The organism is Sphingobium sp. FW306-1B-F04DB, assembly GCF_058781925.1.
In genome coordinates, this window is record NZ_JBYSXE010000028.1 from 1 (window position 1) to 52,007 (window position 52,007).

Here is a 52,007-nt window from a genome sequence, read left to right on the forward strand (position 1 = left end):
TTTCTAGCTTCCCCAAGGGCTTGGGGAGGCTTGGTGCCGGATGAGGGATTCGAACCCCCGACCTTCGGTTTACAAAACCGCTGCACTACCACTGTGCTAATCCGGCTCTCGCCGCCCCAATGCTTCAAACGACGCCAAAGGTCCAGCCCTCGCTTTGGGCAATTTCGGGCGTGAGGAGCGACGGATGCCAGAGCGCCTCGGTTCGGGCATTGGCGCGGAGCCAGGCCGCGGTCAGGATGGCGTCGGTGGCATGATCGTCATAGCGGGCGAGTGGCTGGTGCGGGCGTGACCCGAAAACCGCGAGCGCGGCATCGAGCGCATCGGCATCGCGGATCTTGCTCAGCCCCTTGCGGAGCCCCGCGGCGCGTGCGGCGATCGCGGTGTAGATCTCGACCACGAGTGCGCCCGAGCGCGGCGCGGGATCGAAGGGCCAGACGGGCACGTGCCGCGCGATCCGGTTGAGCGTGCGCATCCCTGCAAAGCTCGCCTTGGCCACTTGCGCGGCGCCAATCGCGTCATAGACGGTGGATGGCTTGCCGCCACCACCCGCGTTGTAGTGCACCTCGCACTGGCGCAGGTGCATGTAATCGGCCTTTCGACCGTCGGCCGCGCCAAAATAGAAATGGCGGCGATGATGGGCCTCAAGGAAGCTCGCCGCGCCGAGGTCGGCATCGTCGCAGCTCTGCTCGACATAGCCCCAGAAGGCCTTGGCAGCGTCGGGCACCGCCTCGCCCGGCAGATAGCTGCCACGCGCAATGCGCGGGGGGGCGAAGCTGAAATCGAAGCCGATGAGCAGCGGTTCGGCGGCGCGAACCTCGATCCACGCTGCAATCGCCTCGCGCGACCAGGCGCGACCGGGGGGATCGACGAGCACCGGCGCGGCGTTGCCCGCCTCGCACAGCGCAAGCGCGATGCCCTTGTGGGCGCTGCCCTTGGCGCCCGACCAGTCGACCACCGCGAAGCGCGTGAAATGGTCAGGGACGCTGGCCACCGCGATCCGCCCGTTGCCTGTTCGACGCCCGATCCCACCATGCGCGTCCGATCAGGATCTTCATCCGATCGGGATCGGCCGCCTCCGCGTTCACGAGCACGGTCGGCCAGCCCTCATATTGCGGCGTCTGCCAGAAACAGTCGGGATCGGTCTGCTTGAGCACCTCGATCTCCTCGCGCGTCGCGCGCAGCACATAGGTGCCGGGCGCGCGACCCTGCGAGACGATCTGCTGGCCGCGCACCTGCGGGCTGGTCGAGCCTTTCGCGCCCGCGCCCATCGTCACGCCGGGCAGCGTCAGCGCGAAGGCCACCGCCTCATCCCAACCGAAGCTCAAGGACGCTCTCCGAACGCCGCGCGCTGCGGCTTCCTGGCACGATCCCACCATGCGCGTTCGATATAGGTGCGGATCCGTTCGTCATCGCCACTACGGTAGCGGACGAGCACCGCGGGATAGTTGCGATAGTGATCGGTCTCCCAGAAAGTCCGGGGATCGGTCTCCATCAGCAGCAGCTTTTCATCCATGTTCACGAGCAGGCAGAAGCTGCCGGCTTCGCGGCCGGGGGAGACGAAGGCCTTGCCGTTCACCTTGGGACAGGGTGTGCCGTAAAAGGGTGCCATCGCGACATCGGGCAGCGCGCACGCAAAGGCGACGACCTCGTCCCAATCCTTCATTCGAGGCTCGCGAGTATATCGGCGGTGAACCTGGCGATGTCGAAGCGTGCGCCCGCGGGGTCCTCGCCGCGACGGACGATAACCACCTTGCGGCTCGGAACGATGACGACATATTGCCCGCGATTGCCGAAGGCGGCGAAGGTGTCGGCGGGCACGCCGGGCGATTTGTTCATCAGCCAGAAGGTGGCGCCATAGCCGAACTCACCCTCGGGCTGCGGACCCGAAGGGGTGGTGACGTACTTCACCCAGCCCTCGGGCAGGATGCGCTCGCCGTTCCAGACGCCGTCGTTGAGGTAGAGCAGCCCGAAACGCGCAAGATCGCGCGCGGTGGACCAGACCTGGCTCGACAGGATGAAATTACCCTGCCAGTCGGTCTCGGCGACCGTGCGGGTCATGCCAAGCTTGTCGAAGAGTTTCTTTTGCGGAAAGCCGGCATAGACCTGCTCACCTGCTTTCGCGCGCAGGGCGCGCATCGCGAGTACCGTATCGTTATTTGCGTAGCGAAAGCGCGTGCCCGGCATTGCGTCGAGCGGCCATGCGGTCACTTCCTGCGTAACTGTCGTCCCGCCGAAATAGAGAGCATCGGTGCGGTTGCCCGCGGTTTCGCTGTGGAGTCCGCTCGCCATGCGCAGAAGCTGGTCGAGGGTGATCTCACGGCGCGGGTCTATGTCAGTCTGCCATTCCGGAACACCGGAACCCTGATCTGTCGCGAGCAAGCCCTGGCGTATCCCGATGCCCACCAGCGTGCCGGTCAGGCTCTTGGCCACCGACCATGTGCGCTGCGAAACGTGCGGGCCGAAGCCATCACGATATTTTTCTGCGACTATCTTGCCGTTTTGCACCACGATCGTCGCAGTAGTTTGTGCATTCGTGCTGCTGAACGCCTCCCCAAGAGCGCCGTTTACGGTGGTAGCCAGGGCGGTTGCATTGCCGGACGGTTTTGCTTCGGCCTGGGTGTCGCCTGCTGGCCAGATCAGCCTGTCGACATCAGTCGTCGGTTTTCGAGGCGCTCTGGTGGTCAATATGTCCAGCCATTGAAACACGCTGCCGATAGGCATTATGGTGCAGCCGCGATCGAGAGACCAATAGGCGGCACGCGCCGGGAGCTCTTTATCAAAGGGCACGGTCACCGTTGCTGTCATGCTGCCCTTGGTGTGCTCGACCTTAGCCTTTAGCGTCGGTACGATCGCATCATACTCAGGATAGATGCCCTTCAGCTCCAGCGCTTCGATCTGCGCCTGTGTACGCCCCGCGTTGAAGATCCCGCTGCACAGCGTCAGCGCCTTGTACCCGGCGGCGATGGCGCGGTCGTAGGTCGTGGGCTCCCTCTGCTGCGCCGGGGACTGCGAAGGCAAACAAAGGAGTGCCCCGGCGACGGCCAAGGTCCGGAGTCGTTTGCTCAGGGCTGGGCTCCGGCCTTCGCCGCGGCAGATGGTTCGTGCGGACTGATCGATTTCGTTAATGAAAAGGAGCAAAGTTCACACCGTTCCTTGTCGCTGTTTTTGGGCATTTCGCCTGGAAGTTTGATCGAGCGCCTCGATCAATGCGATCGTAAACGGGAATTGCGGCGGGGCACGTCATGCCGCGGATCATGGCAAATCGCGCGGGTGTAGGACAGCGCCTTCGCATCAATTGTCACGCCGCTTCGTGCGCAGTTCCTCCCAATAGGCCAGCCGTTCCGCGATCCGTTTCTCGAAACCACGATCGACGGGGGTGTAATAGATCTCAGGCCGCATTTCCTCGGGCCAGTAATTGTCGCCCGAAAAGCCCTCCTCGGCGTCATGGTCATAGGCATAGTCCTTGCCATAGCCGATCTGCTTCATGAGCCTGGTCGGGGCGTTGAGGATGTTCCTGGGCGGCATCAGCGAGCCCGTCTCGCGTGCCGATTTCCACGCTGCCTTCTGCGCCTTGTAGGCAGCGTTCGACTTGGGGGCGGTGGCGAGGTAGAGACACGCCTGGACGATCGCGAGCTCGCCCTCGGGACTGCCGAGAAAATCATAGGCGTCCTTGGCGGCGAGGCATTGGACGAGCGCCTGCGGATCGGCGAGGCCGATATCCTCCGACGCAAAGCGCACCAGCCGACGCAGCACATAGAGCGGTTCCTCACCCGCGGTGAGCATGCGCGCGAGATAGTACAGCGCCGCCTGCGGGTCCGAGCCGCGCAGCGATTTGTGAAGCGCCGAGATGATGTTGTAATGGCCTTCGCGGTCCTTGTCATAGACCGCGACCCGGCGATGCAGGAATGCGGCGAGCCCCGCGGGATCGAGCGGTTCGTCGATCGTCACCGAGAAGAGCGTCTCGATCTGGTTAAGCACGAAGCGGCCATCGCCATCGGCGCTCGCGATCAGCGCGGCGCGCGCGTCGGTGGTGAGCGGGATAGCTCGTCCCTCAAGCGCCTCGGCACGCTCGCACAGCGTTTCTAGCGCGGTGCTGTCGAGCCGGTTGAGGATAAGTACCTGGGCGCGGCTGAGCAAAGCCGCGTTCAGTTCGAAGCTGGGATTTTCGGTGGTGGCACCGACGAGCGTGACGGTTCCATCTTCGACATAGGGCAGGAATCCATCCTGCTGCGCGCGATTGAAGCGATGGATCTCGTCCACGAACAGCAATGTCCGGTGCCCCATGCGCGCATGCTCACGCGCTTCGGCAAAGGCTTTCTTGAGGTCGGCGACGCCCGAGAACACCGCCGAGATCGCGACGAAGCGCAGGCCTACCGCGTCGGCGAGCAGCCGCGCGATCGTGGTCTTGCCCGTGCCGGGTGGGCCCCAAAGGATCATCGATGAAAGGCGGCCGGCGGCGACCATCCGCCCGATGGCACCTTCAGGGCCGGTCAGATGCTCCTGACCGACGACATCGTCGAGCCGTTGCGGGCGCAGGCGATCGGCGAGCGGGGCGCTTGTAACGGCGTTCGTATCGGGTTCGTCGGGTGCGAAAAGATCGGCCATGCCAGCCTATCTAGGCGCGCGGGGGTAAAATGCACCAGCCCCTTGTGCAATGGCTATCAAGATATATCTTAGACGCATCAAGACTCGATATGAAGGATGAAGAGACATGTTTTTTGTCAGCGCAGGGCGCGGCTGCGGTTCGCGCAGTTATCAGGCGATGTGGGGGCACAGGGGCTGGGGCAAGCACGGCTGGGGCGAATGGTCGTCCGGCGGTGGTCGCGGTCGGCGGCGGATGTTCGAAGGCGGCGAGCTCAAGCTCGTCCTGCTCAAGCTGATCGGCGATCAGCCGCGGCACGGCTATGACCTGATCCGTGAGATCGAGGAGCTGACCAGCGGCGCCTATGCACCGAGCCCTGGCGTCATCTATCCGACGCTGACCTTGCTCGAGGACATGGCGATGATCGACGAGGCCAAGAGCGAGGGCGTGAAGCGGCTCTTTTCGATCACGCGTGCCGGACGCGACTATCTCGACGAACGTGCCGAGGAAGTCGAGGCGCTGTTCGCGCGGCTTCGCGAGATCGGCGCGCAGCGCGCGCGCAGCGAGGCGGCGCCCGTCCGTCGCGCGATGGGCAATCTGCGCTCGGTGCTGCAGAACCGGCTCGGCGAAGACGATGCGGATATCGACCTTCTCCACGGCATCGCGGCGATCATCGACGAGGCCGCACAGAAGATTGAAAGGCTGAAATGATGACAGCAAGCGCAGCCGCGCATGTGCGGACGCCGCATGGCAGCCGCTATCTTCAGCAGCTGTGCAAGCACTGGGCACACAATCTGAAGGTGGAGTTCACGCCCGAACATGGCACGGTGGTGTTCCCGAAGGACGCGCGCGGCGCGGACTGGCCGGGGGATGCGCTGGTGACCTTCGAAGCAGGGGCGGACGGGCTGGCGGTCAGGATCGATGCGAGCGTCGATGGACAGCTCGAAGGGCTGAAGGGCGCGGTCGCGCGCCATCTCGATCGCTTCGCCTTTCGGGAAGCGCCGCTCAACTTCGACTGGCAACCCGCGGGTTGATCAGGGCACCGGGCTGGGGCGGGGCGGGCTGCTGCCGGCCTCGCGCTGACGGATGACGCGCAGATAGCCGTCGATCAGCGCCTGGTTCACCGCGTCCCAGCCGTAGCGATCGCTGGCCTGCCGGCCAGCTTCACCTGCGGCGGCGCGCGCTTCGGCGTTCTCGCAATAATGCTGGAGCGCGTCCGCGAAGTCCTTGATCGCGCCGGGGCGAACGAGCCGGCCGGTGACGCCGTCGGTGACGAGGCTTTCGCTGCCCGTCGCGCGTGCGGCGACCACGGGCAGGCCCGTGGCCATCGCTTCGAGCGTGACGTTTCCGAAGGTTTCGGTGACCGAGGGGTTGAGCAGCATGTCCATCGACGCGACCGCGCGGCCGAGATCGGGGCCCGCCTGGAAGCCCGCGAAGATGCCCGAGGGGAGGCGATCGGCGAACCAGGGCCGTGCGGGGCCTTCGCCCACGATCAGCACGCGGTGCTTCACGCCGCGCTTGCTCAGCGCGTCAACAGTGTCGGAAAAGACATCGAGGCCCTTTTCCATGACGAGGCGGCCGACAAAGCCGATCGCGACCTCGTCATCGGCGATCCCCATCTCGCGGCGCCACGCCATGTCGCGGCGGTTGGGATTGAAGATTTCCTGATCGATCCCGCGCGACCAGATGCCGACATCATAGTTCATCCGCTGATCGCGCAGCAGCTGCGCCATCGAATCGGAAGGCGCGAAGATCGCGTCGCAGCGCCGGTAGAAGCGCCGCAACATCGCGAGTGCGAGCGGCTCCATGAAGGCAAGGCCGTAATAGCGCAGATAGGTCTCGAAGCGCGTATGCACCGATGCGACGACGGGCTTGTTCCAATTGTGCGCGAGCGTGACGGCGCGATGGCCGAGCATCTCGGGGCTCGCAACATGGAGGATGTTGGGCCCGAAACGCTTGATGTCGCGCTTGATCGACGGCGGGATCATAAGCGGTGCGCGATATTCGGCGCGGCCGGGGATCGCCATCGACGGGATGCTGACAAGATCGCCCGCCGGCTCGAAGGCTGGTGTGTCGGTCGTCGGCGAATAGACGCGCACCTGCCCGCCCTGACGCAGCAGGTAGCCGACAAGGCGGTTCAGCGCCTGGTTGGCGCCGTCCCGGACATAGTTGTAGTTCCCGCTGAACAGCGCGATGCGGAGATCGGTGACGTCCATAAGCGGCCAGCCGATAATGGCTTGCGACGAAAATTGCCACTGCGAAGGCGATCAGGGGCCGCCGAAGGGAACCACCATGTTTTCAGCGTCATGCCCAATGTCGGCAGTACCGAGCAGCGGAATGCCCGAAGCCGCGCACCAGTGCGCGACGATCTCGTCAACGTCATGGCCGAAGGGCCGGTCGTTCTCGATCACGTCGCTCACGCGGCCGATCCGGATGCCCGCGACGCGGCGGATCGCGGGGTTGCTGGTGATGTGGAACAGCGTGCGGTCGATCCGGTAGTGATGCTCCGACACCTCTTCGAGCATGAGGACATGATCGGTGAGATCGGGCTGGAAGGGGGTGCCGATCAGGTGGCTGAGGATCGTCATGTTGAACGCCACCGCGCGCTCGTTTGCCGCATGGCGTTCGACCGAATCGATCGCGCCTTCGACCAGCCAGCGGAGCGCGCGATCGATCGCGGCTTCACCGCCCGCGCGGCGGACATCGGCGGGCATCGGGCCGTGCGCGATCTGGTCGAAACCCGCGCCATAGAGCGCGCCGAGCAGGCTCCCCGCGTCCGAATAGCCGAGCCATTGTTTGGCGCGCGCGGCGTCGCCCAGCCGGGGGAGCGCGGTCTCCAAAATGCGGCACGAGCCATAGCCGCCGCGCGCGAACCAGATCGCGTCGATCGCCGGATTATTGGCATATTCGACAAAGGCGGCGGCACGCACCGCATCGTCACCCGCGAAATGGCCGTGAGTCATAAAACATTGCGGATGGAAGAGAATCTCGGGTGCGGAGTCGCCGTAAAGCGCCGCTCCGCACGCCGAAACGCGTTCGGCGACCTCGCGGTCGATCGGGCAACTCGGCGCGACAACGCCGATCCGCGTGGTTTTCATGGCACTCATCCCGCCCGGCTTGCCGATTGCGTCAAAACCGTCAATAGCGCGCCGCCATGAACAGGACCAAAAGCTATTTCTTTTGCGGTATCGGCGGCAGCGGGATGCTGCCGCTCGCCAGCATCGTGCGCGCCCAGGGGCATGAAGTGAAGGGCTCCGACCGGTCCTTGGATCAGGGCCGCACCGCCGCCAAGTTCGACTATCTGCGCGCGCAGGGCATCGAACTGTTTCCGCAGGATGGCAGTGGCGTGACGAGCGGCTTTCAGACGCTCGTGACCTCCGCCGCGGTCGAGGACACGATTCCCGATGTGGTCAAGGCCCGCGCGCTGAGCGCCAGGGAGCTGCGCCGCGCCGAGCTGCTCGCCGAACTGTTCAACGCCGCGCCGACCAGCATCGGAGTCGCGGGCACCAGCGGCAAATCGACCGTCACCGGAATGATCGGCTGGATGCTCAGCGCCAAGGGTCGCAACCCGACGGTGATGAACGGCGCGGTGATGAAGAATTTCGTGGCGGACGATGCGCCCTTTGCCAGCGCGCTCGTCGGCGGCGACCAGTATTTCGTCAGCGAGATCGACGAGAGTGACGGATCGATCGCGCTGTTCGATCCCAGGATCGCGGTGCTGAACAACATCTCGCTTGATCACAAGTCGATGGAGGAACTGCGCAGCCTGTTTGGCAGCTTCATCGGCAAGGCCGAATGCGCGGTGCTCAACCTCGACAATGACGAGGTCGCCAAGCTCGCGGCGATCCTGCCCGAGGAACGCGTGCTGAGCTTCGGCATCGACCGCGGCAATGCCTATCTGCGCGCGGAGGATCTGGTCGAGGCGCCCGACGGCATCGCCTTCACCGCGATCGAGAAGGCCGACGGGACACGCGTGCGCGTTCAGCTGGCTGTTCCCGGCCGGCATAACGTGTCCAACGCGCTCGCCGCGATCGGCGCGGCGCGCGCCTGCGGCGTGTCGCTTGCCGATGCGGCCGAGGCGATCTCCGGCTTTGCCGGCCTGTCACGGCGGATGGATATCGTGGGCACCGCCAAGGGTGTGACGGTGATCGACGATTTCGGGCACAATCCCGACAAGATCGCCGCGACGCTTTCCACGCTACACGCCTTTCCCGGCCGGTTGCTCGCGCTGTTCCAGCCGCACGGCTATGGCCCGCTGAAGGTGATGAAGAACGAGCTGATCGGGACCTTTGCCGAACATCTGGCGCCCGAGGACGTGCTCATCATGCCCGACCCGGTCTATTACGGCGGCACCACCGACCGCAGCGTCGGCACCGCCGACATCATCGCGGGGGTGAGCGCCGCTGGGCGTCAGGCAGAGCATGTCGCGGAGCGCTTCGCCGCGGGCGCGCGGCTGGTGACGCTGGCGCAGCCTGGCGATCGCATCGTCATCATGGGTGCGCGCGACGACACGCTGACCCAGTTTGCCGCGGAGGTGCTTGCGGCGCTTTGATGACGCGTCACGTCGTTCGTCGGTTGCGGTTGACCTTTTGTCGAAATCCGGTCCAGCTTGGCGCGATCACAGGCAGCAACGCGTGCCATCGCACAACGGATTTTCCGGAGACATGATTTGCGCATTCACACCCTGCTTGCCGCCGGCGCTTCGCTGCTTGCGGTTTCGGTTCCCATGAGCGCGGCGCTTGCCAGTGACGCGGAGCAACGTACCCAGGCCATGAAGGCCGAGGCCAACCCGATGCTCCAGAAGTGGACGGGCCCGTATGAGGGTGTTCCTCCCTGGGACAAGATGCAGCCGACACTATTCCCGGGCGCTTTCGCCGCGGCGATGGAGGAACTGCGCAAGGAGGTGCAGGCCGTCCGCGACAATCCTGCGCCCGCCACCTTCCAGAACGTCAACGAAGCGATGCAGCTGACGGGCGGCACGATGGAGCGCCTCTTCTCGCTCTGGGGGGTGCAGCAGAGCAACGAATCCAATGCCGAGGTCCAGAAGATCGATCGGGAATGGAGTCCGAAGATCGCGGCCTTCCATGATGAGATCAACCTCGATCCCAAGCTCTTCGCGCGCTACAAGGCGGTCTATGACAAGCGCGCCTCGCTTGGCCTGACGCCCGTGCAACTCCGCATCGTCGAGCGCGACTATCGCGGTTTCGTCCGTCAGGGCGCGCTGCTCGATGCTGCGCAGAAGGCGCGCGTCAGCGAGATCAACCAGCAGCTCGCGACCGCCTTTTCGGATTTCAGCGCCAAGGTGCTGGCCGATGAGGAAAAATGGATCGTCGTCGACAACCAGGCCGATCTGGCCGGGCTGCCCGACAGCTTCGTCGCGTCACTGAAGGCCGCGGCCGACGAGCGCAAGCTCGGCGGCAAATGGGTGATCGTCAACACGCGCTCCTCCGTCCAGCCGGTGCTCGCCAACGCAACCAGCCGTGCGTTGCGCGAGAAGGTGTGGCGTGCCTTTGTCAGCCGCGGCGACAATGGCGACGCCAACGATACCAATGCGACGATCGCCAATATCCTCGCGCTACGCGCCGAACGCGCGAAGATCCTCGGTTTCAAGAACCATGCCTGGTACCGCATGGACGACACCATGGCGAAGGATCCCGCGCGCGCGATGGACCTGATGATGCGCGTATGGCCCGCGGCGGTCGCGCGTGTGAAGGAGGAGGTCGCCGACATGCAGGCGGTCGCCGATAAGGAAGGCGCGAAGATCACGATCGCGCCGTGGGACTATCGTTTCTATGCCGAGAAGGTCCGCAAGGCGAAGTACGATCTCGATGAAGCCGAGATCAAACCCTATCTCGAGCTCAACAACATCCTGAACGGTGCCTTCTACGCGGCGGGCCGGCTCTATGACCTCGACTTCAAGGAAAATACGGGCGAGATTCCGGTGTTCGACCCGAACGTCCGCACCTTCGCTGTCACCGACAAGCGCGATGGCTCCAATGTAGGCGTTTTCTATTTCGACGGCTTCGCACGGCCCGGCAAGCGCTCGGGCGCGTGGATGACCACCTATCGCAGCCAGCAGGGACTGGGCGGCGAACGCAATGTGCTGGCCTCGAACAACAACAATTTCGTCAAGGGTGCACCCGGCGAGCCCGTGCTGATCAGCCTCGACGATGCCGAGACGCTGTTCCACGAGTTTGGCCACGCGATCCACTATTTCCTGCAGGATGTCTATTATCCCGCCCTTGGCGGTACGCCGCGCGATTTTGTCGAATATCCCAGCCAGGTGAACGAGAACTGGCTGCTGACGCGTGATGTCCTCGACAAATATGCCCGCCATTACAAGACCGGAGCGCCGATGCCGCAGGCGCTGCTCGACAAGATCGAAAAGTCGAAGACCTTCAATCAGGGTTTCGCGACGGTCGAGTATCTGTCGTCGGCGATCCTCGACATGAAACTGCACGATCGCGACACGCCCGTCACCGATCCCAAGGCCTTCGAACGCCAAGCGCTCGCCGAGATCGGCATGCCGAAGGAAATGGTGATGCGGCACCGCCTGCCGCAGTTCAATCACCTCTTCGCCGATGACGGCTATTCGGCGGGCTATTACAGCTATCTCTGGTCCGAGACGATGGATGCCGACACCTGGGCGGCGTTCGAGGAGACGGGCAATGTCTGGGACAAGGCGACCGCCGACCGTTTCCGCAAGGTGCTGCTGTCGACGGGCAACGAGACCGACCGCGCCGAGGCCTATCGGGCATTCCGCGGCCGCGATCCCGACGTGAAGGCGTTGCTGAAGAAGCGCGGTTTTCCAACGAATTGATCGACGGGCAAGTCAGAGAGACCCCATGCGTAAGAATACGCATGGGGTCTTTCCCTTAAGGGTGTGAATTTTATTTCGATATCGAAATAATCGGCGCAGGCTGCGTCACTCGCTCATCGAGCACTGCGATGCGCTTTGTTTAACAAGGGTTTGCTTGATTTTCGTCAAGTCCGCGCCCCTATGCTGAGGCGCGCGTTCGATTAATCTCCCGTTCATCTGGCGAGTCGGTTCGGCGGATAAGTCTCTGCCCGGACGCCGTATTCGCCGCGATCCGGGAGAGAGTCATGACTTCTTCAGCGAACGTCCGTTCTCTGCGTCGCATTCTCATGGGGGCAGCGGCGCTTGCGAGCCTCGCCGCGGCCGCCAGTCCTGCCTTGGCGCAGAGCACCGATGCCCCACGACCCGAGATCGCCCAGCGATCGCCTGACATCATCATCCGCAACGACCTTTCTCCCAATCTGCCACCGCCCGCCGGCATCCTCGACAGCGGCATCACCGGCGTCGGGCAGATGGTGGTCGACGTGGGCGGCGGGTTTGTCGGGCTGTGCACCGGCACGCTGATCAATCCGCGCACCGTGATCTTCGCGGCGCACTGCGTGAACGATCAGGCGGCCGAAAGCTATGGCTCGGCCACCGGCGGCACGGCGATCAGCTTCGGCTTTTCGGACGCTAATCGCCCCGCGGTGCGGCGCTGGCTGGGCCTTGATGGCGGGACGCTCCACGCCACCGATCTGGCGTTTTCGATCTACAATGCCGAACAGGTCTGGTACGATCCGCGCTCGCTGGCGCTAGGTCCCAATCTCAACTTTCTCGAGGCAGACGTCGCTCTTGCAACGCTGGATACGCCGGCCTTCGACATTCCGACCTGGACGCTGCTCTTTTCTCCGCTGACCGAGGAGACGCACGCGCAGATCATCGGCTACGGCACGCGCGGGACCAGCGCCAACCCAGCGCAGGGCATCGATTTCCGGCGCCGCGCCGCGGAGAACATGCTTTCAATGCTCGGATCGCTCGACGATTTGGACGAGTTCCTGTTCGGTGCCCCGAGCGGTTTGCCGCAGAGTCTCTATCAGCTCGATTTCGACAGTCCGGCGGGGCAGGCTGCCTTTGATCCTGCGACGGGCAACTTCGATTTCGACCTGTTCGACGGTCCGGCGTTGCCGCGCGAAGGCACCACCGCGGGCGGAGACTCGGGCGGGCCGCTTGTCGTGGATCAGCGTTATGACCGCCCGGTGGTGGCGGCTGTGCTGTCGGGCGGAACCAGTTTCTTCTCGGGGCAGCCCTTCTCCACCTATGGCACGAGCAGCTTCTACCAGCCGCTGTTCCTGTTCTGGGACCAGATCGTTGCCAACAACAGCTATGTCTATGCGACCAATCGCAAGGCCGTGGGCAACTGGACCGATCCCAATCACTGGGTCCAGACGATGGATCCCAATTATGCGATCGATGTGAACGGTCAGTTGGTCAACGCGCTGCCCGGGACGCCGGCCCTCGGGGTGAGCGGAGATACGGTCAAGTTCGGAAAGATCTGCTTCCTGGATGACTGCGTCGACCTTGCAGACGAGAGTGTCGATCCGGGCGAGGGCACGCCCAACAGCATCTTCATCCCCGGTGGGCCCGGCTCGACGGGTTTCGTGCCCAACAATGTCGTCGCCAACCCGACCCAGGGTATCAAGGCGCGCTATTATGACGTGACGCTCAAGGGGCTGAGCTCGACCACCCTCAACAGTGCGGTGACAATCGATCGCATGGCGCTCGACAGCGGAGCAATGCTGAGCATCCGGCCCTCGGGGTCGCTCAAGGTCTGGGGCGACTACACCCAGTATAGCGGGTGGAGCGAGGTGCACGGCACGCTGACCACGGGTGAGGCGCTGTTCGTAAGCGGTCTGTTGAGCGGCGGTGGCAAGATCGACCCGACCTGGCTGACCGTCGTGCAGGCGGCGGTGCTCCCCGGCACCGCAGGCGGTGCGGGCACGTTGACGATTGCAGGCGACGTCATCCTCGCGTCAGGCGCTTTGACGGTATTCGACGTGTCGCGGCCCAGGACCGACAAGATCGTTGTCACGGGCGATGCGGACAACACCGGCATCATATCGCTGGGCGGCACCGCGGCGTTCGTGCGCGCGTTGCTAGGCGCCGCGCCGCGGCAGGGTGACAGCTTCCAGATCATCACCGCTGATGGCGGGGTGGACGGAACCTTTAACTCGGTGGTGGGCGGAATCGGCGTGCTCAAGCCCGTGCTGACCTATGGCGCCAACGATGTGACGCTGAAGCTTCAGGCGGGCAGTTTCGTCAACTTCCTTGCCGGCTTCGGCGGGACCGAGCTGGCCTTCGCCAACGCGCTCGATTCGCTGCGCGGCGGATCGTACAACAGCCTCTACGGGCTGTTCGGCGCGGTCGACATCATGGAGCCGCAGGCGCTGGCTGCGACCTTCCGTGGCCTGTCGCCACGCGTCGCGGATGAAGCGAGCCTGCTCGACGAGCAGCAGTCTTCGATCGTGCTCAACGTGATCGGCGAACGACTGTCGATGCTCGGCACCGGTCAGGCCCGCGGCGGGCGCTTCACCGTCGTTGGATCGCCCGAGGTACTGATGTCTGTGCCCGGCCAGACGCTTTCGGCGTCTTCGGCGGCGCAACTCAGTTTTGCCAACAGCTTTGCACCGCAGTCGCGCCAGCTGGGGGCCTTGCCCGAGAACATGAGCGGTTTCATCGCGGGCGGGTTCGATCGCAACGCCACAGCATTTTCGGCGCGTGGGCTGACAAGTGGCCGTGACAGCTGGCACATGGCGATGGGCCTTGAAATGGCGCTCGACGACAGGGTGACGATCGGGACGGCCTTCGGGCATGTCGACGGCGTCAGCCGCTTCAGCGGATCGGAGGCCGAGGCTGTTACCAACCAGGCGGCGTTCTATGGCAGCTACCGACTGGGCGGCGGCGTCTATGCGGGTGGTCTTGCGGCAGTGTCGCACACGCGCATCGGCCTGCAGCGTAACACCGCGGCGGGCTTCATGACGGGCAACCTGGCGGGCGACACCAGTGCCACGACCTACGACCTTCAGGCCGAGTTGGGCGTCAATGTCGACACCGGCACCGGGATCATGCTGACGCCGCGCGCGCAGCTTGCCTATCGTTCCTACAATCTCGACGGCTATCAGGAACGTGGCGGCGAGCTGGCGCTGGCGGTCGACGACATCAATATCGACCGTATCGAGAGCCGGCTGGGCGTGCGCATGACGGGCTCGCTCGGCAGCGCCCGTGCCTGGACCTTCAGGCCCGAAGTCGGCGTTGATCTCGTCAGCACGCTTGCGGGCGGCGCGGACAGCTTCAACGTCCGCTTCGCCGCGGCGCCCGATATCGCCTTTGCGCTGCCCTTTGCGGGTCGCGACAAGGCGTGGGGCGAGATCAAGGGCGGGCTCAGGCTCGACAATGGGCCGCTCAGCATCGGCGCTGGGGTCGAAAGCAGCTTTGCACGGAGCGATTTCCGCGACGACCGGGCGGTTCTGGACTTCGCTTACCGCTTCTGAAGCGCGGAATTGTGCTACAGCATGGGGCGCGGGACAGTGTTCCGCGCCCCTGTTTTTCGGCTTTTTGCGGCCGGGTCGGGCCTATTGCGATTCAAGGCTGGAGTCGGTGCTTGAAATTTAATAACGCGTCAGAACAATAAATATGTGGCAGTGATTCTCGCCTATTTTCTAGACAGGGAATCGGAAAACGAACGGAGAGACCATGGCCGGCGATCACAAGCGCGCCAACCTTCCGCCATTGTCCTTGCACGTGCCGGAGCCGAAGTTCCGGCCGGGCGACAAGGCCGATTACAGCGATCTCGTCATCCCCGCGGCGGGAGAAGCGCAGCGCCCCGACGTGACCGCCAGGCCCGACAGCTTTCAGCCTCTGGCCTATTCGCTCGTCCGCGTGCTCGATGACGAGGGCAGGGCGGTCGGCCCCTGGGATCCCAAGCTCTCGCCCGAGCGGCTGCGCGCGATGCTGCGCGCGATGGCGCTGACGCGCGCGTTCGATGAGCGCATGTTCCGTGCGCAGCGCCAGGGCAAGACGAGCTTCTACATGAAGTGCACGGGCGAGGAGGCGGTGGCGGTGGCCGCGGCCTTTGCGCTCGACCGCGACGACATGTGCTTTCCGAGCTATCGCCAGCAGGGCCTGCTGATCGCGCGCGACTGGGATCTGGTCGACATGATGAACCAGATCTACTCGAACAAGGGCGATCGCCTGCAAGGCAAGCAACTGCCAATCATGTATTCGACGAAGGAGGGCAGCTTCTTCTCGATCTCGGGCAACCTCACCACGCAATATCCGCAGGCGGTGGGCTGGGCGATGGCCTCGGCCGCCAAGGGTGACACGCGCATTGCGGCAACCTGGTGCGGCGAGGGCTCGACCGCCGAGGGCGACTTCCATTCGGCCTGCACCTTCGCCAGTGTCTATCGCGCGCCGGTGATCATGAACGTGGTCAACAACCAGTGGGCGATCTCGTCCTTCTCGGGTTTCGCGGGCGCTGAATCGACGACGTTCGCGGCACGCGCGGTCGGTTATGGCATCGCCGGACTGCGCGTCGACGGCAACGACGCGCTCGCGGTCTATGCCGCGACCGAATGGGCGGCTGAGCGCGCGCGGACCAATCAGGGGCCGACGCTGATCGAGCATTTCACCTATCGCGCCGAGGGGCATTCGACTTCGGACGATCCCAGCCAGTATCGCTCGGCCAACGAGGGCAGCGAATGGCCGCTGGGAGATCCGATCGCGCGGCTGAAGCAGCATCTGATCGTGCTCGGCGAATGGGACGAAGAGCGTCACGCCGCGATGGATCTCGAACTCGCCGAAATGGTGAAGGCCGCCGCCAAGGAATCCGAGAAGAACGGTATCCTCGGCCATGGCATGCACCAGCCGTTCGAGACGATGTTCGAGGGCGTGTTCGAGGAGATGCCCTGGCATCTGAAGGAACAGCTCGACCAGGCGGTCAACGAGAAGAAGGTGAAGGGGCTGTGAGCGACGAAGCCGTGATCGATACGCCCGTCGTCACCGACGGCCCGGGCGAAAACAAGCGCATGAACATGATCCAGGCAATCAACTCCGCCATGGACGTGATGATGGCGCGCGACGCCAATGTCATCGTGATGGGCGAGGACGTCGGCTATTTCGGTGGCGTGTTTCGTGCAACCGCAGGGTTGCAGAAAAAATACGGCAAGACGCGTGTGTTCGACACGCCGATCACCGAATGCGGCATCATCGGCGTCGCGGTGGGGATGGGCGCCTATGGCTTGCGTCCCGTGCCCGAGATCCAGTTTGCCGATTACATCTATCCGGCGCTCGACCAGCTCGTCTCCGAAGCGGCGCGTCTGCGCTACCGTTCGGCCGGCGAGTTCACCGCGCCAATTACGGTGCGTTCGCCCTTCGGCGGCGGCATCTTCGGTGGACAGACGCACAGCCAGAGCCCCGAGGGCATCTTCACGCACGTCTCCGGCCTGAAGACCGTCATCCCCTCGACCCCCTATGACGCCAAGGGGCTGCTGATCGCTGCAATCGAGGACAATGATCCGACGATCTTCTTCGAACCCAAGCGCATCTATAACGGCCCGTTCGACGGTTATTATGACCGCCCGACCAAGAACTGGTCGGCGCACCCTGGCGGCGAGGTGCCCGAGGGCTATTACAAGATCCCGCTGGGCAAGGCGAACGTCGTCCGCGAGGGCGAGGCGGTGACGATCCTGTGCTACGGCACGATGGTCCATGTCGTTACCAACACCGTTGCCGAGATGGGCGTCGATGCCGAGATCGTCGACCTGCGCACGCTCGTCCCGCTCGACATCGAGACGATCGAGGCTTCCGTGAGGAAGACGGGGCGCTGCCTGATCGTCCATGAGGCGACGCGTACCTCGGGCTTTGGCGCTGAACTCTCGGCGCTCGTCCAGGAACGCTGCTTCTACCATCTCGAAGCCCCGATCGAACGCGTCACCGGCTTCGACACGCCCTATCCGCACAGCCTCGAATGGGCCTATTTCCCAGGTCCCATCCGCATCAGCGAGGCGCTCAAGAAGATCATGAAGGACTGACCGGCCATGGCGCTTTTCACGTTCAAGCTCCCCGACATCGGTGAAGGCATCTCGGAGGCCGAGATCGTCGCATGGCACGTCAAGGTGGGCGACACGGTCGAGGAAGACCAGCAGATCGCCGACATGATGACCGACAAGGCGACCGTCGAAATGGAATCGCCGGTGTCGGGCAAGGTTGTCGAAGTCGCGGGCGAGGTCGGTGACGTTATCGCTATCGGATCGACGCTTGTCGTGATCGAAACCGAGGGCGAGGTCGCGGCCAAGGAAGATGCTCCGGCACCCCGGGCCGAGGTCGAAGAAAGGCCCGAGGTCGTGGCGGAGCCTGTTGCGATGGCGCCTGTGATTGAAGCGAAGCCCGAGCCGGTCGCTGCACCCGCGCCAGTCGTCGAGGCGGAACCGGTGGCGAAGGCGAGCCACACCGTTCTCGCATCGCCCGCGGTGCGCGAGCGCGCCAATTCGCTCGGCATCGATCTGTCGCAGGTCCGGCCCGCACAGGGCGATCGCATCCGCCATGCCGATCTCGACGCCTATCTGACCTACAATACAGGCCAGGGTTTCCGCGCGCCGGGCGCGTCGGCGAAGCGCACCGATGAGGCGATAAAGGTCATCGGCATGCGCCGTCGCATCGCCGAGAACATGCAAGCCTCCAAGCGCAACATCCCGCACTTTACCTATGTCGAGGAAATCGATGTCACCGAGCTGGAGGCGATGCGCGAGGCGCTCAATGCCAATCGCGGGGACAAGCCCAAGCTCACCATGCTGCCGCTGCTGATCGTCGCGATCTGCAAGGCGCTGCCCGATTTCCCGATGATCAACGCGCGCTACGACGACGAGGCGGGCGTGGTGACGCGCCACGGTTCGGTGCATCTCGGCATGGCGACGCAGACCGATGCGGGGCTGATGGTGCCCGTGATCCGCGATGCGCAGGACAGGAACATCTGGCAGCTCGCGACCGAGATCAAAAGGCTGGCCGACGCCGCGCGCAGCGGCAAGGCCAAGTCGGAGGAGCTGTCGGGCTCGACGCTGACGGTGACGTCGCTTGGCCCGCTCGGTGGCATTGCGACCACGCCCGTGATCAACCGTCCCGAGGTCGCGATCATCGGTCCCAACCGTGTGATCGAGCGTCCCGTCATCAAGGATGGCGAGATCGTCGCTGCCAAGCTGATGAACCTGTCGATCTCGTGCGACCACCGCGTCGTCGACGGCTGGGATGCGGCGAGCTACGTCCAGGCGGTCAGGAAGCTGCTCGAGACTCCGGTCCTGCTTTTCGCGGATTGACGATCATACCGGGCGCGTCGAGCGGCGCGCCCGTCCGGCGATCGAGGAGCACGGGCTCGACCTGCGCACCCGTTTCGGTGTCGGCCAGCACCTTGTCATAAGCGGGCGCCGCGAAATGCTTGCGCCCCCAGCTGAAGAGCGTGAGGAGCACGGGCTGGAAATCATAACCCCGCTGCGTCAGCACATATTCGTGCCGCGGCGGGCGTTCCTGATAGAGCCGCCGTTCGAGCAGCCCCGCATCGACCAGCGCGGCCAGCCGTCGCGTCAGCATCGTCGGCGCGATGCCCAGGCTCTTCTGGAATTCGTCGAAGCGCGTAAGACCGGCAAAGGCATCGCGCAGGATGAGGATGCTCCACCATTCGCCCACATGCTCGAGGCTGCGGGCGATGGGGCATTCCATTTCTTCAAAGCTTTTGTGCTGCATGGCATTCCGCTAAGGAGGAGGCCGGCTGGGGGCAAGCCCCCTCCTTCCTGTTTACGGGCTCAGGCGACGGGGGCCGGGCCTCGCGCAACCACGCCGGTCATCTGCTCGACCACATCCTCGATCTGGTCGTGTGGTGTGCCCAGCGCGATCGCGCTCACCCTGTCCAGCCGTTCGACCTGCCCGGCACTGAGTGTGACCTCGAGTGCACCCAGATAGTCCTCGAGCTGCGCCATGGTGCGCGGGCCGATGATCGGGACGTGTGCGGTGGAAGAGAGCGCGCCGCGCTGGCGGACCCAGGCGACTGACACTTGCGACGGCGTATGCCTCGCCTCCTCGGCGATCTCGAGCACGGCATCGAGGATCGCGGTTTTCTGCGCGTCGGTCTCGCCATGCACCAGCTTGTTCAGCCCCTCGCGCCTGCCCGCTTCGTTCTTGCGGTATTTGCCCGTCAGGAAGCCGCCGCCGAGCGGCGACCAGAGCGCGACCGCAAGGCCCAGGCTCTCCGCCATCGGCAGCAATTCGCGCTCGGCGGTGCGCTGGACGAGGCTGTATTCGATCTGGACCCCGGCAAGCGGCGCCCAGCCGTGGACGTCCGCCAGCGTCGCACCGCGCGCGATCCGCCAGGCGGGAAAGTTGGAAAGGCCGGCATAGTGAATCTTGCCCGCGCGGACGAGGTCATCGAACCCGCGCAGGATTTCCTCGATCGGGGTCAGCTGGTCGTCGAAATGCGCCCAGAGCAGGTCGATATGATCGGTCTTCAGCCGCTTCAGGCTTTCCTCCACCGAGCGGATCAGGTTGCGCCGGCTGTTGCCGAGGATCGAGGTCGGATCGCCCGGCACTGCGCGCAGCGAATATTTGGTGGCAAGAACGAAGCGGTCGCGCTCGTGCGCAATGAACTCGCCGACCAGCTTTTCGGACTCGCCGAACTGATAGCCGTTGGCGGTATCGATGAAGTTGCCGCCCGCCTCGACATAGCGGTCGAACATCCGCCGTGCCTCCGCGGGGTCGCTGCCATGGCCCCAGCCTGTGCCGAAGTTGCCGGTGCCGAGCGCGAATTCCGAAACGCGAAGGCCAGTGCGCCGGCCGAAGGTCTTGTACTGCATGTGGGTCTCCGTCTGTAACTATCATGATAGTAGTTACGTTCGGCAGAGTCGTCCAGCGGGCTGCGCGATAGCTTTTCTTTGCCGCGCCACGGTCGGTCTTTGCGATATGTCGATCGAGCGATGTCGCCCGCGATGTTGCTAACTGCTGCGCGCCCTTTGCAGCGACCCGGCGATGCGGCGCGCAATGCCGCGCGGCGTGAAGCGGATCGATCCCGCCATAACCGCATTCAGTACGCCGGAGACCTTGACCGCGCGATTGGCCTTGAGCGCGTTGAGGCCATCGCGCACGACGCGATCAGGACCGGTCGCGAAGCGCTTGAACAGGTCGGTATCGGCCATGTCGGCAACATCCGCGAATTCGGTGCGCGTGGGGCCAGGACATAGCGCGACGACGCACACGCCCTTGTCCTTGACCTCTTCGTGCAGCGCCTCCGAGAAGCTGAGCACAAAAGCCTTGGTCGCGTAATAGACCGCCATCCATGGACCGGGCTGGAAGGCGGCGGTCGAGGCAATATTGAGGATCTCGCCATTCCCGCGCGCGATCATCCCGGGCAGTACGAGCCGGCAGAGCGCCATCAGCGATCGGCAGTTGAGGTCGATCATCTCGCCCTGTCGCGCGAGGTCGAGGCTGTCGAAGGCGCCGCGCGCGCCAAAGCCCGCATTGTTGATCAGCGCGGTGATCGAAAGGCCGCGCGCATGTGCCTCGTCGATGATCTGTTGCGGCGCATCGGGCGCAGCGAGATCGATGGCGATCACGTCGACCGAAACGCCGTGCTTTGCGGAAAGCAAAGCGGCGAGTTTATCGAGCCGGTCGCGCCGGCGCGCGACGAGCAGCAGGTCGCGCTTGCCTGCTGCAAGCTGTTCCGCGAACTGCGCGCCGAGGCCGGCAGACGCCCCGGTGATAAGTGCGACTGCTCTCGCCATACGCCCCCCTCGGCTCAGCTTTTGGTCTTGTCCTTGCCCTTGGTCGATTTGACATAGAGCAGCGCTGCAACGATCGCGGCCGATCCGATCGCGGCGCCAAGCCCTGCAGCGCCCCAGCGTCCGCGCTTGCCCGGCTGGCCTTCTTCCTCGCGATCAACGTTGTCGGCGTTGCTGCTGTCTTCGGTCAATGATCGTCTCCCTTTACGCACTCAGCCGGTACACCAGATCCGGCGCCACAGGCACGCCCAACATTGGCCCTTGGCGGGCCAGGCATGCAAGCCCGTCGTTAGACGGGTTGCGGAACCACCGCCAGTATCGCCTGCGCGGCACAGCGCATGATCTCGGCCGGATCGAGATCGGGTTCCTCGAACGCCATCTCGATCGCGCCATAACCGATCTCGACGCAAAGGCGCATCCGGGTGAACAGCGAGGCGCGGTTTGCACCGGGCATCTGCGCGCGTGCTGCCTCGGTCAGCAGTACCGCCATTTCGCGATGCGAGTCGATCCGGACATGCTCGAGCGCCGGCACCGCGCGGAGCGCGCGCATCACCCAGGGGCCGCCGGGAAAGGCGCGGGTGAGGCGCACATGCGCCATCAGCATCTCGGCAATGGTTGCGGCATCGCGATGCGCATCGACCGAGACGAGCGCATTCTGCGCGTCCATCAGCCGCTTTCCCAATGTGCTGAGCACGTCATATTTGTCGCGGAAATAATGATAGAAGGTCGGCGGCGAGAGCGTCGCGCGCTCGGCGATCAGGTTGGTCGAGATGCGTTCGATTCCGATCTCGGCAATGAGTTCGCCCGCCGCCGTCAGCAGCCTTTCATAGGTCGCCCGCGCGCGCAGCTGTGTAGGCATCCGCTTGGCGGTCGACACCGTCACCGTTCGCTCTCTCCCGCGCATGTTGCCCGGCTTTCCCTGCCCCACGGCGCGCATTGACAAATGTTAGTCATAACTACAGTCTAGCGATGACTATAAGGCTTGGGAAGGGGATCGGTATGGCGGCGAAACTGCCTGCGCCCGCAAGACGGGGCGCGGTGCGCGGATGATGCGGTTTGCTTTGCTCTCCTGTCTGTCGCTTCTCGCAGCGTGCCAGTCCGAGCCTGCCCCGACGCCGCTGACGCCCGAGCAGAGCGCGGCACTCAAGCCCGCCGAGCCCCGGCTGGCGGCGCTTTACGAACAGTCTTGCAAGTCATGCCACACCGTCCGCGATACCGGCGCGCCGCTGACCGGGGATCGGACGATGTGGAATCCGCGCTGGGCCAAGGGGATGCCCGCGCTGGTTCACAGCGCGGTCGGTGGGTTGGGCCGGATGCCTGCCGGCGGCCAGTGCTTTTCCTGCACCCCCAAGGACCATGAGGCGCTGATCCGCTTCATGGCCGCACACTGAGCGGGGGAGGGCGCATGGCGATTTCACGACGTGCGATGCTGGTCGGGGGCGGCGTGGTCGGCGCCGGTCTGTTGGGCGCTGGCGGGCTCACGGGACGCCGCATCTGGCTCGATCGCGAGCCCGCGGCGCTGCCGCTGCAGGATGGCAGGGGCCGGATGCTGTGGAGCAACTGGTCGGGAATCGAGCATGCCTATCCCGCCGCGCGCGCGGCGCCGGGGAGCGAGGACGAGCTGGTCGCGCTGCTCGCGCGCGCTGAGGCGCCGATCCGGCCGGTGGGATCGGGGCACAGCTTCACCGGTCTGGTTCCCACCACCGGGACGCTGCTGACGCTCGACGGCTTGAGCGGGCTCGTGTCGCACGATCCGGCAACGCTCCGCGCAACGGTGCGTGGCGGCACGCGGCTCGCCGATCTCGGCCCCGCGCTGTCGGCGATCGGGCAGGAAATGTCCAACCTGCCCGACATCAACAAGCAATCACTCGCGGGCGCGATCGCGACGGGTACGCACGGCACCGGGTGCGGCATCCGCGCGCTGCACGGCGATGTCGTTGCGCTGCGGCTGGCGACGCCTTCGGGGGAACTGATCGACTGCGATGCCGTGACGCGACCCGAGGTCTTTCATGCCGCGCGCGTCGGACTCGGAGCCTTTGGCGTGGTGACGCAGGTGACGCTGCAGAACCGGCCGCTCAGGCGAATCCGCAAGCGCACCTGGCTCCAACAGACCGAGGAAGTGCTGGCGGGCTGGCCCGAACTTCGCCGCCGGCACCGCAATGCCGAATTCCTCATATTGCCTTTCACCGGCTATTCTGCGGTGATCACGCATGACGTCACCGATCGCCCGGTCAAGCCACGCGGCCCCGATCGCGACACCGAGACGCTGATGGGGTTGAAGCGGTTGCGCGATATCTTCGAATTCGCAACGCCGCTGCGCATCGCGGCTGCCAAGGCGGCGCTCAAGGATATCGCGCCGGAGGAAGTCGTCGATGACGGATGGAAGCTGCTTTCCAATGAACGGCCGGTGCGCTTCAAGGAGATCGAATATCACCTGCCGATCGATACGCAGGTCCCGGCGCTCCGCGAAGTGATAGAGGTGATCGAGACGCAGCGGCGCGATGTATTCTTTCCCATCGAAGCGCGCGTGATCGCGCCCGACGACGCCTGGCTCTCACCCTTCCACGGCCGCGAGACGGGATCGATCGCGGTCCATGCCTATTACAAGGACGACCACGACTTCTTCTTCGGCCTGATCGAGCCGATCTTTCGTCGGCACGAGGGACGGCCGCACTGGGGCAAGCTTCACAGCCTGAAGGCGCGTGATTTTATGGCGCTTTATCCGCGCTGGCGTGACGTGCAGGATGTGCGCCTCGCGCTCGACCCGAAAGGGCGGATGCTCAACGATCATTTGAAAAGGATCATGATTGATGCCGGCTGACCGTCCCAAACGCCGCTGGACACGCCGCGCCGCGATGATCGCGGGAGGGGCGCTCGTTGCCGGCGGCACGGGGTTGCTGGCGCTGCGCAAGCGGGATCGCGGGGGCGCGCACGATGCGTATTTCGCCGCGCTCTCGCAGACGCTGGATCGCGCAGGCATCGCGCATCCTGTTCTTGTTATCGATCAGGCACGGCTGGCGCACAATATCGCCGCGGTGCGGGCTGCACTTGCACCGCAGAAGCTGCCGCTGCGCGTGGTTGTCAAATCGCTCCCGGCGCCCGGGCTGATCGATGCGGTGGCGAGCGGCATGGGCACCGATCGTTTCATGGTGTTCAACGGCGCCATGCTCGGCGAGATGGTGCGGCAGCACCCCGAAGGCGACATGCTTCTTGGCAAGCCGCTTCCCGCAGTCCAGCTCGCGCAATTTCTCGACGCTTCGGGCCCCGACGCCGCATCGCGTATTCAGTGGCTTGTCGATACGCCCGAGCGGATCGCGCAATATCGCGAGATCGCGCGCACAAAGCGTGCAAGGCTGCGGCTCAGTTTCGAGATCGATATCGGGCTGCACCGCGGGGGCTTTTCCGACGGCGACGCACTGGCAGCGGCTTTGAAAGCCGCCATGGAGGAGCCTGCCTGCGAGATTGCCGGGCTGATGGGGTACGATCCGCATGTCCCCAAGATGCGCGATCCCGAAGCCGCCTATGCCGCTTCGCAGGACATTTACGGTGGCGCGATCCGCGTCATACACGAGGTGACGGGTGTCGATCCGGCGACGCTGACTCTCAATGGCGCCGGCAGCCCCACCTATACACGCCATGCTACGGGCACGGTTTGCAATGAGGTGTCGGTGGGATCGGCTTTCGTCAAGCCGACCGACTTCGATATCGATGGTCTTGCGCGTCATGTACCCGCCAGCTTCATCGCGACACCCGTCATCAAAGCGGAGGAGCGGATGCAGCTGCCGGGTGCGGAATGGCTTTCGGGGCCGCTTGCATTCATGGACCCGAACGCCGCGCGGGCCTTTTTCATTTATGGAGGTCATTGGCTGGCGAAACCGATCTCGCCCCCGGGGCTGGAGTATAGCGAGCTTTTCGGCCGATCGAGCAACCAGGAAATACTCACCGGATCGGGGAGCGTCGCCCTTCAGCCCGACGACCATGTGTTCCTCCGCCCGACGCAGAGCGAGGCGGTGTTCCTGCAGTTTGGCGATATCGCGCTGTTCGACGGGAATACGATTACCGGCTTCTGGCCGACCTTTCCGGTGTCCGCCTAGCGCCTATCAGAAACGCGCGATCACCGCGTCCAGGTCGACCGCTTCGGTCGTGGGGAACACGATCTGCGCGCGCGTGAGCGTGGCGGCATCGCCGATCCCCACCGCGACCATTCCTGCGGCGAGGATGGCCTCGATGCCCGCGGCCGAATCCTCGAACCCGATCGCATCGCCCGGCGCGACGCCAAGCGCGTCGGTGCAGGCGAGAAAGATATCGGGTGCGGGCTTGGACGCGGCGACCGCGCCGGCATCCGCGATGAAATCGAACTCCGAGGCGATCTCCAGCCGTGCGAGCAGCGCAGGCGCGTTGCGGCTGGCGGAGGCGACGGCGGTCTTCATGCCGAGCGCGCGGGCGCGCGCGACGAGCGCGGCCGCGCCGGGGAGGAGGTCGGCGGGCGACATCGCGGCGACGGCGTCGAGATAATAGCCGTTCTTGCGCGTCGCCAGATCGATCATCTCGGCCTCGGGCAGCGTGACCCCGCCCAGCGCGAGGATGTGGCGCAGCGAACCCATACGATCGACGCCCTTGAGCGCCTCGTTGGCCACGGCATCGAACGGGATCGAAAGCTCGTCGGCGATGCGCTTCCACGCCGCGAAATGCGCGACCGCGCTGTCGGCGAGCACACCGTCGAGATCGAAGATCGCGGCGCGGAAGTGCGTCATGCCACCACCTCGCGCGTGACGGGTTCCGCGCCGAGCATGAGTTCTTCCTCGCCATGCCACAAGGACACGGGATCGCCAGAGACCAGCGTATAGGTGGCGCGATCGCCCTCGACCGCAAGCTCCACCGCGCGGCCACGGTAGCGGATTTGGAAGCCATAGGCGTGCAGTTCGGGCACCGCGATCGGGCTGAAGGTCAATCTGCCATCAAAGCTGCGCAATCCGCCGAAGCCCATGGCGAGCGCGTTCCAGCTACCCGCAAGCGCGGCCATATGGAGGCCGTGATCGCTGTTGCCGAACAGGTCCTGAAGATCGGTCAGCGTCGAGACGCGCCAGTACCGAAAGGCGCGTGCCGCGTCCCCGACCGAGGCCGCCGCAGCCGCGAAGGCGCTGGCGGACAGCGTCGAATCGTGCACCGTGATGCCCTCATATTCGTCGAGCATCCGTCGCCGCATCTCCGGATCGAAATGGTCGCGCAGCAAGACGGTGGCGAGCACGGCGTCGGCCTGTTTGGCGACGCGGTGACGGTAGATCGCGAGCGGATGGAAATGGAGCAGCAGCGGATATTGGTCCGCGGGCGTCTCTTCGATCGGCCAGCGCGCCTTGGTGAAGAAGCTGTCGTCCTGCGCATAGATGCCGCGCGCTTCATCCATCGGCAGCAGCATGGCGTCCGCAGCGCGGCGCATCGCATCCGCCTCACCCGCGTCGAGCTGGTCGACAGCGGCATCCGCGGCATAGCGCAGATGCTCGGCCGCCATCATGTTGGTGTACAGGTTATTGTCGACCAGCGCGGTATATTCGTCGGGACCCGTCACGCCGTTGATGACGAACGCATCGCCGCGTGCGGGATCGTGGAAGCCGAGGTCGAGCCAGATCCGCGCGGTCTCTGCGAGCATCTCGGCGCCGCCTTCGGCAAGGATCGACGTGTCGCCCGTCGTCTCGACATAGAGCCTGAGCGCATGGGCGATATCGGCGTTGATATGGTACTGCGCCGATCCCGCGGGGAAGAAGGCCGAGCATTCGCGCCCCGCGATCGATCGCCAGGGATAGAGCGCTCCACGCCGGTGCCCGAGCGCGCGCGCGTTTTCGCGTGCGGGCGCCAGCTTGGAGATACGCCATGCGAGCATCGCGCGTGCGATCGCGGGCCGGGTGTAAACGAAGACGGGAAGGACATAGCTGTCGGCATCCCAGAAGACATGGCCTTCATAGCCTTCACCGGTCTGCCCCTTGGCGGCGATCGAGCTCGCGCCGTCGTGCCCCACCGCCTGGACGAGTTGGAAGAGGCAGTGGCGGACAGCCTGTTCAGCTTGCGGCAGGGTCGGGAAGTGCACCGCTGCGTCGTCCCAGAAGGCCGCAAGCCACTCGGCCTGCTCGGCAGCGAGCGCATCGAAGCCGACATCCTGCGCATTCTCCAGATCGTGACGTGCGGACGCCAGCAGAGCCTCGGGCCCCTGGTCGCGCGCGGCATGATAGGCCGAGATGATCGTGATCGTCCGCGTCTCGCCGGGGGAGAGCGTCAGCTCTTCGGTCACGCGCGTCGTCAGTGCGGCGACCGCGAAGCCGCTGCGCTTCAGCGCGTCGACACGGCCATGGACCTCGTGCTCGTCGATGACCAGCTGTGCCTGCCACGGGCTTTCGGCCATTTCGGGCGTCACCCGCGGATCATAGATGGCAGACGCCTCGGCAGGGGCACCCACCGGTGCTGCTGGATCCGAAACCATGTTGTCGAGCGCGATCCGCGCGGCCGACAAGGCCTCGATCCGCACGCGCGTGGCAACGATCGCGGAGCGGGCAAAGGATATGAGCCGTTCGGCGCGGATCGCGACGCCGCCGACACGCCATTGCTGGGCGAGCAGCCCGCGGCGCATGTCGAGCGTGGCGATGTCGGGCGCACCCATGGCAACGCCGTCCACCGCGATCGCCAGCCGGGTCGCGTCGGCAACCGCAAGCCGCGTGTCGCTTTCGCGCGCATAGCCATAGGCGCCCTCATGATATTCGATCGGCACGCGCTCGAAGACGCCGTTCAGATAGACGCGCGGCGCATCAGCCGATTCGCCGGGACCGCGGACGCCGATGAAACCGTTACCAAGGACGAGGATCGAGGCGAGGTGCGGCGCCTGCATCTGCGCGCCCTCGGCCGTCAGTTGCCAGCTATCACCCGAAAAACCCAGGGCTTCGAACGCCGCTTCGGGCAGCCTTGCTCCCACGATCCATCCTTCTCCCTGGACGCCCTGCATATGCAGTGACGATTGCTATGATATGCATTTCATAATAGATCGGACGCGCGGCGCAAGCGCACAATCGATAAGGTGCGACGCGCAAAGGGAGGACGGATGACTGCGGCACGCCTGAAAATCGGCATTTTCCTGAGCTACGCGATCTTCGCGATCCTGCTCAACAGCGTCGGCACGGTGATCCTCCAGTCGATCGAATATTTCAGGATCGACAAGATCACCGCCAGCACGCTTGAGGCGTTCAAGGATCTGCCGATTGCGATCACGAGCTTCCTGATCGCCTCCTTTCTGCCCCGAATTGGCTATCGCCGCGGCATGATCATCGGCCTGGCGGTGGTCGGCGCCGCGTGCGCCGCGATGCCGCTGATCAATGCTTTCTGGGGAACGCGGCTGCTGTTCTTCGCGATTGGCGTGAGCTTCGCGATCGTCAAGGTCGCGGTCTATTCCTCGGTCGGGCTGCTGACCAGCACGCCCAAGGGGCATGCCAGCCTGCTCAATGTCATCGAGGGCGTTTTCATGCTGGGCGTGCTCAGCGGCTACTGGATCTTCGCGGCATTCATCGATCATGGCGATCCGTCCTCGCCGCGCTGGCTCCAGGTCTACTGGGTACTCACAGCGGCCTGCGTCATCGCGATCGCGCTGCTCGCGAGTGCACGCTTCGACGAATCGCGCGCGCATGATGGGCAGTCTGAAGGTGCCTCGGCGGCGCATGACTTCGGCGCGATGCTGCGGCTCGCCGCGAGGCCGCTGACGATTGTCTTCATCGTCTCGGTCTTTCTCTACGTTCTGATCGAACAGGGCATCGGCACCTGGCTGCCCACATTCAACCGGCAGCTGCTCGGACTGTCCGCGCCGATGAGCGTGCAGGCGGCCTCGATCTTCGCGGTCGGGCTCGCCGTAGGGCGGCTCGGGGCTGGCGCGATCGTCCGTCGCACCGGCTGGTATCCGCTGCTGATCGGCTGTCTCGGCGCGATGGCGGTGCTGATCGTCGTTGCACTGCCGCTGGCGAATGCCGCGAGTGGCGAAGCGGTGGACAGTTGGGCGGGGGCGCCCGTCGCCGCTTTCGTCTTTCCGCTGATCGGGCTGTTCATGGCGCCGATCTATCCGGCTATCAATTCGGCGATCCTGAGCGCGATGCCGCCTGCCAACCAATCGGCGATGGTGGGGCTCATCGTCGTCTTCTCGGCGCTGGGCGGCACCACCGGATCGTTCATCATCGGCCGTGTCTTCGCGGCGTTCGAAGGGGTGGGGGCATTCTACCTGCTGCTGATCCCGATCGCTGTCGTCGCGATCTCGATCACCGCGCTCAAGCGCCTGACCGACCGGGCGGCCTGACCTCAGGTTTCGCGGACGATCAGGCGTGTCGGCAGCATCGTCGATTTCGCGCGGCCTCCATCGATCTGTTGCATCAGCTTTTCGACGAGGATCGAGCCCGCAATGTGCGTTTCCTGCTCAATCGTGGTGATCGCCGGGGTGAAGTGTGCCGCGGGCGGAATATTGTTGTAGCCAACGAGCGCATAGTCGCGCGGTGCGACATGGCCGGCCTCGCGAAAGGCGCTGATGACCGCCATTGCCGCGGTGTCCGAAAAGCAGAAGACCGCGTCGGGGGGCTGGCGCTCGGCGATCCACGCCTTTGCAGCGGCATGGGTCGAGGCATAGGCCATGTGCTCGACGCCGAGCTGATCGATCGCCACCTCGGCGCCTGCCCTGGCAGCGGCGGCGCACATGCCCTCATACCGCAGGCGGATCTCGGCATGGCTCGTGTCGCCGACAAAGAGCCATCGTTTCGCACGCCGCTTCAGGAAGCGTTCGCCCGCGAGCTGACCGCCCAGCCGGTTGTCGCTGCCCACCGCGCAATAGGCTTCGGCGGGATCGACCGCGCCCCAGACGACAAAGGGTGTCTCGGTCCGCGCCAGTTCGCGCAGCATTTTCTCACGATTGCCCTGGCCGAGGAAAATGAAACCGTCGGCGACGCGTGAGCGCATCAGATCGATGCAGCCGCGCGCGTCGGATACGCCTGCGGGTGAAAGCAGCACATCCTGGTTGCGCACCGAAAGCGCCTCGGACACCCCCGCCAGAAGTTCGAAGATGAAGGGGTCGGCGATGCTCCCGCGGCCACGATGCGATCCGAAATCGAGCATCACCGCGATCGTGTCGGTCCGCAGCTGGCGCAGCTTCTGGGCATTGCGATTGACCGCATAGCCATGTTGGCGTGCGACTTCGAGGACGCGATCGCGCGTCTCGGGGCTGACCAGCGCGCTGCCGTTGAGCACGCGTGAAACCGTGGGCTTCGAGACATTGGCCAGCCGCGCGATGTCCGCCATGTTGACCGCCATCGAGCGCGACTGGCGGTCGGGGCCGCGCTTTCTGCCTTCGCTGCTGTCGCTATCCGCTATCGATCGTTGCCCGGTCATTTTCATAGCTGTTGCATATCCGCTTCAGTGCGCGGGAAAAAGGGGTTGGTGCAGCATTTCTGAAACAACCTTCTTGAAATGCATTTCAGTCTCGCATAGCGTTCATGTCAATCCGGTGCGCCGATCAACGGCGCCGTCATGATGTACAGGAGAGGATAAGATGCTTTCCCAGCCTAGCCTTGTTACCCGTCGTTCCGGCACCGCGCTGGTCGCGCTGGTCGCGCTGGCGGCCGCGCTTGCCGCGGCGCCGGCCGCCTATGCGCAGAATCCCGCACCCCAGGCCCAGGCTGAAGAGCCGCCCACCGAGGGTGAGGAGATCATCGTCACCGGCACCGCGGGCGCGGGCACGCGCCGGCAGGACGCAGCCTTTGCGGTCACCACCGTCGACAGCGCGCTGATCGACCAGGTTTCGCCCGCGAGCACCGCCGACCTGTTCAAGGTCATTCCCGGCGTTTCCTCCGAAAGCTCGGGTGGCCAGAACGGCGCCAATATCTTCGTCCGCGGCTTCCCCTCGGGCGGCGACGCGCAGTTCGTGACACTCCACACTGAGGGCGTCCCCTTCTTCCCGCCGCCGACGCTCTCCTTCCTCGAGAACAGCCAGCTCATCCGTGTTGACGAGACGCTTGATCGTGTGGAGGCGGTGCGTGGTGGCACCGGTGCTCTGTTCTCGTCGGGGCAGCCCGGCCTCACGATCAACTTCGTCCAGCGCGAGGGCAAGCAGGACTTCGAAGGGTTGCTCAAGCTGTCGGGCACCGATTTCGGCGAGCTTCGCGCCGATGGCTATGTCTCGGGCCCGATCGGGCCGAGCACGACATTCATGGTGGGCGGCTATTATGCAGCGTCCGACGGCATTCGTGACGCGCAGTTCACCGCCGAAAAGGGCGGGCAGATCACCGCAAATGTGCGGCATGACTTCGACAAGGGCTCGCTGCTCGTCTTCGGCCGCTATCTAAACGACCACGGCCAGTGGCTGCTGCCCATTCCCGTCGTCCAGGACGGCAAGAAGATCCGCGGCTTCCCCGGCTTTGACGCTGGCACCGGCACCTTTGCGGGTAACGAGACGCGGCTTGGCGTGCTCAATGACGGAACCAGCGTCGACCTGTCCGACGGCCGCGGCGCCGACATCGTCAATCTCGGCGCCAATTTCGAATATGAGATTGCCGACGATTTCACCATCCGCAACCGTGCAAGCTGGCTGAAGGGCAGCGCCGATACGACGGGCATGGTTCCGGGCGGAACGACGCCTCAGACCGCCGCGGAATATGCGGCCTCGCGGGGTGGCACGATTTCGAGCCTGACCTTCACCAATGGTGGCGCGGCGGTGCCCGATGCTGCGAACCAGCTGGTCATTCCCGTCGGCATGTGGGTGGTCCGCAAGGATATCGAGGCGTTCGTCAACGACCTCGCGGTCGAATGGAAGGCGGGCAGCAACACCTTCACGATCGGCGCCTATTACACCGACTATTCGTCGCGCGATCACTGGAACCTCGGCAACGCCCAGCTGCTGACCGCCGAGCCCAATGCGCGACGCCTTGATCTGACGATCATGAACACCGCGAGCGGTGCGTTGCAGCAGGTGACGCGCAACGGCTTTGCGGGCGGCTCGTTCTTCAACGTCAACGCATCCTATGACGGTCGCGACGTCGCGATCTATGCGGTGGACGAGTTCCAGATCACGCCCGAACTGCGCGTCGATGGTGGTATCCGCTACCAGCATCACAGCGTCGATGGCACGCTGGAGAACAACACCTTCGGGGTCGATACCGACGGCAACCCCGATACGTTGTGGAACAACGGCACCGCGGTGCTCAACGGCACCTTCTCAACGATCCACTACCGCAACGGCGAATTCGCCTGGACGGTTGGCGCGAACTACGACTTCACCAGCGAATTCGGCGCATTTGCGCGCTACAGCCGGGGCAACAGCTTCCCCTTCTTCGACAATCTGCGCGATGGTCTCGACCAGACACAGAAGATCGACAGCTATGAACTGGGCTTCAAGGCTTCGACCGATCTGTTCAACCTCTACCTGACGCTGTTCCGCAACGAGTTCGACGGGCTGGCGACGACACAGATCGTCGACGGCGCTCCGATCGCAGCGGTCGGCGGCGCGCGTACCAACGGCGTCGAGGTCGAGGGCGCGATCCGGCCGGTCGACGGCTTCCAGGTCGCCTTTTCGGGCACCTATCTGGACGGAAAATACGAAGATCTCTTCTCCAACAACGGCCAGATCGACAACACCGGCAACCAGGTGCAGCGCCAGCCCGAATGGCAGTGGCGCGTCACCCCGTCCTACACCGCTGAGTTCGGCGACGGGATGAAGGCCAATATCTTCACGACGCTGGCTTATATCGGCGATCGTTTCTCGGACATCGAGAACCAGCAGCTGCTTCCCAACTACTATAAATGGGATGCGGGTGTGTCGTTCGACCTCAACGAGCGGCTGCAATTCTCGGTGGTGGGGGACAACCTGACCGACGAGATCGGGCTGACCGAAGGCAATCCGCGCCAGCTCGGCTCGCAGGGTGCGGGCGTCATCCTTGCGCGGCCGATCCTCGGGCGGTCCTTCCGCTTCAGCGTCGGCTACAAGTTCTGACCTGACGGTGCGACTGCGCGAATTGAGCAAAATGGCGGGCGCGATGCTTCTGGGCATCGCGCCCGTCGCGCTGTCATCGGCGTGGGCGACCGACCCGGCGCCGCTGGCCTTTCGCATCGACGAGGGGCGCAACATCAACGCCTTTGTGCGCGATGGCGCAACGGCGGCGCATCTGGTGCTTCGATCGGGTTCCGCGCCGCGGCTGCTCGTCGCCTTTCCCGCGGGGAACAGCGGCGTCGGCCTGTGGTTCGAACATGCCGACACGCCAGTGGCCTGGACATTGGTGACGCCCGCGCGGCCGCTTTCGATGCGCGATGCACGCGACCGCCCGCTCAACGGCATTTCGGCGACGATCGAGGCGCGGGGTAGCGCGCTGGTGATCGACGAGGCGGTGCTGTCATCGGTGCGCGTGCTGCGCGATTTCGAGCTCAGCCGCGCGCTGCCCGATCCGGTGAAGACCACGGCCACCGTGCAGGGCAAGTCGGTCGTCTGGCAGCGCGACAGGCTGGATGGCGCGCCCGGCTATCGCCTCGAAATCATGCTCGAAAACGGCCGGATCCAGCGCGGAACAGACGGACGGGTGCGACTGGTTGCGGGTGACGGCGGCGTGCTGCGGTTCGGCATGCGCGCATTGACGGGTGAAACCCCGCTGACCCCGCTCGGCGGCGATACGCTGCTGACCGCCGATGCTGCCCAGGACACACGTGCGCGCGAGGTGCTTTCTTTCCTCAGCTACCGCGAGAAGTTCCTCGCGGGGTCCTGGCGATTCGACACCTATTTTGGGCGCGACACGCTGATGTCGACGCGGCTGCTGATGCCCGTGCTTCAGCCCGAGGCGGTCGAAAGTGGGCTTGGCGCGGTGCTTGCGCGCCTTTCCGCCGAGGGTGAGGTCGCGCATGAGGAGGATATCGGCGAATTTGCTCTGCTGCGCCGCCGGGCCGAGGGCAGCGCGGGCGACGACGCGCCGATCCATGACTATGGCATGATCGACGACGATTTCATGCTGGCGCCCGTCGCCGCCTCCTGGCTGCTCGACGATGCGCGCGGGCGCGAGCGCGCCGCGGCCTTTCTGGCGCGACCGGGAATGGGCGACGCGCTGGCGCGCAACCTGCTCTGGGTCGTGCGTCGCACGACGGCTTTCGCCGCGGATCCCCGCTTTGGCAATCTCGTCGCGATCAAGCCGGGCCGGCGCACCGGCCAGTGGCGCGACAGCGAGGAAGGGCTCGGGCGCGGGCGATATCCCTATGATGTCAACGCCGTGTTCGCACCCGCCGCGCTCGACGCGATCGCGCGGATGGCGGCCAGCGGCCTGCTCGATCGCTACGTTGGCGCGTCCGACCGGGCCTTGTTGGCAAGCGCCGGTGCGGCGGCAAAGGTCTGGCGCGAAAAGGCGCCACCGTTTTTTGTGACGCGGGTCGAGGGTGCGCGTGCGGGGCAGGCGATCCGCGCTTATGCCGCAGAGATTGGCGTCGACGGCCAAACGACCCCGGCAAGCGAAATCCGTTTCGACGCGCTGGCGTTGGACGACGCAGGCAAGGCGGTGCCGGTGATGCACAGCGACACCGGCTTCGCCTTGCTGTTCGGCACGCCCGATGCCGATGCGATCGGACGCGCGCTCGACGTCGTGATGGCGCGCTTTCCCACCGGACTCGCCACCGAGGCGGGCATAGTCGTTGCCAATCCGGCACTTGCCGATAATGATGTCAGGCAGCGCTTCGGCCGGGGCGCCTATCACGGCACGGTGATCTGGTCATGGCAGCAGGCGGTGCTGCTGGCCGGCGTGGAGCGGCAACTGGCGCGCGACAACCTTCCTGCCGCACTGCGCGCCCGTCTCAGCGACGCACGGGCGAGCCTGTCGGCACTGATCAACGCCCAACGTGCATGGCGCGCGTCGGAACTCTGGAGCTGGTCCTACGCCAACGGCCGCTTCGCACCCGCCGCCTTCGGGCAGGGCAGCGGGGACGAGGACGAATCCAACGCCGCGCAGCTCTGGAGCACGGTGTTCCTGGCGCTGGACGGCAAGGCGGACGCCGATCGCCCGCGCTGACGTCGTGGTCGACCCCCCGGTCCCCCGGCCTCACCGTCAGAAGTTTTTCTAGCACCCGACACATTCAAACTCGCTCGCAAGACACATGCGCACCATTATATGACGATCATCATATTTACTGCATAAGGATGCGACAATGACTGTAACCAAGGGTACCGCGCTGATCACCGGCGCTTCGACGGGTATCGGTGCCACCTATGCCGACCGGCTCGCGCGCCGCGGCTACGACCTCATCCTCGTGGCGCGCGATGGCGATCGGCTGTCGGCGCTGGCCGAGCGCCTGACCGCCGAGACAGGCGTGAAGGCCGAAGTGCTCAAGGCCGACCTCATCGCTCCCGCCGATCGCGCGCGCGTCGAGGCGCGGTTGCGCGACGATCCGGCCATCACGCTCTTCGTCAACAATGCGGGCATGGCGGTTGCCGGTCCGGTGATCGAGTCCGATGTCGATGCGCTCGACCGGATGGTCCAGCTCAACACGCTTGCGCTGACGCGCCTCGCCCACGCCGCGGGCACCGGCCTCGTCACGCGGGGCGGCGCCATCATCAACATTGCCTCGATCGTAGCGCTGACCCCGGAGGTCATCGGTGGCACCTATAGCGGCACCAAGGCCTTTGTGCTCAACTTCACCCAGGCACTGGCAGCCGAGCTCGAACCCCGTGGCGTCCGCGTCCAGGCAGTGCTTCCGGGCGCCACGCGCACCGAGCTCTGGGACCGTGCGTCGGTCGACATCGACGGCCTGCCCGCCGAATGGGTGATGGGCGTCGACGAGATGGTCGATGCCGCACTCCTGGGCTTCGATCGTGGCGAGACCGTCACCATCCCGCCGCTCGAGGAGATCGAGGAATTCGACGCGCTTATGGAAGCGCGCGCCGCGCTCCGTCCCAAGCTCTCGCGCGATCGCGCGGCGACTCGCTACCGCGTCGCGGTGGACGCCTGACCCTTGTTTGCCGGGCCTTCGGGCCCGGCAATTTTGTCAGGCGAGGCCCAGTCTCGCCTTCACCGATTTACGCGAATTCGCGATGATGCGTGCGGCCTCGTCAGGATCGGTCGCCGCGCGCGCGAGCGAAACCGCGCCGACCATCTCGGCGAGCGCTGAGGTCGCCAGCGTCGCAGCCTCGTCGGCCGGAACACCCATGTCGCAGAGCAGCGCGGCGATTTGCGCGCCGCTCCGGTTCACCCCTTTGGCGAAGCGTTCGCGACCCGAGCCGCCCAGCCGTGACAGGTCGGTCGAGAGCGCGGGGAGGGGGCAACCCGCCTCGGGCGCGCCGACATGCGCCGCGGACAGGTAGAAATCGATATATTCGGCCAATCCTTCACGCGCGGGGCGCCCCTCGATCGATTCCAAAAAGCGCTCGCGCGCCTGATCAAAGCTTGCGGCGATCGCCTGGTCGACCAGGTCTTCCTTCGATTTGAAGTGCGCGTAGAAGCCGCCATGCGTCAGCCCGAGACGCGACATGAGCGAGGCGACGCCAAGCTGCTCCGGGCCCGCGGCGCGGATGGCGGCGGCCGCCTCGGCAAGCAGGCGTTGGCGTGTGCGTTCCTTGTGCTCCTTGTCGTAGCGCAAGACGGTCTCCTGAAAATGATAACGATCATATAATGTGGCCCGCCGGGATCCTCAAGCAGGCGGTGGTGTCAGCCCGAAAGATAGTCGCGCCAGATGCGCTTTCCGATGCGATCATAGTCGGCCATCGCAGCGATCAGCCGGGCAAGCGCATCGCTCGGACATAGCGCATCGGGCAGCAGCGGATCGCGCATGATCGCGCGGATCGCCTGCCGGCCGAGAAGCAATGTTTCCGACGCGGCCTCGGGCAGCGCCTTCGCTCCGATCGTGGCCGCACTGCGATCGAGCCGGTCGGCCAGCGCTTCATGCGCGCTGCGCATCGCAGCGGCGGCCCAGAGCGACCGGAAACTCGCCGCCCGGCCAGCGTCGATATCGCTCGCACGGACCACCAGCAGTGATGGCGCGACATCGAGTTCCATCAGGCGCGCACGCAGGCCCTCCGCGCCGCCCGACAGGTTGGCGGGACGCGCCCAGACATTGGCCTCGGCCTCGGCAAGTCCCTCCAGGTTCAGCGCGCGCAGCGTCCTACGCCACACCGTGCGGTTGGCGCGTTCTTGCGGCCCCGCGATCGCGAGCAGCCAGTCACCTGTCCATTCGATGCGGTAATCGAGCACATGTCGCCATCCGAGGATGCGACGCTGGAGCGGTTCTCCGCGAGCGCCGATGCTGTAGAGTCCGCGCTCGACCTTGGCGACGCGGCCTTCGGCCTTGAGCCGCGTGAGCGCGGTCCGGATGCCGGTGGGCTCGATTCCGAGAGCGGCCCCCGCCCGCACCAGTTGGCGCACCGAAAAGGCGGGCGGATCGCCGGTGTCGACCAGATCGAGGATCAGCGTGCGTGCGCTCATCGCTTCGCCACCCGGCGGCATTAACCTGTTGCGCTCCGCGTCCATAGCCGACATCATGTGTAACAAATAATCATGGAGAGGGAAGATGCTGCCGCTGGAAGGCATCACCATAATCGACCTGACGAGCGTCGTCGCGGGGCCGCTGGCGACGCAGATCATGGCCGAGCAGGGCGCGCGCGTCTGGAAAGTGGAACCGCGCGAGGGCGATCGCGCACGAATGCTGGGCGCGGTCGCGGCGCCCGGCTTCAGCTCGGCGCATGTCGCGCTCAACGCAGGCAAACAATCGGTGGGGCTCGATCTTGCGAGCGAGGCCGGGCGCGCGTTGCTCAAGCGGCTGATCCCCCACGCCGATGTGCTCATCCACAATTTCCGTCCCGGCGTGATGGAGCGACTGGGATGCGACGTCCCCGCGCTGCACGCGCTGCGCCCCGACCTCGTGATCGCGCGGATCACCGGCTTCGGGCAGGACGGTCCGATGTGCGACGGGCGCGCCTATGACCCGATCGTCCAGGCTGAATCGGGGATGGTGAGCTGGGGTGAGGACGGCCCCGTGCTCGCCCCGCAGTGGATTTGCGACAAGAATGCGGGACTCTACGCGGCGCAAGCGGTGGGCGCGGCGCTTGTCGCGCGCGAACGCAGCGGCAAGGGTACGGTGGTCGACATCTCGATGCTCGAGGCCGCGGTCGCCTATGGCTGGATCGATCTTCACGGCGATCAGGTTTTTCCCGGCACCGCATCGCGCATGCCCAACATTGCCTCGGTCTATCGCCCATGGGCGACCGCGGACGGCTGGATCGTCGTGGTCATGCTCTCCCAAGCCGAGTTCGAGGGCTGGACCAGGGCGGTCGACGCCCCCGAACTGCTCGACGATCCGCGCTATGCCGACATGACCCGGCGATTCCTCAACTGGAATGACCTGCGCGCCTTCTGCGCGCCGCGGCTCGCCGCGATGAGCACAGCCGAAGCGGTCGCGCGGCTGAACGATGCGGGGGTTCCATGCGGTGTCGCCAATCCCTCGACCGCGCTCCCGGGCCATACCCAGCTTGCCCATGACGATTTCATTGCGCTGACCGATCATCCGCACGCGGGTGCTGTGCGGCGCGCGCGGCCCGTCGCGCGCTTCGACGGCGCGCGTCGAGGACTCGATGAGCATGCTCCGCGTGTGGGGGAACACAGCCATGCGGTCCTCGCGCAGGCGGGGCTCAGCGAAAGCGAGATCGCCACGGCGTTCAGCACGGGCGCGGCGCACGCGCCACAGGAGACAGTTCGATGACCTTCCAGACGCTTGCTTACGAAGTCGCGAACCGGACAGCGACGATCACGCTCAACCGCCCCGAACATTTCAACGCGATCGCGCATGGCATGCCGCGCGAGATCCGCGCCGCGGTCGAAATGGCGGAGGCCGATCCCGAGGTCCATGTCATCGTCGTGCGCGGTGCGGGGCCGGGCTTCTGTGGCGGCTACGACCTCAAACACTATGCCGAGCGCAAGGGCGAGATCGCCGGATCGCAGGATATGCCATGGGATCCGACGCTCGATTTCCAGATGATGTGGCGCAACACGCAGGATTTCATGGCGTTGTGGCGCGCGACCAAGCCGACGATCGCACGCGTTCATGGCGCCGCGGTCGCCGGCGGATCGGACATCGCGCTGTGCTGCGACTTCCTGATCATGGCCGAGGATGCGCGCATCGGCTATCCGCCCGCGCGCGTCTGGGGCGTGCCGACACCCGCGATGTGGGTCTATCGGCTGGGACCGCAAATGGCCAAGCGGATGATGATGACGGGCGACCTGATCGACGGGCGTGAGGCGGTCCGGATCGGGCTCGCGCTCGAGGCGGTGCCCGAGGCCGAACTCGACGATGCGGTCGAGCGTCTTGCGGGGCGACTGCGCGGGGTTCCGCGCAACCAGCTGATGATGACCAAGACCGTCGTCAACCAGGCCTATGACAATATGGGCCTCAACAACACGCAGATGTTCGCGACCTTCTTCGACGGTGTCGCGCGGCATTCACCCGAGGGCATCTGGTTCCGCGAGCGCGCGCAGGAGGTGGGTTTCAAGCAGGCGGTGGCCGAGCGCGACAGCGGCGATCCGATCGCGAGCCAGGTCTCCAAGCGACTGCCGGCGGAGGACTGATCATGACCAGCATCCGACCGATCACCGCGCTCGACACGCATGAGGTGCTCAACCAGCCCCCGCCGTTCGAGGATGTGAACCTCTTTACGGGCGACCGCGCTCTCACCGACGCCGTTGTGCGGGCGGGCGGTGCGCAGCACGCCGAAAGACTAGCGGCGCTGGGCGCGCGCGCGGGTTCGGCCGAGGTGATCGACTGGGGTGTCGAGGCCAGTCGCAACATCCCCGTGCTCGATAGTTTCGACCGCTATGGCCAGCGCATCGACGAGGTGCGTTTTCATCCTGCCTATCACGAGCTGATGCGGCTTGGCCTCGAAAACGGCTTCGCATCGGTCGCGTGGGATGGCACGCCCGCGGGTCATGTCGCGCACGCCGCGGTCCTGTTCCTGACGGGGCAGGCGGATTCGGGCACGAGCTGCCCGATGACGATGACCTACGCCGCGGTCCCCGCGCTTGAGGCCGAACCGGAAGTCGCGCGCGAATGGGTGCCGCGCATCACCGCCGGCCGCTACGACCCTGCCTTCCGCCCGGCCGCGGAAAAGGCGGGCGTCACCATCGGCATGGCGATGACCGAAAAGCAGGGCGGCTCCGACGTTCGCGCCAACACCACGCGCGCCGAACGGGTGGGTGAGGAAGGCTGGTATCGGCTCACCGGTCACAAATGGTTCTGCTCCGCGCCGATGTGCGACGCATTCCTGACGCTCGCCTATACCGACGGCGGGCTTACCTGCTTCCTCGTCCCGCGCTGGTTGCCCGACGGCACACGCAATGCGGGCTTCCGTGTCATGCGCCTCAAGGACAAGATGGGCGATCGTTCCAACGCGTCGTCCGAGATCGAGTATCATGGCGCGCTGGCGCAGCGCCTCGGGACCGAGGGGCGCGGCGTCGCCACGATCATCCGGATGGTCCAGCATACGCGGCTCGATTGCGTCGTCGGCTCGGCGCAGCAGATGCGCGGTGCGCTTGCGCAGGCGCTGTGGCACACCGCGCATCGCTCGGCCTTCCAGCGGCGGTTGATCGATCAGCCCGCCATGGCCGCGGTGCTCGCCGATCTTGCGATCGAGAGCGAGGCCGCGATCACAATGGGCTTCCGGCTTGCGCAGACATTCGACGCCGATGACGCGCTCGCGCGATTGTTGACCCCGATCGCCAAATACCAGGTGTGCAAGCGCGCGCCGGGCTTCGTTTACGAGGCGATGGAGTGCCATGGCGGCGCTGGCTATATCGAGGCGGGGCCGATGCCGCGGCTCTTCCGCCAGTCGCCGCTCAACGCGATCTGGGAAGGGTCGGGCAATGTCATCGCCCTTGACGTGCTCCGCGCGATTGCCCGCGAGCCCGAGGGAGTCGATGCGCTCCATGGCTTCCTCGCGGCGCAGCGCGGCCGCAACGCGGCCTATGATGCCTGGATTGACGCGATCGATCTAAAAGCGGCGCAGGAGGGGACCGCACGGCTGCTCGTCGAACGGCTCGCGCTCGCCGCGCAGGCTGCGGTGCTGCTCGGCTGGGACAATCCCCTCGCCGAGGCATTCTGCGAATTGCGCCTCAAACCGCGCGGGAGCGCTTATGGCGCCTTCGACGCTGCCATCGACACCCGTGCCATCCTCGAACGCGCGAGGCCCGTGCCATGACCGTTCTCGTCACAAATGACGGCCCCGTCCGCGCCGTCACCATCGATCGTCCCCACTGCCGCAACGCGGTCGACCCCGACACCGCGATCGCGCTGCGCTCCGCCTTTGCCGATTTCGAGGCTGACGAGAGCGCCGCCGTCGCCATCCTCACCGGTGCAGGCGACCATTTCTGCGCCGGCTTCGACCTGAAGGCGGTGGGGCAGGGCGAGCGCCGCTACGAGCCCGAGGGTGAGGGTCCGATGGGGCCGACGCGGATGCTGCTGTCCAAGCCCGTCATCGCCGCGGTCGAGGGCTATGCAGTCGCGGGCGGGCTGGAACTCGCACTGTGGTGCGATCTGCGCGTCGCTTCCGAAAGCGCGATCTTTGGCGTGTTCTGCCGCCGCTGGGGCGTGCCGCTGATCGATGGTGGTACGGTCCGGCTTCCCCGGATCATAGGACAGGGGCGCGCGCTCGACATGATCCTGACGGGCCGGCCCGTCGACGCCACCGAAGCGCTTGCAATTGGGCTTGCAAACCGCCTGGTGCCCGAGGGTCGCGCGCTGGCGGAGGCGCAGCGCCTCGCTGCGGAGATCGCCCACTTCCCCGCACTGTGCATGCGCACCGACCGCATGTCGGCGTTTCGGCAATGGGATTTCGATCTAGCGGACGCTTTGCGCTTCGAAGGCCGCGAAGGCGAAAAGCCGCTGCGCGCCGAAGCAGCGGTTGGAGCCAAGAGGTTCGCCGATGGGGAGGGGCGCGGCGGCACGTTCGGCTGAGGGTGCCGCTGGTCAACAAGGGCCGGCCTTTGCGGCCGGCCCTTGCGATCTTGTCAGAAGCGCCAGTTGATCGTGGCGGCGAAGGTCGAGCTCGAGAAATCGGTGCCCGAGCGGCGAATGTCGGTGCCTTGTGCGTTGGCGAGGATGAAGGGGTTGCCCGCGGTGCCGCCCGAGGCGCGAACCGTGAAATCCTTGGGGCTGAGCTTGGTGTAGAGATACTGCACGCCCAGCGACATATAGGGGTTCAGCTTCTGCTCGACCCCTGCGCCGGCCTTCCAGCCCCAGGCGCCCGATTTCCCGCTGCCCACGAACTTGTTGTCGTCGTTGCTCGTGAAGAAGTCGCTCTTGAACTTGCCCCAGGCACCGCCGCCCGTGACATAGAACAGCGCGTTGCGCGCGGCGACGCCCGCACGCGCGCGCAGACCAACCTCGTGCTGGAGCGTGCGGCGGAAGACATAGGCATCGGGCGTGCTGGTGAATCCTGAGATGCTGTCGGTCAGCTTGGGATAGCGGTATTCGGCGACGAACCCGAGCACTATATTGCCGAACTGCTTGTCGTAGCCGGCATGTGCGGCGATATCGAACTTGTCCTTGTCCTTGAAGCAGCCGCCGTTGACGTTGTCCGCCGCCGCGCGGCCATTGCAATAGCCGGGCTTGAACAGGTCGACCGTGGGCGCGGCGCTGGTCGCGATCATGTCGTCGAACTGGCCGTCGAGATCCTTGTCGAAGACGAGCGTTTCGTTCGATGTTCCGCTGGCATAGCGGGCACCCGCCTGAAGTCCGACATAGGGGCCTGTCCAGACCTCCTGCTGGTTGTTCTGGGCGAGGGCTGGGAATGCGGCGATGCTCGACAAGACGAGAGCGGCCGCGAAACGGGAAACGGATTTCATGGTGGAAGACCCCTTTTACGAACAGACGGGCGGTAGCGGCTGACTGCCGCGCGGGGCCGCCCGTGTGCGCGCGAAAAAGGCGTTCGGGGGCTGAACGGAGGCTGAATGTGCTGATGCTGCAACAAAAAGCCCCGCGGAATTGCTTCCGCGGGGCTCATTGTGTGCTCGAGTGCGAGCGCCTTAGATTTCGGCGCCGTCCTCGCCATCGGTGTCGGCGACGACGACCGCGAGCGGATCATCGCCCGTGTCGGCCTCAACCGGCTGGCGCAGCTCGGCGGCATGCTCCTCGGCCGCCGAGGCGGGCGCGATCAGGCTTTCCTGCCAGCTGCGCTGCGAGGCACGAAGCGCCGCATCGCGGCTTGAGGCGGTGACCCGCAGGCGGTTCATGCCCGCACCGGTACCGGCGGGGATGAGACGGCCGACGATCACGTTCTCCTTGAGGCCCATCAGCGTGTCCTTCTTGCCCTGGACCGAAGCCTCGGTAAGGACGCGCGTGGTCTCCTGGAACGACGCCGCCGAGATGAAGCTGCGGGTCTGCAGCGACGCCTTGGTGATGCCGAGCAGGACGGGCTTGCCCTGCGCGGGCTGGAAGCCCGGCTGCAACTTCTCGTTGATCTCGTCCATCTCCTCGCGATCGACCTGCTCGCCCGCGAGCAGCGTGGTGTCGCCGCCGTCGGTGATCTCGACCTTCTGCAGCATCTGACGAACGATCGTCTCGATGTGCTTGTCGTTGATCTTCACGCCCTGGAGTCGATAGACTTCCTGGATTTCCGACACGAGATATTCGGCAAGCGCCTCGATGCCGAGGACTTCCAGAATGTCGTGCGGATCAGGCGAGCCGCCGATCAGGTTGTCGCCGCGCTTGACGTAGTCGCCTTCCTGAACGTCGATCACCTTCGACTTCGGGATCAGATACTCCACGACCTCGCCGCCGTCCTCTGGCTGAATGCCGATCTTGCGCTTGGCCTTGTAGTCCTTGCCGAAGACGACGCGGCCCGAGACCTTTGCGATGATCGCGTTCTCCTTGGGCTTGCGCGCCTCGAACAGCTCGGCCACGCGCGGCAGACCGCCCGTGATGTCGCGGGTCTTGGCGGCCTCGCGGCTGGCGCGTGCCAGCACGTCACCGGCATGGACTTCCGCCCCATCCTCGACCGAGAGCGTGGTGCCCGGGGTCAGCATGTAGCGGCCCGCCTCGCCCGAATTGGCGTCGAGCAGCGTCAGGCGCGGACGGAGATCTTCCTTCGAGCGCGTGGGCGCACGATATTCGATCACGACGCGCTGGGCGATGCCCGTTGCTTCGTCGGTCTGCTCGGTCAGCGTCTTGCTGTCGATCAGGTCCTGATACTTCACGACGCCTGGGTTCTCGGTGATCACCGGCATGGTGAACGGATCCCACTCGGCCAGACGATCGCCCTTCGCCACCTTGGCGCCGTCCTCGACGAGGACATAGGCACCATAGGGCAGACGGTGCACCGCACGCTCACGGCCTTCGCTGTCGATGATCGCCAGCTCGCCCGAACGCGCCAGCACGACGCGGCGGTCGCGCTTGTCGACGATCACGCGGAGATCGCGATACTCGACCGACCCGTCCGAAACCGCCTCGAGGTTCGACTGCTCGTTGAGCTGCGCCGCACCGCCGATGTGGAAGGTCCGCATCGTCAGCTGCGTGCCCGGCTCACCGATCGACTGCGCCGCGATGACGCCGACGGCCTCACCGATGTTGACCGGCGTACCGCGGGCGAGGTCGCGCCCGTAGCACTTGCCGCAAACGCCCATCTTGGACTCGCAGATCAGCGGGCTGCGGATCTTGACCGACTGGATGCCGATTGCCTCGATCTGCGCGATCATCGGTTCGTCGAGCAGCGTGCCCTCGGGGATCGCGACCTCGTTGGTCTTGCTGTCGACGATGTCCTCCGCGGTGGTACGGCCGAGGATGCGTTCGCCGAGCGACGCGATGGTCGAACCGCCCTGGACGATCGCCTTCATCTCGAGCGCACGGCTGGTGCCGCAATCCTCCTCGACGACGACGCAGTCCTGCGACACGTCGACGAGACGGCGGGTCAGGTACCCCGAGTTCGCGGTCTTGAGCGCGGTATCGGCCAGACCCTTGCGGGCACCGTGGGTCGAGTTGAAGTATTCAAGGACGGTCAGGCCCTCCTTGAAGTTCGAGATGATCGGCGTTTCGATGATCTCGCCCGAAGGCTTGGCCATCAGACCACGCATGCCAGCGAGCTGCTTGATCTGCGCCGCCGAACCACGAGCACCCGAATGCGCCATCATGTAGATCGCGTTGATCGGCTTTTCGCGCCCGTTCTCGTCCTTCTTGACCGCCTGGATTTCCTTCATCATCGCGGCAGCAACCTGGTCACCGCAACGCGACCACGCGTCGATCACCTTGTTGTACTTTTCCTGCTGCGTGATCAGGCCGTCCTGGTACTGCTGCTCGTAATCCTTCACGAGCGAGCGCGTCTCCTCGACCAGATCCTCCTTTTCCTGCGGGATGATCATGTCGTCCTTGCCGAACGAGATGCCCGCCTTGAACGCGTGACGGAAACCGAGTGCCATGATCGCGTCGGCGAACAGCACGGTCTCCTTCTGGCCCGTATGGCGATAGACCTCGTCGATGACGTCGCCGATGTCCTTCTTGGTGAGCAGGCGGTTGACCGTCTCGAAGGGCACCTTGTGGCTCTTGGGGAGGGTCTCGCCGAGCAGCATGCGGCCGGGCGTCGTCTCGAAACGCTTGAGGTAGGTGTTGCCTTCCTCGTCGGTCTGCGGAACGCGGCTGATCACCTTGGTGTGCAGCGTCACGGCGCCGGCGTTGATCGCCTGGTGCACTTCGGCCATGTCCGAAAGCAGCATGCCTTCGCCGGGCTCGCCTTCCTTCAGCATCGACAGATAATAGAGCCCCAGGACCATGTCCTGCGAAGGGACGATGATCGGCTTGCCGTTCGCGGGCGAGAGGATGTTGTTGGTCGACATCATCAGCACACGCGCCTCCAGCTGGGCCTCGAGGCTCAGCGGGACGTGCACGGCCATCTGGTCGCCGTCGAAGTCCGCGTTGAACGCGGAGCAGACCAGCGGGTGAAGCTGGATCGCCTTGCCTTCGATCAGCACGGGCTCGAATGCCTGGATGCCGAGACGGTGAAGCGTCGGGGCGCGGTTCAGCAGAACCGGGTGCTCGCGGATGACTTCGTCCAGGATGTCCCAGACTTCCTTGCGCTCCTTCTCGACCCACTTCTTGGCCTGCTTCAGGGTCATCGACAGACCCTTGGCGTCGAGGCGCGCATAGATGAAGGGCTTGAACAGCTCGAGCGCCATCTTCTTGGGCAGGCCGCACTGGTGCAGCTTGAGCTCGGGACCGGTCACGATCACCGAACGGCCCGAATAGTCGACGCGCTTGCCGAGCAGGTTCTGGCGGAAGCGGCCCTGCTTGCCCTTGAGCATGTCGGACAGCGACTTCAGCGGACGCTTGTTGGCGCCGGTGATGACGCGGCCGCGGCGGCCGTTGTCGAACAGCGCGTCAACGGCTTCCTGCAGCATGCGCTTTTCGTTGCGGACGATGATGTCCGGCGCGCGCAGCTCCATGAGCCTCTTGAGACGGTTGTTACGGTTGATGACGCGACGATAGAGATCGTTCAGGTCCGAGGTCGCGAAGCGGCCACCGTCGAGCGGCACCAGCGGACGCAGTTCGGGCGGAATGACCGGGATCACCTCGAGGATCATCCACTCCGGGCGGTTGCCCGATTCAAGGAAGCTCTCGACGACCTTGAGGCGCTTGATGATCTTCTTGGGCTTCAGCTCGGACTTGGTGACAGCCAGTTCCTCGAGCAGATCCTTGCGTTCGCCCTCGAGGTCGAGTTCCTCGAGCATGCGACGAACGGCCTCGGCGCCGATGCCGGCGGTGAAGGCGTCCTCGCCATATTCGTCCTGCGCGTCGAGCAGTTCGTCCTCGGTGAGGAGCTGGAACTTCTCAAGCGGGGTCAGGCCGGGCTCGATAACGATATAGGCTTCGAAGTACAGCACGCGCTCGAGCTGCTTCAGCTGCATGTCGAGCAGCAGGCCGATGCGCGACGGCAGCGACTTCAGGAACCAGATGTGCGCGACTGGCGCGGCCAGCTCGATATGGCCCATGCGCTCGCGGCGGACCTTGGAGACGGTCACCTCGACGCCGCACTTCTCGCAGACGATGCCCTTGTACTTCATGCGCTTGTACTTGCCGCACAGGCACTCGTAATCCTTGATCGGGCCGAAGATACGCGCGCAGAACAGGCCGTCACGCTCGGGCTTGAACGTGCGGTAGTTGATCGTCTCGGGCTTCTTGATCTCGCCGAAGGACCAGCTGCGGATGCGCTCGGGGGAAGCGATCCCGATCTGGATCTGGTCGAAGGTCTCCGGCTTGGCCAGCGGATTGGCGAAATTGGTCAGTTCGTTCATTCTCAGTTCCCTCGTTTTGACCCTCTCCCGCTTTCGCGGGAGAGGAGGGACCCGCCGGCGGAGCCGGTGGGAGGTGAGGGTCTTCTTCTTCCTTCGAATTCAATCTGCAGAAGGAAGAAGAAGACCCTCACCCAACCCTCTCCCGCGAAGGCGGGAGAGGGCTCATTGTTCAAATCACTCCGCGGCTTCGGCGATGTCGCCCTCGTCCTCTTCGACGATCGAGGACAGTTCGACATTGAGACCGAGCGAGCGCATTTCCTTGACGAGCACGTTGAAGCTCTCGGGGATGCCCGCCTCGAAGGTGTCGTCACCCTTGACGATCGCCTCATAGACCTTGGTGCGGCCGACAACGTCGTCGGACTTCACCGTCAGCATCTCCTGGAGCGTGTACGCAGCACCGTAAGCCTGCAGCGCCCACACCTCCATCTCACCGAAGCGCTGGCCACCGAACTGCGCCTTGCCGCCCAGCGGCTGCTGGGTGACAAGCGAGTAGGGGCCGATCGAACGCGCGTGGATCTTGTCGTCGACCAGGTGGTGGAGCTTCAGCATATAGATGTAGCCCACGGTCACCTTGCGGTCGAACGCGTCACCGGTGCGACCGTCGAACAGCTCGACCTGGCCCGAGGTGTCAAGACCCGCCAGCTCCAGCATGTTCGCAACGTCCGCCTCGCGGGCGCCGTCGAACACCGGCGTCGCCATCGGCACGCCGTTCTTCAGCAGGCCCGCCATTTCGACGATCTGGCCCGTCGAACGTGCGTCGATCTCGGCGTGATACTGTTCGCCATAGACCGTCTTGAGCCGCTCCACGACCGCTGCCGGCGGCGGGCCAGCCTCGGGATCGGGATTGGCTTCGCGCCATGCTTCCAGAGCCTCGGTGATCTGGCGACCAAGACCGCGTGCGGCCCAGCCCAGATGCGTTTCGAAGATCTGCCCGACGTTCATGCGCGAAGGCACGCCCAGCGGGTTGAGCACGAGATCGACGGGGGTGCCGTCCTCGAGGAAGGGCATGTCTTCGGCCGGCAGGATGCGCGAGATGACGCCCTTGTTGCCGTGACGGCCCGCCATCTTGTCACCCGGCTGCAGCTTGCGCTTCACCGCGACGAAGACCTTGACCATCTTGAGTACGCCCGGGGGCAGCTCGTCGCCGCGCTCGAGCTTCTCGCGACGGTCCTCGAACTTCTCGTTGATGAGCTTCACCGCCTCGTCATACTGCGCCTTGACAGCTTCGAGGTCGGCCTGGCGCTTGTCCTCCTGGACCGCGAACTTCCACCATTCGTGACGCTCGACCTCGCCGAGAAGCTCCTCGGTGATCTCACTGCCCTTCTTGATGCCCTTGGGGGCCGCAGTCGCGACCTGGCCGAGCAGCATGTCCTTGAGGCGCGACCACGACGCACGGTTGAGGATCGCGCGCTCGTCGTCGGCGTCCTTGCGCAGACGCTCGATCTCCTCGCGCTCAATCGCCATCGCGCGCTCGTCCTTGTCGATGCCGTGGCGGTTGAACACGCGGACCTCGACGACCGTGCCCGCAACGCCCGGGGGCAGGCGGAGCGACGTGTCGCGCACGTCCGAGGCCTTTTCACCGAAGATCGCGCGGAGGAGCTTCTCCTCCGGCGTCATCGGCGATTCACCCTTGGGCGTGATCTTGCCGCACAGGATATCGCCCGGCTCCACTTCGGCGCCGATATAGACGATGCCCGCCTCGTCGAGATTGCGCAGCGCTTCCTCGCCGACGTTCGGAATGTCGCGCGTGATGTCCTCGGGCCCGAGCTTGGTGTCACGGGCCATGACCTCGAACTCCTCGATATGGATCGAGGTGAAGACGTCGTCCTTCACGATGCGTTCGGAAATGAGGATCGAGTCCTCATAATTGTAGCCGTTCCAGGGCATGAACGCGACGAGGCTGTTGCGGCCGAGCGCGAGCTCGCCCAGTTCGGTCGACGGACCGTCGGCGATGATGTCGCCCTCGTTCACCACATCGCCCACCTTCACCAGCGGACGCTGGTTGATGCAGGTGTTCTGGTTCGAACGCTGGAACTTCATCAGCGTGTAGATGTCGACGCCCGACTTGCCGGCCTCGACTTCGCCGGTTGCGCGGATCACGATACGGGTCGCGTCGACCTGGTCGACGATGCCCGAACGGCGTGCGCCGATCGCGGCGCCCGAATCGCGCGCCACGGTCTCTTCCATGCCGGTGCCGACGAAGGGCGCTTCCGCCTTCACCAGCGGCACGGCCTGACGCTGCATGTTCGAGCCCATCAGCGCGCGGTTCGCGTCGTCGTTCTCGAGAAACGGGATCAGAGAGGCCGCAACCGAGACGAGCTGCTTGGGGCTGACGTCCATCAGCGTGATATGATCACGCGGCGCCATCAGGAACTCGCCCGCCTCACGCGCGGAGATCAGATCCTCGGCGAAGCTGCCGTCGGCGTTCAGTTCGGCGTTGGCCTGCGCGATCGTGTGCTTGGCCTCTTCCATCGCGGAGAGATAGACGACGTCCTTCGTCACCTTGCCGTCGACGACCTTGCGGTACGGCGTCTCGATGAAACCGTACTTGTTGACGCGGCTGAACGAGGCCAGCGAGTTGATCAGACCGATGTTCGGCCCTTCGGGCGTTTCGATCGGGCAGATACGGCCATAGTGCGTCGGGTGGACGTCGCGGACCTCGAAGCCCGCGCGCTCGCGGGTGAGGCCGCCCGGCCCGAGCGCCGAGACGCGACGCTTGTGCGTCACTTCGGAGAGCGGGTTGGTCTGGTCCATGAACTGCGAGAGCTGCGACGAACCGAAGAACTCGCGCACCGCGGCGACCGCTGGCTTCGCGTTGATCAGGTCGTTGGGCATCACGGTCGACACGTCGACCGAGCTCATGCGCTCCTTCACCGCGCGCTCCATGCGGAGCAGGCCGATGCGGTACTGGTTCTCGAGCAGCTCGCCCACCGAACGGACGCGACGGTTGCCGAGATTGTCGATGTCGTCGATCTCGCCCTTGCCGTCCTTCAGGTCGACCAGCGTCTTGACGACCGCGAGGATGTCTTCGGTGCGAAGCGTCGTGACGGTGTCCTCGGCATCGAGGTCGAGGCGCATGTTGAGCTTCACGCGGCCGACGGCCGAGAGGTCATAGCGCTCGGGATCGAAGAACAGGCCCGCGAAAAGTGCTTCCGCGGTCTCGCGCGTCGGCGGTTCGCCGGGGCGCATGACGCGGTAGATGTCCGAGAGCGCGTGGTCGCGGTCCTCGGCCTTGTCGGCCTTGAGGGTGTTGCGGATCCACGGACCGGTGTTGACGTGATCGATATCGAGCAGCTCGAGCCGTTCGATCCCCGCCTTGTCGAGCTTTTCGAGATTGTCGGGCGAAACCTCGTCGCCCGCCTCGATGTAGATCTCGCCGGTGGCGTCGTTGATCAGGTCATAGGCGCTGTAGCGGCCGAAAATCTCTTCGGTCGGGATGAGAAGCTGCTCGAGCCCGTCCTTGTGCGCCTTGTTGGCGGCGCGCGGGCTGATCTTCTGGCCCGCGGCGAAGATCACCTCGCCCGACTTGGCGTCGACGACGTCGAACGCGGGCTTCTGGCCGCGCCACTGCTCGGCGTTGAAGGGGATGACCCAGCCATTCTCGCCACGCACGAAGGTGACCTTGTTGTAGAAATGACCGAGGATTTCCTCGCTGTTCAGGCCGAGCGCATAGAGCAGCGCGGTCACCGGCAGCTTGCGCTTGCGGTCGATACGGACGTTGACGATGTCTTTGGCGTCGAACTCGAAGTCGAGCCACGAACCGCGATAGGGGATGACGCGCGCGGCGAAGAGATACTTGCCCGAGGCGTGGGTCTTGCCGCGGTCATGGTCGAACAGCACACCCGGCGAACGGTGCATCTGCGACACGATGACGCGCTCGGTGCCGTTGATGAAGAAGGTGCCGTTCCCGGTCATGAGCGGCATGTCGCCCATGTAGACGTCCTGCTCCTTGATATCGAGCACCGAACGGGTCTCGGTATCGGCGTCCACTTCGAACACGATCAGGCGCAGCGTGACGCGCATCGGGGCGGCGTAGGTGATGCCGCGCTGACGGCACTCTTCCACGTCGAACTTGGGATCCTCGAGCTCATAGTGCACGAAGTCGAGTTCGGCGGTGCCCGCGAAATCGCGGATGGGGAACACCGAGCGGAGCGTCTTTTCAAGACCCGAGACATAACCCGTCTTGGGGTCCGAACGAAGGAACTGTTCGTATGATTCGCGCTGAACCTCGATCAGATTCGGCATCTGCACCACTTCGTGGATGTTGCCGAAGACCTTCCGGATGCGCTTCTTGACGGTCGCCGGTGCTGCCTTGGTCGCCATGTGAATTTTCGCCTCGTATTCAAGAATATAGGCGCGCAAAAACGCCGAAAAGCCGCAGGCCTCCTCTTCGGAAAACCGCAGCTTTCAGCGTCATGTGGAACCGCAACCGCCCAATTCGTCCGATGCACTGCGCGACGGCGCATCATTTCCCGAACGGCTGTGGTGATGGGCCGGATATAGGAGGGGGGAGGCGGGATGTCAAAGGG

Annotated in this window: 39 protein-coding genes and 1 tRNA gene; 19 read left to right on the forward strand and 21 right to left on the reverse strand. The window is 65.1% G+C overall.

Annotation, left to right across the window (positions count from 1 at the left end; genetic code table 11):
• Positions 1-31 precede the first annotated feature (31 nt).
• The 6 genes from AC3WJD_RS13170 to AC3WJD_RS13195 form a co-directional block, all read right to left on the reverse strand.
• Positions 32-106: transfer RNA gene (locus tag AC3WJD_RS13170), tRNA-Thr, on the reverse strand.
• Between the two features lie 18 nt (positions 107-124).
• Entirely contained in the window at positions 125-991 is an 867-nt protein-coding gene (locus AC3WJD_RS13175; RefSeq protein WP_492747124.1) for a hypothetical protein, read from the reverse strand.
• The gene (locus AC3WJD_RS13180; RefSeq protein ID WP_492747125.1) at positions 975-1,325 is read right to left on the reverse strand and encodes a hypothetical protein; all 351 of its coding nucleotides are present in this window, start codon (positions 1,323-1,325) and stop codon (positions 975-977) included. Before AC3WJD_RS13180 ends, AC3WJD_RS13175 begins: the two co-directional genes overlap by 17 nt.
• Positions 1,322-1,663 carry an MmcQ/YjbR family DNA-binding protein gene (locus tag AC3WJD_RS13185; RefSeq protein WP_492747126.1) on the reverse strand — a complete coding sequence of 114 codons (342 nt, stop codon included), beginning with the start codon at positions 1,661-1,663 and terminating at the stop codon, positions 1,322-1,324. Before AC3WJD_RS13185 ends, AC3WJD_RS13180 begins: the two co-directional genes overlap by 4 nt.
• The gene (locus tag AC3WJD_RS13190; protein ID WP_492747127.1) at positions 1,660-3,045 is read right to left on the reverse strand and encodes a serine hydrolase domain-containing protein; all 1,386 of its coding nucleotides are present in this window, start codon (positions 3,043-3,045) and stop codon (positions 1,660-1,662) included. Before AC3WJD_RS13190 ends, AC3WJD_RS13185 begins: the two co-directional genes overlap by 4 nt.
• A gap of 246 nt (positions 3,046-3,291) precedes the next feature.
• The gene (locus AC3WJD_RS13195) at positions 3,292-4,605 is read right to left on the reverse strand and encodes a replication-associated recombination protein A (protein ID WP_492747128.1); all 1,314 of its coding nucleotides are present in this window, start codon (positions 4,603-4,605) and stop codon (positions 3,292-3,294) included.
• A 106-nt stretch (positions 4,606-4,711) separates the two neighbouring features.
• On the opposite strand from AC3WJD_RS13195, the gene AC3WJD_RS13200 reads away from it, so the two are divergent.
• Positions 4,712-5,293 carry a PadR family transcriptional regulator gene (locus tag AC3WJD_RS13200; RefSeq protein WP_492747129.1) on the forward strand — a complete coding sequence of 194 codons (582 nt, stop codon included), beginning with the start codon at positions 4,712-4,714 and terminating at the stop codon, positions 5,291-5,293.
• Entirely contained in the window at positions 5,293-5,616 is a 324-nt protein-coding gene (locus AC3WJD_RS13205) for a DUF2218 domain-containing protein (RefSeq protein WP_492747130.1), read from the forward strand. The genes AC3WJD_RS13200 and AC3WJD_RS13205 overlap by 1 nt, the downstream gene beginning before the upstream one ends.
• Here the strand turns inward: AC3WJD_RS13205 and AC3WJD_RS13210 are convergent, their stop codons facing one another.
• Both AC3WJD_RS13210 and AC3WJD_RS13215 read right to left on the reverse strand, forming a co-directional pair.
• Entirely contained in the window at positions 5,617-6,798 is a 1,182-nt protein-coding gene (locus AC3WJD_RS13210) for a glycosyltransferase family 4 protein (protein ID WP_492747131.1), read from the reverse strand.
• A gap of 51 nt (positions 6,799-6,849) precedes the next feature.
• The gene (locus AC3WJD_RS13215) at positions 6,850-7,680 is read right to left on the reverse strand and encodes an LD-carboxypeptidase (RefSeq protein WP_492747132.1); all 831 of its coding nucleotides are present in this window, start codon (positions 7,678-7,680) and stop codon (positions 6,850-6,852) included.
• A gap of 56 nt (positions 7,681-7,736) precedes the next feature.
• Between AC3WJD_RS13215 and AC3WJD_RS13220 the strand changes: the two genes are divergently transcribed.
• The 6 genes from AC3WJD_RS13220 to AC3WJD_RS13245 all read left to right on the forward strand — a co-directional run bounded on the left by AC3WJD_RS13220 (position 7,737) and on the right by AC3WJD_RS13245 (position 18,742).
• Complete coding sequence (locus tag AC3WJD_RS13220) at positions 7,737-9,134, forward strand: Mur ligase family protein (RefSeq protein WP_492747134.1); 1,398 nt, start codon at positions 7,737-7,739, stop codon at positions 9,132-9,134.
• Between the two features lie 117 nt (positions 9,135-9,251).
• On the forward strand, positions 9,252-11,402 hold the full coding sequence (locus AC3WJD_RS13225; RefSeq protein ID WP_492747135.1) for a M3 family metallopeptidase: 2,151 nt from the start codon (positions 9,252-9,254) through the stop codon (positions 11,400-11,402).
• 284 nt (positions 11,403-11,686) lie between these two features.
• Positions 11,687-14,926 (forward strand): autotransporter domain-containing protein, encoded by a 3,240-nt coding sequence (locus AC3WJD_RS13230; RefSeq protein WP_492747136.1) that lies wholly within the window; start codon positions 11,687-11,689, stop codon positions 14,924-14,926.
• Between the two features lie 202 nt (positions 14,927-15,128).
• Complete coding sequence (locus AC3WJD_RS13235) at positions 15,129-16,400, forward strand: 3-methyl-2-oxobutanoate dehydrogenase (2-methylpropanoyl-transferring) subunit alpha (protein WP_492747137.1); 1,272 nt, start codon at positions 15,129-15,131, stop codon at positions 16,398-16,400.
• Between the two features lie 59 nt (positions 16,401-16,459).
• Positions 16,460-17,464 (forward strand): alpha-ketoacid dehydrogenase subunit beta, encoded by a 1,005-nt coding sequence (locus AC3WJD_RS13240; protein ID WP_492747165.1) that lies wholly within the window; start codon positions 16,460-16,462, stop codon positions 17,462-17,464.
• 6 nt (positions 17,465-17,470) lie between these two features.
• Positions 17,471-18,742: a dihydrolipoamide acetyltransferase family protein gene (locus tag AC3WJD_RS13245; RefSeq protein WP_492747138.1), complete on the forward strand. Its 1,272-nt coding sequence runs from the start codon at positions 17,471-17,473 to the stop codon at positions 18,740-18,742.
• Here AC3WJD_RS13245 and AC3WJD_RS13250 read toward each other — a convergent pair.
• The 5 genes from AC3WJD_RS13250 to AC3WJD_RS13270 form a co-directional block, all read right to left on the reverse strand.
• Entirely contained in the window at positions 18,699-19,142 is a 444-nt protein-coding gene (locus AC3WJD_RS13250; protein WP_492747139.1) for a winged helix-turn-helix transcriptional regulator, read from the reverse strand. The two genes, AC3WJD_RS13245 and AC3WJD_RS13250, sit on opposite strands and share 44 nt — an antisense overlap.
• Before the next feature lie 83 nt (positions 19,143-19,225).
• Positions 19,226-20,269 carry an aldo/keto reductase gene (locus AC3WJD_RS13255; RefSeq protein ID WP_492747140.1) on the reverse strand — a complete coding sequence of 348 codons (1,044 nt, stop codon included), beginning with the start codon at positions 20,267-20,269 and terminating at the stop codon, positions 19,226-19,228.
• A gap of 138 nt (positions 20,270-20,407) precedes the next feature.
• Positions 20,408-21,193 (reverse strand): SDR family NAD(P)-dependent oxidoreductase, encoded by a 786-nt coding sequence (locus AC3WJD_RS13260; RefSeq protein WP_492747141.1) that lies wholly within the window; start codon positions 21,191-21,193, stop codon positions 20,408-20,410.
• Positions 21,194-21,207: 14 nt separating this feature from the next.
• Positions 21,208-21,381, reverse strand: a complete 174-nt coding sequence (locus AC3WJD_RS13265) for a hypothetical protein (RefSeq protein WP_492747142.1) — start codon at positions 21,379-21,381, stop codon at positions 21,208-21,210.
• Positions 21,382-21,479: 98 nt separating this feature from the next.
• Positions 21,480-22,073 (reverse strand): TetR/AcrR family transcriptional regulator, encoded by a 594-nt coding sequence (locus AC3WJD_RS13270; protein ID WP_492747143.1) that lies wholly within the window; start codon positions 22,071-22,073, stop codon positions 21,480-21,482.
• 163 nt (positions 22,074-22,236) lie between these two features.
• Between AC3WJD_RS13270 and AC3WJD_RS13275 the strand changes: the two genes are divergently transcribed.
• From AC3WJD_RS13275 to AC3WJD_RS13285, 3 genes are read left to right on the forward strand one after another with little or no spacing between them, the layout of a single operon-like run.
• Positions 22,237-22,581, forward strand: coding sequence for a c-type cytochrome (locus tag AC3WJD_RS13275; protein ID WP_492747145.1), 345 nt, complete (start codon positions 22,237-22,239; stop codon positions 22,579-22,581).
• Positions 22,582-22,595: 14 nt separating this feature from the next.
• Positions 22,596-24,011, forward strand: a complete 1,416-nt coding sequence (locus AC3WJD_RS13280) for a D-arabinono-1,4-lactone oxidase (RefSeq protein ID WP_492747146.1) — start codon at positions 22,596-22,598, stop codon at positions 24,009-24,011.
• The gene (locus tag AC3WJD_RS13285; RefSeq protein ID WP_492747148.1) at positions 24,001-25,284 is read left to right on the forward strand and encodes an alanine racemase; all 1,284 of its coding nucleotides are present in this window, start codon (positions 24,001-24,003) and stop codon (positions 25,282-25,284) included. The genes AC3WJD_RS13280 and AC3WJD_RS13285 overlap by 11 nt, the downstream gene beginning before the upstream one ends.
• A 6-nt stretch (positions 25,285-25,290) precedes the next feature.
• On the opposite strand, the gene pgmB is transcribed toward AC3WJD_RS13285, so the two are convergent.
• The gene (gene pgmB / locus AC3WJD_RS13290; protein ID WP_492747149.1) at positions 25,291-25,944 is read right to left on the reverse strand and encodes a beta-phosphoglucomutase; all 654 of its coding nucleotides are present in this window, start codon (positions 25,942-25,944) and stop codon (positions 25,291-25,293) included.
• Positions 25,941-28,148 carry a glycoside hydrolase family 65 protein gene (locus tag AC3WJD_RS13295; RefSeq protein ID WP_492747150.1) on the reverse strand — a complete coding sequence of 736 codons (2,208 nt, stop codon included), beginning with the start codon at positions 28,146-28,148 and terminating at the stop codon, positions 25,941-25,943. The genes pgmB and AC3WJD_RS13295 overlap by 4 nt, the downstream gene beginning before the upstream one ends.
• Before the next feature lie 126 nt (positions 28,149-28,274).
• On the opposite strand from AC3WJD_RS13295, the gene AC3WJD_RS13300 reads away from it, so the two are divergent.
• Positions 28,275-29,510: an MFS transporter gene (locus AC3WJD_RS13300; protein ID WP_492747151.1), complete on the forward strand. Its 1,236-nt coding sequence runs from the start codon at positions 28,275-28,277 to the stop codon at positions 29,508-29,510.
• Positions 29,511-29,512: 2 nt separating this feature from the next.
• Here the strand turns inward: AC3WJD_RS13300 and AC3WJD_RS13305 are convergent, their stop codons facing one another.
• On the reverse strand, positions 29,513-30,589 hold the full coding sequence (locus tag AC3WJD_RS13305; RefSeq protein WP_492747152.1) for a LacI family DNA-binding transcriptional regulator: 1,077 nt from the start codon (positions 30,587-30,589) through the stop codon (positions 29,513-29,515).
• A gap of 160 nt (positions 30,590-30,749) precedes the next feature.
• Here AC3WJD_RS13305 and AC3WJD_RS13310 point away from each other — a divergent pair, with 160 nt between their 5' ends.
• The 3 genes from AC3WJD_RS13310 to AC3WJD_RS13320 all read left to right on the forward strand — a co-directional run bounded on the left by AC3WJD_RS13310 (position 30,750) and on the right by AC3WJD_RS13320 (position 36,169).
• Entirely contained in the window at positions 30,750-33,185 is a 2,436-nt protein-coding gene (locus AC3WJD_RS13310; protein WP_492747153.1) for a TonB-dependent receptor, read from the forward strand.
• A gap of 43 nt (positions 33,186-33,228) precedes the next feature.
• Positions 33,229-35,232: a glucosidase family protein gene (locus AC3WJD_RS13315; RefSeq protein ID WP_492747154.1), complete on the forward strand. Its 2,004-nt coding sequence runs from the start codon at positions 33,229-33,231 to the stop codon at positions 35,230-35,232.
• A 136-nt stretch (positions 35,233-35,368) separates the two neighbouring features.
• Positions 35,369-36,169, forward strand: coding sequence for an SDR family NAD(P)-dependent oxidoreductase (locus tag AC3WJD_RS13320; protein WP_492747155.1), 801 nt, complete (start codon positions 35,369-35,371; stop codon positions 36,167-36,169).
• 36 nt (positions 36,170-36,205) lie between these two features.
• Here the strand turns inward: AC3WJD_RS13320 and AC3WJD_RS13325 are convergent, their stop codons facing one another.
• Positions 36,206-36,796 carry a TetR/AcrR family transcriptional regulator gene (locus AC3WJD_RS13325; RefSeq protein WP_492747156.1) on the reverse strand — a complete coding sequence of 197 codons (591 nt, stop codon included), beginning with the start codon at positions 36,794-36,796 and terminating at the stop codon, positions 36,206-36,208.
• A gap of 68 nt (positions 36,797-36,864) precedes the next feature.
• Entirely contained in the window at positions 36,865-37,638 is a 774-nt protein-coding gene (locus tag AC3WJD_RS13330) for a hypothetical protein (protein ID WP_492747157.1), read from the reverse strand.
• 85 nt (positions 37,639-37,723) lie between these two features.
• Between AC3WJD_RS13330 and AC3WJD_RS13335 the strand changes: the two genes are divergently transcribed.
• The 4 genes from AC3WJD_RS13335 to AC3WJD_RS13350 are packed head-to-tail and all read left to right on the forward strand — an operon-like array spanning position 37,724 to position 42,154.
• A complete protein-coding gene (locus AC3WJD_RS13335) occupies positions 37,724-38,911 on the forward strand; it encodes a CaiB/BaiF CoA transferase family protein (protein WP_492747158.1) in 1,188 nt (395 codons plus the stop codon).
• Positions 38,908-39,774, forward strand: a complete 867-nt coding sequence (locus AC3WJD_RS13340) for a crotonase/enoyl-CoA hydratase family protein (RefSeq protein ID WP_492747159.1) — start codon at positions 38,908-38,910, stop codon at positions 39,772-39,774. The genes AC3WJD_RS13335 and AC3WJD_RS13340 overlap by 4 nt, the downstream gene beginning before the upstream one ends.
• Before the next feature lie 2 nt (positions 39,775-39,776).
• Positions 39,777-41,399, forward strand: coding sequence for an acyl-CoA dehydrogenase family protein (locus tag AC3WJD_RS13345; protein ID WP_492747160.1), 1,623 nt, complete (start codon positions 39,777-39,779; stop codon positions 41,397-41,399).
• Positions 41,396-42,154, forward strand: coding sequence for a crotonase/enoyl-CoA hydratase family protein (locus AC3WJD_RS13350; RefSeq protein ID WP_492747161.1), 759 nt, complete (start codon positions 41,396-41,398; stop codon positions 42,152-42,154). Before AC3WJD_RS13345 ends, AC3WJD_RS13350 begins: the two co-directional genes overlap by 4 nt.
• 53 nt (positions 42,155-42,207) lie before the next feature.
• On the opposite strand, the gene AC3WJD_RS13355 is transcribed toward AC3WJD_RS13350, so the two are convergent.
• From AC3WJD_RS13355 to rpoB, 3 genes are all read right to left on the reverse strand, one after another.
• Positions 42,208-43,044, reverse strand: coding sequence for an outer membrane protein (locus AC3WJD_RS13355; RefSeq protein WP_492747162.1), 837 nt, complete (start codon positions 43,042-43,044; stop codon positions 42,208-42,210).
• 180 nt (positions 43,045-43,224) lie between these two features.
• Entirely contained in the window at positions 43,225-47,478 is a 4,254-nt protein-coding gene (gene rpoC / locus AC3WJD_RS13360; RefSeq protein WP_492747163.1) for a DNA-directed RNA polymerase subunit beta', read from the reverse strand.
• A gap of 174 nt (positions 47,479-47,652) precedes the next feature.
• Positions 47,653-51,801 (reverse strand): DNA-directed RNA polymerase subunit beta, encoded by a 4,149-nt coding sequence (gene rpoB / locus AC3WJD_RS13365; RefSeq protein ID WP_492747164.1) that lies wholly within the window; start codon positions 51,799-51,801, stop codon positions 47,653-47,655.
• Positions 51,802-52,007: the final 206 nt, after the last annotated feature.

Excerpts from the sequence above, each read along its gene's own strand:
- AC3WJD_RS13205 (WP_492747130.1), top strand. The coding sequence starts at position 5,293 with ATGACAGCAAGCGCAGCCGCGCATGTGCGGACGCCGCATGGCAGCCGC.
- AC3WJD_RS13260 (WP_492747141.1), bottom strand. The coding sequence starts at position 21,193 with ATGGCGAGAGCAGTCGCACTTATCACCGGGGCGTCTGCCGGCCTCGGC.
- pgmB (WP_492747149.1), bottom strand. The coding sequence starts at position 25,944 with ATGACGCACTTCCGCGCCGCGATCTTCGATCTCGACGGTGTGCTCGCC.
- AC3WJD_RS13210 (WP_492747131.1), bottom strand. The coding sequence starts at position 6,798 with ATGGACGTCACCGATCTCCGCATCGCGCTGTTCAGCGGGAACTACAAC.
- AC3WJD_RS13250 (WP_492747139.1), bottom strand. The coding sequence starts at position 19,142 with ATGGAATGCCCCATCGCCCGCAGCCTCGAGCATGTGGGCGAATGGTGG.
- AC3WJD_RS13355 (WP_492747162.1), bottom strand. The coding sequence starts at position 43,044 with ATGAAATCCGTTTCCCGTTTCGCGGCCGCTCTCGTCTTGTCGAGCATC.
- AC3WJD_RS13245 (WP_492747138.1), top strand. The coding sequence starts at position 17,471 with ATGGCGCTTTTCACGTTCAAGCTCCCCGACATCGGTGAAGGCATCTCG.
- AC3WJD_RS13285 (WP_492747148.1), top strand. The coding sequence starts at position 24,001 with ATGCCGGCTGACCGTCCCAAACGCCGCTGGACACGCCGCGCCGCGATG.
- AC3WJD_RS13315 (WP_492747154.1), top strand. The coding sequence starts at position 33,229 with ATGCTTCTGGGCATCGCGCCCGTCGCGCTGTCATCGGCGTGGGCGACC.
- AC3WJD_RS13345 (WP_492747160.1), top strand. The coding sequence starts at position 39,777 with ATGACCAGCATCCGACCGATCACCGCGCTCGACACGCATGAGGTGCTC.
- AC3WJD_RS13275 (WP_492747145.1), top strand. The coding sequence starts at position 22,237 with ATGATGCGGTTTGCTTTGCTCTCCTGTCTGTCGCTTCTCGCAGCGTGC.
- AC3WJD_RS13280 (WP_492747146.1), top strand. The coding sequence starts at position 22,596 with ATGGCGATTTCACGACGTGCGATGCTGGTCGGGGGCGGCGTGGTCGGC.
- AC3WJD_RS13200 (WP_492747129.1), top strand. The coding sequence starts at position 4,712 with ATGTTTTTTGTCAGCGCAGGGCGCGGCTGCGGTTCGCGCAGTTATCAG.
- AC3WJD_RS13330 (WP_492747157.1), bottom strand. The coding sequence starts at position 37,638 with ATGAGCGCACGCACGCTGATCCTCGATCTGGTCGACACCGGCGATCCG.
- AC3WJD_RS13235 (WP_492747137.1), top strand. The coding sequence starts at position 15,129 with ATGGCCGGCGATCACAAGCGCGCCAACCTTCCGCCATTGTCCTTGCAC.
- AC3WJD_RS13255 (WP_492747140.1), bottom strand. The coding sequence starts at position 20,269 with ATGCAGTACAAGACCTTCGGCCGGCGCACTGGCCTTCGCGTTTCGGAA.
- AC3WJD_RS13305 (WP_492747152.1), bottom strand. The coding sequence starts at position 30,589 with ATGACCGGGCAACGATCGATAGCGGATAGCGACAGCAGCGAAGGCAGA.
- AC3WJD_RS13220 (WP_492747134.1), top strand. The coding sequence starts at position 7,737 with ATGAACAGGACCAAAAGCTATTTCTTTTGCGGTATCGGCGGCAGCGGG.
- AC3WJD_RS13215 (WP_492747132.1), bottom strand. The coding sequence starts at position 7,680 with ATGAAAACCACGCGGATCGGCGTTGTCGCGCCGAGTTGCCCGATCGAC.
- AC3WJD_RS13350 (WP_492747161.1), top strand. The coding sequence starts at position 41,396 with ATGACCGTTCTCGTCACAAATGACGGCCCCGTCCGCGCCGTCACCATC.
- AC3WJD_RS13310 (WP_492747153.1), top strand. The coding sequence starts at position 30,750 with ATGCTTTCCCAGCCTAGCCTTGTTACCCGTCGTTCCGGCACCGCGCTG.
- AC3WJD_RS13320 (WP_492747155.1), top strand. The coding sequence starts at position 35,369 with ATGACTGTAACCAAGGGTACCGCGCTGATCACCGGCGCTTCGACGGGT.
- AC3WJD_RS13340 (WP_492747159.1), top strand. The coding sequence starts at position 38,908 with ATGACCTTCCAGACGCTTGCTTACGAAGTCGCGAACCGGACAGCGACG.
- AC3WJD_RS13240 (WP_492747165.1), top strand. The coding sequence starts at position 16,460 with ATGAACATGATCCAGGCAATCAACTCCGCCATGGACGTGATGATGGCG.
- AC3WJD_RS13230 (WP_492747136.1), top strand. The coding sequence starts at position 11,687 with ATGACTTCTTCAGCGAACGTCCGTTCTCTGCGTCGCATTCTCATGGGG.
- AC3WJD_RS13300 (WP_492747151.1), top strand. The coding sequence starts at position 28,275 with ATGACTGCGGCACGCCTGAAAATCGGCATTTTCCTGAGCTACGCGATC.
- rpoB (WP_492747164.1), bottom strand. The coding sequence starts at position 51,801 with ATGGCGACCAAGGCAGCACCGGCGACCGTCAAGAAGCGCATCCGGAAG.
- rpoC (WP_492747163.1), bottom strand. The coding sequence starts at position 47,478 with ATGAACGAACTGACCAATTTCGCCAATCCGCTGGCCAAGCCGGAGACC.
- AC3WJD_RS13335 (WP_492747158.1), top strand. The coding sequence starts at position 37,724 with ATGCTGCCGCTGGAAGGCATCACCATAATCGACCTGACGAGCGTCGTC.
- AC3WJD_RS13195 (WP_492747128.1), bottom strand. The coding sequence starts at position 4,605 with ATGGCCGATCTTTTCGCACCCGACGAACCCGATACGAACGCCGTTACA.
- AC3WJD_RS13185 (WP_492747126.1), bottom strand. The coding sequence starts at position 1,663 with ATGAAGGATTGGGACGAGGTCGTCGCCTTTGCGTGCGCGCTGCCCGAT.